This is a genomic window from Glycomyces tenuis DSM 44171, from assembly GCF_000427885.1.
GTDB classification, from domain to species: domain Bacteria; phylum Actinomycetota; class Actinomycetes; order Mycobacteriales; family Micromonosporaceae; genus Glycomyces; species Glycomyces tenuis.
This window is the reverse complement of sequence record NZ_ATYW01000004.1, coordinates 1-55617: the sequence shown is the minus strand read 5'-3', so window position 1 is coordinate 55617 and position 55617 is coordinate 1. Positions and strand designations below refer to the sequence as shown.

At 71.1% G+C, this 55617-nt stretch carries 56 protein-coding genes (1 of these 56 only partly in view); 24 read left to right on the top strand and 32 right to left on the bottom strand.

Annotated elements, in window-relative coordinates:
• Positions 1-64 carry the start of a Trp biosynthesis-associated membrane protein gene (locus tag YWW_RS33855; RefSeq protein WP_051325492.1) on the bottom strand. 473 nt of this gene lie to the left of the window's left edge, so only the first 64 of its 537 coding nucleotides appear in the window; the start codon lies at positions 62-64; its stop codon lies beyond the left edge, outside the window.
• Positions 61-405: a phosphoribosyl-AMP cyclohydrolase gene (hisI, locus tag YWW_RS0107365; RefSeq protein ID WP_051325491.1), complete on the bottom strand. Its 345-nt coding sequence runs from the start codon at positions 403-405 to the stop codon at positions 61-63. Before hisI ends, YWW_RS33855 begins: the two co-directional genes overlap by 4 nt.
• A 79-nt stretch (positions 406-484) precedes the next feature.
• Here hisI and YWW_RS0107360 point away from each other — a divergent pair, with 79 nt between their 5' ends.
• From YWW_RS0107360 to YWW_RS0107350, 3 genes are all read left to right on the top strand, one after another.
• On the top strand, positions 485-1186 hold the full coding sequence (locus YWW_RS0107360) for a RibD family protein (RefSeq protein ID WP_026929622.1): 702 nt from the start codon (positions 485-487) through the stop codon (positions 1184-1186).
• Positions 1187-1292: 106 nt separating this feature from the next.
• Positions 1293-3002, top strand: a complete 1710-nt coding sequence (locus YWW_RS0107355; protein ID WP_026929621.1) for a BCCT family transporter — start codon at positions 1293-1295, stop codon at positions 3000-3002.
• Between the two features lie 72 nt (positions 3003-3074).
• Complete coding sequence (locus YWW_RS0107350; protein WP_026929620.1) at positions 3075-4037, top strand: quinone oxidoreductase family protein; 963 nt, start codon at positions 3075-3077, stop codon at positions 4035-4037.
• On the opposite strand, the gene YWW_RS0107345 is transcribed toward YWW_RS0107350, so the two are convergent.
• The 3 genes from YWW_RS0107345 to hisF form a co-directional block, all read right to left on the bottom strand.
• Entirely contained in the window at positions 4034-5833 is a 1800-nt protein-coding gene (locus YWW_RS0107345; RefSeq protein ID WP_026929837.1) for an ABC transporter ATP-binding protein, read from the bottom strand. The two genes, YWW_RS0107350 and YWW_RS0107345, sit on opposite strands and share 4 nt — an antisense overlap.
• Positions 5830-7656, bottom strand: a complete 1827-nt coding sequence (locus tag YWW_RS28865; protein ID WP_211228471.1) for an ABC transporter ATP-binding protein — start codon at positions 7654-7656, stop codon at positions 5830-5832. The genes YWW_RS0107345 and YWW_RS28865 overlap by 4 nt, the downstream gene beginning before the upstream one ends.
• Positions 7657-7808: 152 nt before the next feature.
• Positions 7809-8573 carry an imidazole glycerol phosphate synthase subunit HisF gene (hisF, locus tag YWW_RS0107335; RefSeq protein WP_026929619.1) on the bottom strand — a complete coding sequence of 255 codons (765 nt, stop codon included), beginning with the start codon at positions 8571-8573 and terminating at the stop codon, positions 7809-7811.
• 82 nt (positions 8574-8655) lie between these two features.
• Here hisF and YWW_RS0107330 point away from each other — a divergent pair, with 82 nt between their 5' ends.
• Genes YWW_RS0107330 through YWW_RS0107320 form a run of 3 tightly spaced genes read left to right on the top strand, consistent with a single transcriptional unit; the run spans position 8656 to position 9908 of the window.
• On the top strand, positions 8656-8892 hold the full coding sequence (locus YWW_RS0107330; protein ID WP_155830001.1) for a hypothetical protein: 237 nt from the start codon (positions 8656-8658) through the stop codon (positions 8890-8892).
• Positions 8892-9173 (top strand): hypothetical protein, encoded by a 282-nt coding sequence (locus YWW_RS0107325; protein ID WP_026929617.1) that lies wholly within the window; start codon positions 8892-8894, stop codon positions 9171-9173. The genes YWW_RS0107330 and YWW_RS0107325 overlap by 1 nt, the downstream gene beginning before the upstream one ends.
• A 21-nt stretch (positions 9174-9194) precedes the next feature.
• Positions 9195-9908, top strand: coding sequence for a TetR/AcrR family transcriptional regulator (locus YWW_RS0107320; protein ID WP_026929616.1), 714 nt, complete (start codon positions 9195-9197; stop codon positions 9906-9908).
• Positions 9909-9997: 89 nt separating this feature from the next.
• Here the strand turns inward: YWW_RS0107320 and YWW_RS0107315 are convergent, their stop codons facing one another.
• The 7 genes from YWW_RS0107315 to YWW_RS0107285 all read right to left on the bottom strand — a co-directional run bounded on the left by YWW_RS0107315 (position 9998) and on the right by YWW_RS0107285 (position 16180).
• Entirely contained in the window at positions 9998-10408 is a 411-nt protein-coding gene (locus YWW_RS0107315; protein ID WP_026929615.1) for an SCO5389 family protein, read from the bottom strand.
• Positions 10409-10575: 167 nt separating this feature from the next.
• Positions 10576-11544: an ATP-binding protein gene (locus YWW_RS0107310; protein WP_026929614.1), complete on the bottom strand. Its 969-nt coding sequence runs from the start codon at positions 11542-11544 to the stop codon at positions 10576-10578.
• Between the two features lie 148 nt (positions 11545-11692).
• Positions 11693-12664: a TAXI family TRAP transporter solute-binding subunit gene (locus tag YWW_RS0107305; RefSeq protein WP_051325490.1), complete on the bottom strand. Its 972-nt coding sequence runs from the start codon at positions 12662-12664 to the stop codon at positions 11693-11695.
• A gap of 118 nt (positions 12665-12782) precedes the next feature.
• Positions 12783-13676: an amino acid ABC transporter permease gene (locus YWW_RS0107300; RefSeq protein ID WP_026929612.1), complete on the bottom strand. Its 894-nt coding sequence runs from the start codon at positions 13674-13676 to the stop codon at positions 12783-12785.
• A 16-nt stretch (positions 13677-13692) separates the two neighbouring features.
• Positions 13693-14349, bottom strand: a complete 657-nt coding sequence (locus tag YWW_RS0107295) for an amino acid ABC transporter permease (protein WP_051325489.1) — start codon at positions 14347-14349, stop codon at positions 13693-13695.
• A 66-nt stretch (positions 14350-14415) separates the two neighbouring features.
• Entirely contained in the window at positions 14416-15357 is a 942-nt protein-coding gene (locus YWW_RS0107290) for a glutamate ABC transporter substrate-binding protein (RefSeq protein ID WP_035696455.1), read from the bottom strand.
• 67 nt (positions 15358-15424) lie between these two features.
• Positions 15425-16180 (bottom strand): ATP-binding cassette domain-containing protein, encoded by a 756-nt coding sequence (locus YWW_RS0107285; RefSeq protein WP_026929609.1) that lies wholly within the window; start codon positions 16178-16180, stop codon positions 15425-15427.
• 344 nt (positions 16181-16524) lie between these two features.
• On the opposite strand from YWW_RS0107285, the gene lipB reads away from it, so the two are divergent.
• Entirely contained in the window at positions 16525-17199 is a 675-nt protein-coding gene (lipB, locus tag YWW_RS0107280; RefSeq protein WP_051325488.1) for a lipoyl(octanoyl) transferase LipB, read from the top strand.
• A 1-nt stretch (position 17200) separates the two neighbouring features.
• Here lipB and YWW_RS0107275 read toward each other — a convergent pair whose 3' ends face one another.
• Together YWW_RS0107275 and YWW_RS0107270 are read right to left on the bottom strand one after the other, a co-directional pair.
• On the bottom strand, positions 17201-18577 hold the full coding sequence (locus YWW_RS0107275; RefSeq protein ID WP_155829999.1) for an alpha/beta hydrolase: 1377 nt from the start codon (positions 18575-18577) through the stop codon (positions 17201-17203).
• Between the two features lie 142 nt (positions 18578-18719).
• Positions 18720-19511, bottom strand: coding sequence for an ABC transporter ATP-binding protein (locus tag YWW_RS0107270; RefSeq protein WP_026929606.1), 792 nt, complete (start codon positions 19509-19511; stop codon positions 18720-18722).
• A 157-nt stretch (positions 19512-19668) separates the two neighbouring features.
• Between YWW_RS0107270 and YWW_RS0107265 the strand changes: the two genes are divergently transcribed.
• Positions 19669-20688, top strand: coding sequence for an ABC transporter ATP-binding protein (locus YWW_RS0107265; protein WP_026929605.1), 1020 nt, complete (start codon positions 19669-19671; stop codon positions 20686-20688).
• Positions 20688-21701, top strand: coding sequence for an ABC transporter permease subunit (locus YWW_RS33850; RefSeq protein WP_026929604.1), 1014 nt, complete (start codon positions 20688-20690; stop codon positions 21699-21701). The genes YWW_RS0107265 and YWW_RS33850 overlap by 1 nt, the downstream gene beginning before the upstream one ends.
• A 30-nt stretch (positions 21702-21731) precedes the next feature.
• Here the strand turns inward: YWW_RS33850 and YWW_RS0107255 are convergent, their stop codons facing one another.
• Both YWW_RS0107255 and YWW_RS0107250 read right to left on the bottom strand, forming a co-directional pair.
• Positions 21732-22901, bottom strand: coding sequence for an ROK family transcriptional regulator (locus YWW_RS0107255; protein WP_026929603.1), 1170 nt, complete (start codon positions 22899-22901; stop codon positions 21732-21734).
• An 80-nt stretch (positions 22902-22981) separates the two neighbouring features.
• Complete coding sequence (locus YWW_RS0107250; protein ID WP_026929602.1) at positions 22982-27850, bottom strand: NAD-glutamate dehydrogenase; 4869 nt, start codon at positions 27848-27850, stop codon at positions 22982-22984.
• 182 nt (positions 27851-28032) lie between these two features.
• Here YWW_RS0107250 and YWW_RS0107245 point away from each other — a divergent pair, with 182 nt between their 5' ends.
• The 8 genes from YWW_RS0107245 to YWW_RS28850 all read left to right on the top strand — a co-directional run bounded on the left by YWW_RS0107245 (position 28033) and on the right by YWW_RS28850 (position 33955).
• The gene (locus tag YWW_RS0107245; RefSeq protein ID WP_026929601.1) at positions 28033-28653 is read left to right on the top strand and encodes a DUF4178 domain-containing protein; all 621 of its coding nucleotides are present in this window, start codon (positions 28033-28035) and stop codon (positions 28651-28653) included.
• A 61-nt stretch (positions 28654-28714) separates the two neighbouring features.
• A complete protein-coding gene (locus tag YWW_RS0107240) occupies positions 28715-29197 on the top strand; it encodes a DUF2617 family protein (RefSeq protein WP_162145922.1) in 483 nt (160 codons plus the stop codon).
• A gap of 27 nt (positions 29198-29224) precedes the next feature.
• Positions 29225-29689 carry a DUF4247 domain-containing protein gene (locus YWW_RS33845; protein ID WP_051325487.1) on the top strand — a complete coding sequence of 155 codons (465 nt, stop codon included), beginning with the start codon at positions 29225-29227 and terminating at the stop codon, positions 29687-29689.
• A 32-nt stretch (positions 29690-29721) separates the two neighbouring features.
• Positions 29722-30147 carry a DUF350 domain-containing protein gene (locus YWW_RS0107230; RefSeq protein WP_026929599.1) on the top strand — a complete coding sequence of 142 codons (426 nt, stop codon included), beginning with the start codon at positions 29722-29724 and terminating at the stop codon, positions 30145-30147.
• Positions 30144-31724: a polyamine aminopropyltransferase gene (locus YWW_RS0107225; RefSeq protein ID WP_026929598.1), complete on the top strand. Its 1581-nt coding sequence runs from the start codon at positions 30144-30146 to the stop codon at positions 31722-31724. Before YWW_RS0107230 ends, YWW_RS0107225 begins: the two co-directional genes overlap by 4 nt.
• Positions 31725-31819: 95 nt before the next feature.
• Entirely contained in the window at positions 31820-32296 is a 477-nt protein-coding gene (locus YWW_RS0107220) for a hypothetical protein (protein ID WP_026929597.1), read from the top strand.
• 159 nt (positions 32297-32455) lie between these two features.
• Positions 32456-33298 carry a class I SAM-dependent methyltransferase gene (locus YWW_RS0107215; RefSeq protein WP_026929596.1) on the top strand — a complete coding sequence of 281 codons (843 nt, stop codon included), beginning with the start codon at positions 32456-32458 and terminating at the stop codon, positions 33296-33298.
• A 57-nt stretch (positions 33299-33355) separates the two neighbouring features.
• Entirely contained in the window at positions 33356-33955 is a 600-nt protein-coding gene (locus YWW_RS28850; protein ID WP_035696462.1) for a hypothetical protein, read from the top strand.
• Positions 33956-34099: 144 nt separating this feature from the next.
• On the opposite strand, the gene YWW_RS28845 is transcribed toward YWW_RS28850, so the two are convergent.
• The 5 genes from YWW_RS28845 to YWW_RS0107190 form a co-directional block, all read right to left on the bottom strand.
• Positions 34100-35008: an arginase family protein gene (locus YWW_RS28845; protein WP_035696463.1), complete on the bottom strand. Its 909-nt coding sequence runs from the start codon at positions 35006-35008 to the stop codon at positions 34100-34102.
• 193 nt (positions 35009-35201) lie between these two features.
• A complete protein-coding gene (locus tag YWW_RS0107205) occupies positions 35202-36113 on the bottom strand; it encodes a co-chaperone YbbN (RefSeq protein ID WP_026929595.1) in 912 nt (303 codons plus the stop codon).
• A gap of 68 nt (positions 36114-36181) precedes the next feature.
• A complete protein-coding gene (gene rnhA, locus YWW_RS0107200; protein ID WP_026929594.1) occupies positions 36182-36646 on the bottom strand; it encodes a ribonuclease HI in 465 nt (154 codons plus the stop codon).
• A 72-nt stretch (positions 36647-36718) separates the two neighbouring features.
• On the bottom strand, positions 36719-37309 hold the full coding sequence (locus tag YWW_RS0107195; protein ID WP_026929593.1) for a TMEM165/GDT1 family protein: 591 nt from the start codon (positions 37307-37309) through the stop codon (positions 36719-36721).
• Positions 37310-37537: 228 nt separating this feature from the next.
• Positions 37538-38758 carry an MFS transporter gene (locus tag YWW_RS0107190; protein WP_026929592.1) on the bottom strand — a complete coding sequence of 407 codons (1221 nt, stop codon included), beginning with the start codon at positions 38756-38758 and terminating at the stop codon, positions 37538-37540.
• A gap of 122 nt (positions 38759-38880) precedes the next feature.
• Here YWW_RS0107190 and YWW_RS28840 point away from each other — a divergent pair, with 122 nt between their 5' ends.
• Positions 38881-40035, top strand: a complete 1155-nt coding sequence (locus YWW_RS28840) for an ROK family protein (RefSeq protein ID WP_035704201.1) — start codon at positions 38881-38883, stop codon at positions 40033-40035.
• Positions 40036-40104: 69 nt separating this feature from the next.
• Here YWW_RS28840 and araA read toward each other — a convergent pair whose 3' ends face one another.
• The 5 genes from araA to YWW_RS0107160 form a co-directional block, all read right to left on the bottom strand.
• Positions 40105-41601: an L-arabinose isomerase gene (gene araA, locus YWW_RS0107180; RefSeq protein WP_026929591.1), complete on the bottom strand. Its 1497-nt coding sequence runs from the start codon at positions 41599-41601 to the stop codon at positions 40105-40107.
• On the bottom strand, positions 41602-42294 hold the full coding sequence (locus YWW_RS0107175) for an L-ribulose-5-phosphate 4-epimerase (protein ID WP_026929590.1): 693 nt from the start codon (positions 42292-42294) through the stop codon (positions 41602-41604).
• 37 nt (positions 42295-42331) lie between these two features.
• Positions 42332-43996 (bottom strand): ribulokinase, encoded by a 1665-nt coding sequence (araB, locus tag YWW_RS0107170; protein WP_026929589.1) that lies wholly within the window; start codon positions 43994-43996, stop codon positions 42332-42334.
• A 187-nt stretch (positions 43997-44183) separates the two neighbouring features.
• Positions 44184-45239, bottom strand: coding sequence for an NAD-dependent epimerase/dehydratase family protein (locus YWW_RS0107165; protein ID WP_026929588.1), 1056 nt, complete (start codon positions 45237-45239; stop codon positions 44184-44186).
• Positions 45240-45297: 58 nt separating this feature from the next.
• A complete protein-coding gene (locus tag YWW_RS0107160; protein ID WP_026929587.1) occupies positions 45298-45717 on the bottom strand; it encodes a DUF2267 domain-containing protein in 420 nt (139 codons plus the stop codon).
• A 158-nt stretch (positions 45718-45875) separates the two neighbouring features.
• Between YWW_RS0107160 and YWW_RS0107155 the strand changes: the two genes are divergently transcribed.
• Entirely contained in the window at positions 45876-46721 is an 846-nt protein-coding gene (locus YWW_RS0107155; RefSeq protein WP_026929586.1) for an SDR family oxidoreductase, read from the top strand.
• 88 nt (positions 46722-46809) lie between these two features.
• Here YWW_RS0107155 and YWW_RS0107150 read toward each other — a convergent pair whose 3' ends face one another.
• Genes YWW_RS0107150 through YWW_RS0107140 form a run of 3 tightly spaced genes read right to left on the bottom strand, consistent with a single transcriptional unit; the run spans position 46810 to position 48208 of the window.
• Positions 46810-47382 (bottom strand): hypothetical protein, encoded by a 573-nt coding sequence (locus YWW_RS0107150; protein ID WP_026929585.1) that lies wholly within the window; start codon positions 47380-47382, stop codon positions 46810-46812.
• Complete coding sequence (locus YWW_RS28835) at positions 47379-47849, bottom strand: phage holin family protein (RefSeq protein WP_211228469.1); 471 nt, start codon at positions 47847-47849, stop codon at positions 47379-47381. The genes YWW_RS0107150 and YWW_RS28835 overlap by 4 nt, the downstream gene beginning before the upstream one ends.
• A 23-nt stretch (positions 47850-47872) precedes the next feature.
• Entirely contained in the window at positions 47873-48208 is a 336-nt protein-coding gene (locus YWW_RS0107140) for a hypothetical protein (RefSeq protein WP_026929584.1), read from the bottom strand.
• A gap of 227 nt (positions 48209-48435) precedes the next feature.
• On the opposite strand from YWW_RS0107140, the gene YWW_RS0107135 reads away from it, so the two are divergent.
• Together YWW_RS0107135 and YWW_RS0107130 are read left to right on the top strand one after the other, a co-directional pair.
• Positions 48436-49800 (top strand): cytochrome P450, encoded by a 1365-nt coding sequence (locus YWW_RS0107135; protein ID WP_211228468.1) that lies wholly within the window; start codon positions 48436-48438, stop codon positions 49798-49800.
• A gap of 107 nt (positions 49801-49907) precedes the next feature.
• On the top strand, positions 49908-50336 hold the full coding sequence (locus YWW_RS0107130) for a CBS domain-containing protein (RefSeq protein WP_026929582.1): 429 nt from the start codon (positions 49908-49910) through the stop codon (positions 50334-50336).
• A gap of 116 nt (positions 50337-50452) precedes the next feature.
• Here the strand turns inward: YWW_RS0107130 and YWW_RS0107125 are convergent, their stop codons facing one another.
• The gene (locus YWW_RS0107125; protein ID WP_026929581.1) at positions 50453-50953 is read right to left on the bottom strand and encodes a DUF4383 domain-containing protein; all 501 of its coding nucleotides are present in this window, start codon (positions 50951-50953) and stop codon (positions 50453-50455) included.
• A 186-nt stretch (positions 50954-51139) separates the two neighbouring features.
• On the opposite strand from YWW_RS0107125, the gene YWW_RS0107120 reads away from it, so the two are divergent.
• Positions 51140-52984: a transketolase gene (locus tag YWW_RS0107120; protein WP_026929580.1), complete on the top strand. Its 1845-nt coding sequence runs from the start codon at positions 51140-51142 to the stop codon at positions 52982-52984.
• A gap of 91 nt (positions 52985-53075) precedes the next feature.
• Positions 53076-53495, top strand: a complete 420-nt coding sequence (locus YWW_RS0107115; protein ID WP_026929579.1) for a CBS domain-containing protein — start codon at positions 53076-53078, stop codon at positions 53493-53495.
• Between the two features lie 90 nt (positions 53496-53585).
• Here YWW_RS0107115 and YWW_RS0107110 read toward each other — a convergent pair whose 3' ends face one another.
• Positions 53586-54251, bottom strand: coding sequence for a UdgX family uracil-DNA binding protein (locus YWW_RS0107110; protein ID WP_155829997.1), 666 nt, complete (start codon positions 54249-54251; stop codon positions 53586-53588).
• Between the two features lie 133 nt (positions 54252-54384).
• Between YWW_RS0107110 and YWW_RS0107105 the strand changes: the two genes are divergently transcribed.
• A complete protein-coding gene (locus tag YWW_RS0107105) occupies positions 54385-54951 on the top strand; it encodes a hemerythrin domain-containing protein (protein ID WP_026929577.1) in 567 nt (188 codons plus the stop codon).
• Between the two features lie 120 nt (positions 54952-55071).
• Here YWW_RS0107105 and YWW_RS0107100 read toward each other — a convergent pair.
• Positions 55072-55617, bottom strand: a 546-nt coding sequence (locus YWW_RS0107100) for a sigma-70 family RNA polymerase sigma factor (RefSeq protein ID WP_026929576.1), incomplete at its 5' end; no start/stop codon positions are given.

Genomic DNA, 55617 nt, shown 5'->3' with positions numbered 1-55617 from the left:
CGGCGATGCCGGTGGAGACGATGCCGGCGGTCAGGACGCGGGGGCGGTCGTTGCCTGGTCTCATGCGATCTGCCTTCCTGTGAAGCAGGTGCGGGTGCCGGTGTGGCAGGCCGCTCCGGTCTGCTCGACCTGGAGCAGGACGGTGTCGCCGTCGCAGTCGATCGAGACCGACTTGACGGCTTGGTGGTGGCCCGAGGTCTCGCCTTTCACCCAGTACTCGCCGCGGCTGCGCGACCAGTAGGTGGCCTTGCGGGTGGCGATGGTGCGCCGCAGCGCCTCGGCGTCCATCCACGCGAGCATGAGGACTTCTCCCGTGTCGTGCTGCTGCGCGATCGCGGGTACGAGTCCTTCGGCGTTGAACGCGAGGTCCGCGATGGCGTCCTCGCTGGTCTGTCGGCCTTCCACGTCTACCGATTCTGACCGCTCCGGTGACGGGACCGCCACCGGGGCCCCGGTGTGGGCGGATCATGGGATTCTTGCGGGCATGCAACGCCCTTATGTGATCGTTTCGGCCGCGATGAGCATCGACGGCTTCCTCGACGACGACTCCGAGAAGCGCCTGACGCTCTCGAACGCGGCCGACCTCGACCGGGTCGACGAGGTGCGGGCCGGGGTGGACGCGATCGCCGTGGGGGCCGGGACCGTCCGGGCCGACGACCCTCGGCTGCTGGTGCGCTCCGAGGAGCGGCGGGCCGCGCGGGCGGCCGCGGGCCGGCCGTCCTCGCCGCTGCGCGTCGTGTTCTCCCCCTCGGGTGAGCTCGACCGCTCGGCGCGGCTGTTCGACGGCCGGGAGCCGGTCCCGATCGTCTACACCAGCGGGGTCGGCGCGCGGGTGTGCCCGCTGGGGGCCCGGCACGCGGAGGTCGTGCCGGTCGGCGAGGACACCGTCGACCTGCGGCGGGCGCTGGACGATCTCGCGGGGCGGGGCGTGAAGCGGCTGCTGGTCGAGGGCGGCGGGATCGTCCACACGGCGTTCCTGTCCGCGGACCTGGTCGACGAGGCCCATCTGGCGGTCGCGCCGTTCCTGCTCGGTGAGCGGGGCGGGGCCAGGTTCGTGGGCGCCGCGGCGTTCCCGCAGTCCCCGCGGCGCCCGCTGCGGCTCGTGGAGGCCCGCGCGATCGGCGAGATCGCACTCATGGTGTACCGGCGCGATGTCGCGTCACCATATGACCGAAATATCCCTTAGGGTGATCGCATCGGCGTAGGCCTTCGCACAGGGATTGGAGTCGACGATGACCGAGCCCGAGCCGCCTCAGGGCGGCGCGACCGAGGAGGCGGAGGAAGGCTCGGCCATGCCGGGCGCGAGCGAGGCCGAGATCGAGTCGCAGCAGGCGACGCGCCCGATCGACAAGGTCGTCTTCGGCGTCAGCGCCGTGGTCATCCTGGCCGTCATCGCCGTCGGCGCGCTGTTCCCCGAGCGCTTCGAGGTCGCCTCCACGGCGGCGCTGAACTGGGTGATCGACAATTTCGGGTGGCTGTTCGTCATCGCCGGGAACGTCTTCTTGGTCCTCGCGGTCTACATCGCCGTCAGCCGCTTCGGCAACATCCGGCTCGGCGAGGCCGACGAGGAGCCGGAGTTCAAGACCCTGCCGTGGATCGCGATGATGTTCGCCGCCGGCATGGGCATCGGGCTCATGTTCTTCGGCGTGGCCGAGCCGCTGACCCACTACCTGACGGTGCCGCCGCCGCTGGAGCTCGACTCCGAGTCGCCCTTCTTCGAGGACGACCGGCAGAGGGGCGCGCTGCTGTACAGCTACTTCCACTGGGTGCTGCATCCGTGGGCGATCTACGCGGTGGCGGGGCTGGCGCTGGCCTACTCGACCTTCCGCAAGCGGCGCGGCAACAACCTCAGTGAGGCCTTCGTGCCGCTGACGGAGGGGAAGCGATGGGGACCGGCCGTGGGCAGGGCGATCGACCTGCTGGGCATATTCGCGACCGTGTTCGGGACCGCGGCGAGCCTCGGGCTCGGGGCCCTGCAGGTGGCGGTCGGGCTCGACATCGTCGCGGGAGTGCCCGGTTCGCGGCAGTTGGAGCTGATCGTCATCGGGGCGCTGACCGCGGCGTTCGTCCTCTCGGCGTTCTCCGGCGTCCACCGGGGCGTCAAATGGCTGTCGACGACGAACGTGCTGCTGGCGGCGGCGATCATGGTGTTCGTGTTCTTCGCCGGGCCGACGCTGTTCCTCCTCGACGCCTGGCCGGCCTCGGTGGGGACGTACCTGTCCGATCTGGTGCGGCTCTCGAGCGTGACCGGGGCCTTCGCCGACGAGGACTGGATGGCGACGTGGACGATCTTCTACTGGGCCTGGTGGCTGTCGTGGGCGCCGTTCGTGGGGACGTTCATCGCCCGCATCTCGCGCGGCCGCTCGGTCCGCCAGTTCCTCGTCGGGGTGCTGCTGGTGCCGTCGACGGCCTCCACGGTGTGGTTCGCCGTCATGGGCGGCACGGCGATCTGGAACCAGGCGAACACCGACGCCGATTACAGCGGAGCCCTGGCCGAGGGCGAGGAGTACGCGATGTTCGCGCTGCTGGAGTCGCTGCCGCTCTACGCCCTGGTCTCGGGGGTGTCGATGCTGCTGGTGGCGAACTACTTCGTCACCAGTGCCGACTCCGCCTCGCTCGTGCTCGGCTCGCTGTCGAGCTCGGGGTCGCTGGCGCCGAAGAAGCCGCTGGTCGTGTTCTGGGGCGCGACGATCGGCGGCGTCGCGGCGGTGCTGCTGCTGAGCGGTGGTCTGGAGGGGCTCAAGAACGCCACGATCATCGTGGCACTGCCGTTCGTGTTCGTGATGCTGCTGCTGTGCGTCTCGCTGATGAAGGAGCTCAACGAGGACCCGGGGGCGAGCCGGCTGCGCCAGCAGCTGCGGCACAAGGGTTTCCGTGAGGCCATCCGGAAGGTCGTCGGCGAGGAGGTCAGCGCGCAGAGCAGCGAGTCGGGCAACCGCTGGTCCCGGGCCAGGCTGCGCTTCGGCCCCGCTTCGAGGCGTCGGCCGAACCAGGAGGAATAGGCCACCGCTCGCCGAGCCGGACAGGGCGGCGCTGCTAGGTTGTGGGGTGACACCGCGGCGGAAGGAGTCCTGATGAAGGCGATCGTGGTCGAGCAGACCGGCGGCCCGGGCGTGATGCGGCTGCTCGAGGGCGAGGACCCGGGGCCGCGCCCCGGGCAGGTCGCCGTCCGGGTGGCGGCCGCGGGTGTGAACTTCATCGACACGTACCACCGCTCGGGCGCCTACCAGGTGCCGCTGCCGTTCACGCCCGGCATGGAGGGCGGCGGGACGGTGGTGGCCGTGGGCGAGGGCGTGACCGAGTTCAAGCCGGGCGACGAGGTCGCCTGGGCGCAGGTGCCGGGCTCCTATGCGGACATCGTCGTGGGCAGGGAGACCGACTTCGTGCCGGTGCCCTCGCGGGTCTCGCCGGCGACGGCCGCGGCCGCGATGCTCCAGGGGCTGACGGCGCAGTACCTGTGCAACACGGTGTATCCGGTGCGGGAGGGCGACACGGTGATCGTCCACGCCGCCGCGGGCGGTGTGGGGCTGCTGCTGACGCAGATCGTGAAGTACAAGGGCGGCAAGGTCATCGGGACGGTCTCCACGGACGCGAAGGCCGAGCTGGCGCGCTCGAACGGCTGCGACCACGTCCTGTTCTACGAGGGCTTCGGGGCCAAGGCCCGCGAGATCACCGGCGGCGAGGGCGTGGCGGCGGTCTTCGACGGCGTCGGGAAGGACACCTTCGAGGAGAGCCTGTCGACGCTGCGGCGCCGGGGCACGATGGCGCTGTTCGGCCAGTCGAGCGGCGCGGTGTCGAAGTTCGACCCGCAGGTGCTCAACGCGAAGGGCTCGCTGATCCTGACCAGGCCGACGCTGGCCGACTTCATGGCGACCAGGGAGGAGTACCTGGAGCGGGCCGCCGACGTCTTCCAGATGATCGAGGACGACAACCTGCTGATCCGCGTGGGCGAGAGCTTCCGCCTGGACGAGGCTCCCGAGGCCCACCAGGCCCTGGAGAGCCGCAAGTCCACGGGGAAGCTGCTGCTGATCCCCTAGCTTGAGCGGGTCTGCTCGATCCAGGAGCCGTGGAGTCCGGCGTAGACCGAGCCCTCCTCGGCCGCCAGTTCGGCGTGAGGACCGTGCTGGACCAGGTTCCCGGCGTCGAAGACCAGCACCTCGTCGGAGGTCTCGGCCGTCGACAGGCGGTGCGCGATGATCACCGTGGTCCGCCCGCGCGTGACCGCGTCGAGCGCCGAGGACAGCCGCAGCTCCGTGGCCGGGTCGACCGCGCTGGTCGCCTCGTCGAGGACCAGCAGGTCCGGATCGGCCACGTAGGCGCGCACGAGCGAGACGAGCTGGCGCTCGCCGACGCTCAGGTTCGCGCCGCCCTCGCCGAGCTCGGTGTCGAGGCCGTTCGGGAGCGCGTCGACCCAGTCGGCCAGGCCGAGCTCGGAGAACGCCACATAGATCTCGGCCTCGCCGATCTCGGGCCTGGCGAAGCGGATGTTGTGGGCGAGCGTCCCGTTGAACAGGAAGCCCTCCTGCGGCACCATCGTCACGCGGGAGCGCAGCGAGGCGAACCTGATCTCGCGCAGCGGCGTGCCGCCGAGCAGCACCCGGCCCGCAGTCGGGTCCATCAGGCGTGTCAGGAGCTTCGCGAAGGTCGTCTTGCCCGAACCGGTCTCGCCGACCACGGCCACCTTGGTGTGCGCGCGGATCTCGACGTCGATGCCGTGCAGCACCTCCTCGCCGCCGGGGTAGGCGAAGCGGACCTCTTCGAAGCGGACGCCGAGCGGGCCCTCGGGCAGGTCCGAGCCGTCGACCGGGTCGGCCACGTCCGGCTCGGTGTCGAGCACGTCGAGCACCCGGCGCCAGCCCGAGACCGCGTTCTGGGCCTCGTTGAGCATCTCGGTGGCGGTCACGACCGGCTGGATGAACAGCGTCACCAGGAACAGGAACGCCGTCAGCTGCCCGACCGTCATATCGCCGCCCGCCACGAGGTAGGCGCCCAGGACCACCACGACCGCGTACACACCGAAGTGGACGATCTCGCCGGCGCCGAAGGAGAACGCCGAGCGCCTGATCGCCTTGGCCTGATTGTGGCGGTGGTCCTCGATGGCGGTGTCGAGCCGCTGCGAGGTCCGCGCCCCGACCCCGTAGGAGCGCACCACGCCCGCGCCGACGACCGACTCCGAGACGGCCGAGAGCATCATCGCGACCGACTTGCGCACGTTCGAGTAGGCGTTCGCCAGGTGCTTCTGGAGCCACTTGATCAGCAGGCTGACCGGCACGAACACGACCCACACCGCGAGCGCCAGCTGCCAGGAGTAGACGATCATGACCGCGGTCGCCACCACGATCTGGGCCAGCGAGGTGATGATCTGCATGCCGCCCTGCTGGAGGAACTGGCTGACCGTGTCGATGTCGGTGGTCACCCGGGCGGTCAGGGAGCCGCGGCGCTCCGACTGCTGGTGCAGCATCGACAGGTCGTGGATGTGGCGGAAGGTGCGCCTGCGCAGGTTCGCCAGCGCCGTCTCGGTGACGATGAACAGCCGCTTGTTCATCAGGTAGTTGGAGGCGGTCGTGACCGCCAGGACCCCGATGCCGATCGCGGTGACGCCGAGGACGTACCGCACGTCCGGGCCGCCGGCCCCGAACAGCCCGTTGTCGAGGACCTTCTGGGCCGAGACGGGCACGACCAGGCGGCCGATCGAGGTGATCGCGGCGAGGACGAGGGTGAACGCCAGGCCGCTCCGCAGCTCCGGCGAGAGCCGCAGGCCGCGGCCGAGGGTCTCGAAGGGGCCGGGCTCGTTCCGCTCCTGCTCGCGTTCGGTGGCGTTGTCGGTGCTCACGCGGCGGTCTCCTCGTCGAATTCGCGTTCGGCCTCGGCCCGCTCGTAGGCGGTGACGAGTTCGGCGTACGGCCGGTGGGTCTCGAGCAGTTCGGCATGGGTGCCGCGCGCGGTGATGCGCCCGCCTTCGAGGAAGACGACCTCGTCGGCCAGCGCGATGGTGGCGCGGCGGTAGGCGACGACGAGGACTCCGGCGGCGTCGGCGGAGTCCTTGAGCCCGGCCAGGATCTCCGATTCGACCTTGGGGTCGACGGCGCTGGTGGCGTCGTCGAGGACGAGCAGGCGGGGCTGCCCGGCCAGGGCGCGGGCGAGGGTGAGGCGCTGGCGCTGCCCGCCGGAGAGGCTGGTGCCGCGCTCGCCGAGCTCGGTGTCGAGTCCGGCTTCGAGGTCGCCGACGAACTTGTCGGCTCCGGCGGCGGCGAGGGCCTGCCAGATGCGGGTGTCGTCGATGCCCTCGCGGTCGAGCGCGAGGTTGGCGCGGACGGTGTCGTCGAAGACGAACGGGATCTGCTGGACGAGGGCGCAGGTGGCCGCGAGGCTGCGGTGGGTGAGTTCACGCAGGTCGACGCCGTCGAAGCGGACCGCGCCTCTGGTGGGGTCGGTGAGCCGGGCGGCCAGGTGGGCGAGGGTGGACTTGCCCGAGCCGGTGGCGCCGACGAGCGCGACGGTGGTGCCCGGCTCGACGGTGAAGGAGACATCGGTCAGCGCCTCGGTGCCGTCGGCGTAGGAGTAGGCCACCGAGTCGAACTCGAGGCGGGCGGGGCCGGTGCCGTCGAGTTCGCGGTCGCCGTAGGCCATGTCGCCGGTGGCGGCCAGGACGCCGTCGACGCGGCGGCGGCCGACCACGGAGGTGGGGAGGTCGCCGAGGACCCAGCCGATGGCCCGGATCGGGAAGGCCAGGATGGAGAACATGAACGAGACGGTGACGAGCTCGCCGAGGCCGATGGCGCCGGCCTCGTAGCGGGTGAGGCCGACCAGGAGCGCCAGGAGCGTGCCGATCTCGGGCAGGCCCTGGATGAGCGGCTCGAAGGCGGCCCTGAGGCGGCCGACGCCGATCATGGCGTCGCGCAGTTCGCCCGCGGTGCCGGCGAAGCGCTCGGTCTCGGCGGCCTCGCGGCCCATGGCCTTGACGACCAGGGCGCCGTCGAAGGACTCGTGGCCGTCGGCGGAGACGGCCGCGCGCAGTTCCTGGGCCCGCTTGGCGCGCGGCGCCATCTTGGAGGCGAAGACCGCGTTGAGGGTGAACAGGGCCGGGAACATGCCGAGGGCGACCAGGGCGATGGCCCAGTCGATGGTGAAGAACACGACCATCGAGAGGACGAGCATGAACAGGGTGCCGCAGGCGAACGGCAGGGGCGCGAGCGGCCGGGTGGCGGCCTCGACGTCGGCGTTGGCGTTCGACAGGAGCGTCCCGGTGGGGTGCTTCTGGTGCCAGGAGACCGGGAGGGCCAGGTAGCGGCGGGTGACCTGGCGGCGCCAGTGGGCCTGGACCTGGAACATCTGCGTGCCCGAGCCGATGCGGCGGGCGCACATGCTGGAGAAGCGCAGGATCGACATCCCGAGCAGGGCGCCGACGCCGATCGCGACCGAGCCGGTGCCGACCTCGCCGTTCTCGAAGGCGGGGACGGCGACCTGCGAGACGACCCAGCCGATGATGAAGGCGACCGACATCTGCATGGCGGTGTTGACCATGGCACCGACGACGGCGATGCTGAATCGCTTCGGCTCGATCCTGATCATGTCGCGGATGTTGCGCAGCCCGGCACGGAGAATGCCGGGCTCGGGCCCGGCATCAGGCAGCGGTGGCGCGGCGGCGTGGGTCATGGGCTCTCCGGTGGTGGGTGTCGGGGCGCACTTGCCGTACGGCAGGCAAGGAACCGCCTGCAATCATGCCTCGCTCGTGTGACGGTTGCCAAACCGCTTTCGCGGCCCGCGGGACGGCAGTGGACCGTTTTCCGGACGCGGCGCCGCCGCGATCAGCGCACTGAGTGGCCGGCGTCGGCGAGTTCGCGCTTGACTTCGCCGATCGCGACGTCGCCGAAGTGGAAGATCGAGGCGGCGAGCACGGCGTCGGCCCCGGCGGCGACGGCGGGCGGGAAGTCGGCGGCCTTGCCGGCGCCGCCGGAGGCGATGACGGGGATGTCGACCGCGGCGCGGACGGCGGCGATGAGCGGCAGGTCGAATCCGGCCTTGGAGCCGTCGGCGTCGATCGAGTTGAGGAGGATCTCGCCGGCGCCGAGCTCGGCGGCGCGGGCGCACCATTCGACGGCGTCGAGGCCGGTGGGGCGCTTCTGGCCGCCGTGGGTGGTGACCTCCCAGCCCGAGTCGGTGTCGCGGCCGGAGGCGACGTCGGCGGAGAGGACGAGGACCTGGTTGCCGAAGCGGTCGGCGATCTCGGAGATGACCTCGGGGCGGGCGATGGCGGCGGTGTTGACGCCGACCTTGTCGGCCCCGGCCCGCAGGAGGCGGTCGACGTCGTCGGGGGTGCGGACGCCGCCGCCGACGGTGAGGGGGATGAAGACCTGCTCGGCGGTGCGGGCGACGACGTCGTACATGGTGGCGCGGCCGTCGGAGGAGGCGGAGACGTCGAGGAAGGTCAGCTCGTCGGCGCCGGCCGCGTCGTAGGCGGCGGCGAGCTCGACGGGGTCGCCCGCGTCGCGCAGGTTCTCGAACTTCACGCCCTTGACGACGCGCCCGGCGTCGACGTCGAGGCAGGGGATCACGCGCACAGCGACAGTCACGCGAAAAAGCCTACATGGTGCGGCGTGTCGGTCCGCATTCGATTCGAGATCGGACCTTACGATTCCTGTTATGGTTGCACTCATGAAAACAATCACGGTGAACATCTCAGACCACGCCTACAAGCAGCTCAAAGATGCCGCCGCACGCGAGAAGACGACGCTCGCGAACTTCGCCCGGCCCGCGATCGAGAAGGCGGCGTACGCCGCGAGCCTCGCCAAGTACGCTCCAGCGGACGGCGGCCCGTATCAGTACGACGAGGAGGCCATCGCCGAGATCGACGCCGAAATCACCCAGGGCATCTACGGAGACAACGCCTGATGCGCCCTGGCGAAATCCGCGTCCGACTCGATACCAAGACCCCCCGGACCGTTGTCGTGCTCTCTTCCGAGACCTTCAACCTGATGACCAAGCGCGTGCTCGTCGCCCCGCTCATGGCTACCGACCAGGTTCTAGCCGGCGTTCCCGCAGAAGGTGGCTTCATCGGCTTCCAAATGATTCACTCGGTCCTCGTCTCGGCGCTGAGCGAGCCGCGCGGACATGTCGGAGACGAAGCCGTCGACGAAGCCCACTCGCTCGTCGCCGGGGCCATGACCCGCTAGAGGCGCAGTAGTATCGCCTCCGTGAGCAGAGCGGCTTCCAGTGGCGGGTCCGCTCGTCCCTCCTCGAAGGGCGAGCGGACCCGCCAGCGAATCATCGACGTCGCGCTCGACATGTTCGCCGAGCGCGGTTACGACGGCACGACCATGCGCGCCATAGCCGCCGAAGCCGGTGTGTCGGTGGGGAACGCCTACTACTACTTCAAGTCCAAAGAGCACCTGATCCAGGGCTTCTACGAGCAGGCCACCATGCGGCACGCCGAGATCACGCCGACGGTGCTGGAGGGCAAGGAGACCCTCGCCGAGCGCATCGAGGCGGCCCTGCTGGCCTGGCTGGAGATCGCCGGGCCGTACCACGACTTCGCCGGGCAGTTCTTCCGCAACGCGGCCGATCCGAGCAGCCCGCTGAGCCCGTTCTCCGAGGAGTCCGCCGAGAGCCGCGAGCGGGACATCGCGCTCTACCGCGAGGTGCTGGAGGGCTCGAAGACGCGCGTCCCGAAGGACATGGCCGACATCCTGCCCGAGATGCTGTGGCTGCACCAGATGGTGGTGGTCCTGTACTGGGTCTACGATTCCTCGCCGGGCCAGGAGAAGTCGCGGGAGCTGGCGCGCCGGACGGCGCCGATGGTGGCCAGAGTGGTGGCGCTCTCGCGGCTGAAGATCCTGCGGCCGTTGGTGAGGCAAGGCGAGGAGCTCGTCAGGGACTTCCTGATCACCAGGCGGCCGGACCGCGCTTGACGCACGCGGCTCGGCCGGGCCAGCGGGAAGGCGGACCGGTGAGGCCGAGGACATTGCCTCCCTCCGCCCCACCGGCGTTCAGGACGTCCTCAGCAGTCGCGCAGTTCCGGCGACTGGTTGAGCAGTTGCCCGCGCGGGGAGATGAACTTGCGGTACGTGTCGGAGTCGACCTCCGAGAGCGGGAAGGCGGCCACGCGGTGGCAGTTCTGGAACGCCAGCTTCACGCCGAAGTGGCGCTCCAGCGCTCCGCGCATCGAGTCCGAGGCGAGCGCGCGCAGCAGCTGGCCGCGCGCCTGCTCGTCCGGCGGCGGCGTGGTGTTGTCAGCGAACCGGGTAGAGCCGGTCGACGCCGCCACGCCGCCTTTCAGGTCCGACACCACCTCGTTGACGAGTTCCCAGGCGTAGGGCAGCGAGTGCTTCACGCAGTCGATGAATTCGGCGTCGCTGACCTCCCCGGCCTCGGCCTTGGCGAGCAGGTCCTCTGAGACGTCAAGGGACATGCGGTTCTCCTCTCGGTTCGAAATCCGGTTCATTGTGCGGGGAATCGTGACTCTCCGCTGTCGGGTAATCGACGTATTCAGGTTTCATGCGCATTCCGTCTAGACAGGACATGTGCGGAAGCGGCGGTGCGGGTGCCGTGTCCGCCCGCCGCTCGGACGGGTCCGGCCTAGACCGGCTGGGTGTCCAGGAGGTGCTCGCCGAGGACGAAGTCGGGGACGATCTGCGCGGCCAGATCGATGCCGGTCCGGTCGTTGCCCCAGGCCTCGGCGGCGCGGCGGTGGAACTCGTGGGCCTGGCGGGTGAACTTCGCCCAGTCCTTGCCGGCCGCCGCGGCCCGTTCGCGGGCGGCGTCGAGCACGGCCAGGTTGGGCGCCTCCAGCTCCGAGATCGGTCCGACGCTGCCGCGCTCGGCGGCCTTGACGTACCGCGAGCGCGAGCACCATCCGATGAGGGCCTCGCCGACGTGCTCGCGCAGGAAGTCGACGTCCTCCTCGTCGTCGATCTTGTTGCCGATCACGGCGATGTCGACGTCGTAGTCGGCCGCGTATCCGGCGTACTGCCGGTAGACGCCGACGCTGCGCAGGGTCGGCTCGCAGACGAGGAACGTGTGGTCGAAGCGCGTGAACATGCCCGAGGCGAAGGCCTCGGCTCCGGCGACCATGTCGACGACGACGAACTCGCCGGCCACGTCGATCATGTGGTTGAGCATGAGCTCGACCGCTCCGACCTTGGAGTGGTAGCAGGCCACGCCGAGGTCGTCGTCGACGAAGCCGCCGGTGGCCGCGAAGCGGATGCCCTCGACGTCGCAGAAGATCTCGTCGTAGATCGGGTTCGACTCCCCCACCGTCAGAAGGCGCGAGCCCGGACCGGGAGGGGTGGTCTTGAGCATCAGCTCGCTCGACGGGATCAGCGGGTTGGTCCCCCGCAGGTACTCCTTGATGCCGCCGAGCCGCTCGCCGAGGACCGGGCCCATCGCGGCCGCCTCGGGGTCGAGGCCGAGGGCGGCGGCGAGGTGCTGGTTGATGTCCGCGTCGATGGCCATCACGGTGTGGCCGAGCGAGGCGGCGCGGCGCGCGAACAGCGACGCCATGGTGGTCTTGCCCGAACCGCCCTTGCCGACGAAGGCGAGTTTCATAGTCGAGATGTCCCCTACTTGATGATAATGATTACTGATTTCAAGTAGAGCTTAGCAGTGGCCCAATGTGATTGCGCCTCATACGGAAGGAACGAGCGGAGCGGGGCGCAGGCCGGCCCGGCCTGCGGGAACGGCGAGCCGTCCCCGCTCAGCCGCCGTGCTCGGCGAAGTACCGCTCGGCACCCGGATGGAGGCCGACGCCCGCGCTCCCTTCGGTGGCCGTCGTGGCGGTGATCGAGGCGGCGGCGGCGTTCTCGATGTCGCCGGTGTGCTCGTAGAGGGCCTTCACCAGTGCGTAGACCTGGTCCTCGTCGAGTTCGGCGGGGGCGTAGAGCGCGGCCCAGCTCCGCACGGTGGCGGTGGGCCCGTCGACCCCGTCGTAGGCGCCCGCGGGGATCACGGCCTCGGCGAGCGTCGGGTCGTCGGCGATGAGGCGGGCGCGCACGTCGTCGGGGACGGGCACCATCGTCAGGCCGCTCGAGGCGGCCGCCTCGCCGAGCGCGACGTCGGGCACGGCCAGGACGCCGATGGCCGCGTCGACCTCGCCGGAGGTGAGCGCGAGGGCGGCGGTGCCGAAGTCGTCCTCGACGGTCTCGCCGGGGACGACCCCGGCGGCCTCCAGGACCGCCTCGGCCGTCGCCTGGGTGGCCGAGCCCGGCGGGCCGACCGCGACGCGCCTGCCCGCGAGGTCGTCGAGCGTCGCGATCCCCGAACCGGGGGCGGCCGCGATCTGGACGACCTCGGGGTACAGGTTCCCCAGCAGCGCGAGCTCGACCGGTTCGCCTTCGAACTCGTCCTCCCCCGCCGCGGCCGCGGCGGCGGTGCCGTTGACGGCCATCGCGAGGTTCGCCTCGCCGTCGGCGAGCATCCGGAGGTTCTCCGCCGAGCCGCCGGTGGCGAGCGTGGTGACGCTCGGCTCGCCGACCTCCTCGTTCCACATCTGGGCCATCGCGCCGCCGAGCGGGTAGTAGGTGCCGCCGACCGGGCCGGTCCCCATGATGAACGCCTCCAGGGGGCCGTAGTCCTCCGCCGGGTCGTCCTCGACGCCCGCGCCGCACCCGGCGGCCAGGAGGGCGAGCGTGCACAGCGGCGCGAGGAGTCGGACGGGCAATCCGGGCATAGCGGTCCTCCGTTCGTGGTGCGTACCACTCTACGACCGCCTCCGGCGCCCCCTTGACGCGACGGCGGCCGCCCGGTGTCCCCCGGGCGGCCGCCGTCGCGTGTCGACTCCGGTGCCGCTACTCGGTGGCGACGTTCTCGACTTGGCGGACGGCCTTCGCCGAGGACGCGGTCTTGCGGCTCATCCGCCGCTCCACGACCTTCACGAGCTTGGACAGGGCGTAGGCGAGCACGAAGTAGATGAACGCGGCGATGACGAGCGCCTGGAGGAAGGAGTTGCCGTAGTCGAGGCCGATGAGGTAGCCCGAGTGCAGCAGCTCCGGGTAGGTGATGACGTAGCCGAGCGAGGTGTCCTTCAGGAGGATGACCAGCTGGGCCAGCACCGCGGGGAGCATGTTCCGCGTGGCCTGCGGGAGCACGATCAGGCGCATGACCTGGCCGTGGCGCAGGCCCACGGCGTAACCGGCCATCGCCTGGCCGGGCGGCAGCGCGTTGAAGCCGCTGCGCAGGATCTCGGCGAGGATCGCGCCGTTGTAGATCGCCAGGCCGAGCACCAGGAAGGTCAGGCGGCGCATGTCGTTGGACCACCCGAGCACGTCGGTGGTGAAGCCGAAGTGGCCGTCGATGGTGAAGGAGATCCAGATGAGCAGCACCAGCGGCATCGCGCGGAAGAACTGGACGTACGTCGCCGCGACGCCGCGGGTGCCCGCGAACCGCGAGACGCGCCCGAAGCCGACGATGACGCCGATGAGCAGCGCGCCGATCGAGCCGAGCACGAAGGCGAGCAGGGTGTCCAGGATCGACGGGATCCATGTGGTCTCGATGATGAGGGTGTCCAGCGGGTTGGCCCAGCGGGACGCCTCGAAGAAGCCTTCGGCCGCGAGCCTGTAGGCCGCGATGCCCAGCAGCCCCAGGATGACCACGCCCGAGATGATCGAGGTGATGTTCGCGCGCTTGCGGCCCTCGGGGCCGAGCGCGTCGAACAGGACGGTGCTCTGTTGTTGCCGTGTCATGTGCCCTTCCCTCTGCTCACCGCGTGAACGCGGCGCGTCGTTCGACGAGCCGGACGAGGTAGCTGATGGCGAACGCGATGATCAGGTAGCTGACGGTGACGCCGATGATGACCATCCACAGATTGAAGCGGTTCTGGTTGTCGTTGATGAGCACCTGCGCCTCGGCGGTGAGCTCGCGGACGCCGATCGCGAGCACCAGGGCGCTGTTCTTGACCAGGGCGATCAGCAGCGAGCCGAGCGGGGCGATGACGGCCCGGAAGGCCTGCGGGAGGACCACGTTGCCGAGGGACTGGCCGAAGCTCAGGCCGATCGAGCGGGCGGCCTCGGCCTGCCCGAGGGGAATCGAGTTGATGCCGCTGCGCAGGGTCTCGCCGACGAACGCCCCGGTGTACAGGCCGAGGCCGAGCAGGGCCCAGACCCAGTTCTCCTGGGAGATGCCGACTTTCGGCAGGCCGAAGAACATGATGAACAGGACGGCCAGCAGCGGCACGTTGCGGAACATCTGCGTGTAGGCGTTCGCGGCCCAGCGGGCCGGGGCGACGGGGCTGACGTGCATGATCGCCAGGGTGGCGCCGACGAGGAGGGCGATCGCGTAACTGGCGAACGTCACCCACACCGTGGTGACGAACCCGCCCCACAGGCCCTCGACCATCAGATCGAAATTGTCGAACAAGCGGACTCCTCCATGAGGCGGGCGGCGGCGCCCGCCGAACGCGGGCGCCGCCGTCCTACCGGATGGTTACATCGGTTCGTAGCGGTTCGGGGTCGGGAGCGGGTCCGGCAGCGGCATGCCCGCGGCGCCGAAGGACAGGTCGAAGGCCTTCTCCCAGTCGCCGTTGGCGAGCGCCTCGTCGATCATGTCGTTGACGAACATGCGCGCGTCGGTCTCGCCGAGCGGCATGGCGATGCCGTAGGGCTCCTCGGTGAAGATGTTCGAGCTGTCCAGGACGCGGAAGGCGTCCGGCTTGTCCACGGTGAAGCCGTAGAGGATGGTCTCGTCGGTGCTGACCGCGTCGGTCTGCCCGTTCTCGAGGGCCTCCGCGCAGGCGGCGTAGTCCTTGAGCGTGTGGACGTTGGCCTCAGGGTTCTCGGCCTGCATGTTCTCGATCGAGCCCGAGCCCTCGGCGATGCACACGTCCTTGCCGGCGAGGTCGGCGACCGAGTTGATGTCGGTGTTGTCCGCGGCGACCATGACGTTCTGGCCGGTGTCGAAATACGGGCCGGCGAAGTCGAAGTTCGGGAGCCGCTCGGGGTACATCGAGTAGGAGGCGATGACGACGTCGACGGTGCCGTCGTTGACGTAGGTCTCGCGGTTCTCGGAGGTCGTCTCGACGAACTTGAGGTTCGCGTCCTCGCCCTCCTCGTCGACGGTGCCGAAGATGCGCATCGCCAACAGGCGCGCCATCTCGGCGTCGAAGCCCTCGATCTTGCCGCTGGCCGTGTCCTTCTGGCCGATGAGCGGCTGGTCGAACTTGGAGCCGACCACGAGCACGCCCTTGTCCTGGATCTCCTGGATCAGGCCGGCCGGGATCTCGGAGGCCTGCTCCATGGAGTACTCGCCTACCGACTCCTGGAGCTCCTCCTGCTCCTCCTGCTCTTGGCTGGCCTCGCCTGAGCAGGCGGCCAGCGACATGGCGACCACCGCGAGTCCCGCGATGGCGCTTCTTCGGAACATACGCATGATTCCGTGCTTCCTTTCCTTGCGGACACCCGCTCGGGTGACCGTGGGCGTCCTGGTTCGGTCCCTGTCAGTGGGTCATGACCTTCGACAGGAAGTCCTGTGCGCGCTCCGTCTGCGGGTCGTCGAAGAAGGCGGCGGGCGTGGCGGTCTCGACGATCGCGCCGTCGGCCATGAACACCACCCTGTTCGCGGCGCGGCGGGCGAAGCCCATCTCGTGGGTGACGACGACCATCGTCATGCCCTCGTGGGCGAGGTCCTGCATGACGTCGAGGACCTCGTTGATCATCTCGGGGTCGAGCGCGGAGGTCGGCTCGTCGAACATCATGAGCTTGGGGTCCATCGCCAGTCCCCGGGCGATGGCGACGCGCTGCTGCTGGCCGCCGGAGAGCTGCGCGGGGTAGGCGTCGGCCTTGTCGGAGAGGCCGACCCGGTCGAGCAGCGCCCGCGCCCGCTCGGCCGCCTCGGCCTTGGACCTGCGGCGGACCTTGATCGGGCCGAGCGTGATGTTCTCCAGGACCGTCAGGTGCGCGAAGAGGTTGAAGTGCTGGAAGACCATGCCGACGTCGGCGCGCAGCTGGGCGAGGGCCCGGCCTTCGGCGGGAAGGGGGCTGCCGTTCACGGTGATCTCACCGGAGTCGATCGTCTCGAGCCGGTTGATGGTGCGGCACAGCGTGGACTTCCCCGAGCCGGATGGTCCGATGAGGACGACGACCTCGCTCTCGTCCACTGTCAGATCGATGTCCCGCAGCGCGTGCAGGTCTCCGAAATGCTTGTTCACCCCGGTGATGGTGACCATCGGGGTCTTCGGCTGCGTCTCTACCATTCGTGTCCCTTGGCGTGAACCCTCGCCGAGCGCGGGGCGGGCGGATACGGCTTGATTACCGTTGGAATATTAGTGTGGCAGCTCACCGCCACTCGACGGGGCTGCGGTGGGACGCGAGAAGTCGGCATTTGCATAACGGCACCATAAAGATGGAGCCTCCTCGTCATATGCCGGAAACACGGCAGGACCATGCGGGACCGGGGGCGCCGCCGCGGACCGGTCGCACCAGGCGGGCCACGCCGCGGATCACATGGCGAACGTTGTTGCACGGCTCCGGATCGGACTAGTGTCGAATCATGACCGTGCCAGTGGAGACCCCGGGCGCCGCCGATGGAATCGGCACGATGAGCACTGCCGACGGAGTCGGCACGACGAGGACCGTCGAGGGCATCTCGGTCGAGCGGCGAGGGCTGGTCGACTACCAGGAGGCCTGGGACTATCAGAAGCTGCTCCAGCAGCGGCGCATCGACGACGAGATCGACGACACCGTCCTGCTGCTCCAGCACCCGAGCGTCTACACCGCCGGGAAGCGCACCGAGACGTGGGCGCTGCCGCAGGACGGCACGCCCGTCGTCACCGTCGACCGGGGCGGCCAGATCACCTGGCACGGGCCGGGCCAGCTCGTCGGCTACCCGATCATGAAACTCCGCCGGAAGGTGGACGTCGTCGCGTACGTGCGGCGCGTGGAGGACATGATCAGCGCGGTCTGCCACGAGTTCGGGGTGACCTCGGCGCGCGGGCGCCTGCGGGACCGCACCGGCGTGTGGCTCCCGGCCGACGACGCCGGGCCCGAGCGCAAGATCTGCGCGATCGGCGTGCGGGTGCGCTGGGCGACGACGATGCACGGCTTCGCGCTGAACTGCAACCCGGACATGGGCGCCTGGAACCGGATCGCGCCGTGCGCGATCACGGACGCGGAGGTCACGAGCCTGTCGGCGGAGCTGGGCCGGGAGGTCACCGTCGACGAGGTGGCCCCGGTCGTCGAGCGGCACCTGCCGCTGCTGCTCGAACGGGACTGAGCTAGCAGCCGGCGATCGGGTCGGGCTGGGAGTCGGCGAGCTCGGGCTCGTCGCCGAGCATGACGGCCAGGATGTTGTTCCAGGCGTCGGACTCGGGGTAGAAGACCTCCGAATGCGAGTGGACGCCTTCCACGTCCTTGCCCGCGATGCCCTGCTCGGCCAGGCTCACGCCGTAGTCGTCGACCGCGTCCGGGCCGTCGGGGAGGCTGCCGGTCGCCAGGTTCAGCGTGCCGGGGAAGTCGTCGGGGTCGGCTCCGTGGCCCAGCAGCGGCACGTACGGCATCCCCTGGACGTAGGAGATGGGGTCGCCGGGCGCGGTGATCGAGTACCTGGGGCGGCAGGGTTCCGTCAGCGCCTCGGGCTGGTAGACGTCGTAGCCCATGCCGGCCGAGGCGATGTGCAGGACCCGGTCGGCCACGAGGTCGTAGGTCTCGGCCAGGCCGATGACGGCCCCGCCGTAGGAGTGCCCGGCGAGCGTGATCGGGACGTCGCCGGTCTGGGCGCGCAGGTCGTGGGTGAACGAGGCGAGGCGCTCGGCGGCGACCTGCGACCAGGAGGCCCACGACTCCTCGATCCAGCCGGAGGGCCACGAGGCGCCGGCCCACACCACGACCGCCAGTTCGCCGTCGGCGGCGTCGGCGAAGCTCTTCGCCCGGTTGTAGTAGAGGTTGAAGTTGTCGCTGGACATCTCGGCCGAGCCGCCGGGCACCATGACCGTGATCTGCGAGGCGGTGCGCAGGTCGCCGAGCACCTCGATCCACGAGCCGCCGCCGGAGTTGTTGTACGGGTCGAGGGAGATGAACTCGCGGTCGGAGTCGAGGAGCTGGCCGAGTTCGGCGCGCATCGGCCGCTCGGTGCCCTCGGTCCAGGGCCGACCGGGCCCGTCGAAGGTGGTCGACTCCTCGACGGCCGCCTCGATGACGACCTTGTTGGCGTCCACGCGCGCCTCGAACGGCGCCCCGGGCAGGTGGGCGATGGTCTCGGGGTACAGCACCGACAGCCAGGCGGTGCGCTCGGCGCCGAGCTCGTCGAAGAAGGCCCCCACTTCGACGGGGTCGAGGTCGCCGGAGGCGGAGGCGAGGGTCGCCAGCGCGGCGGCGAGCGCGCCGTCGTCGGGGTCGGGTTCGGCCTCGATCAGGGCGGTGGCGAGCTCGGGGTCGTCGAGGGCGGCGGCCAGGGCCGCCTCGGGGTCGTCGGCTTGGACGGGGGCGGCGTCTCGCAGGTCGGCGAGCTGCGCGTCGAGGTCGCCGGTGAGCGCGGGGACGGACTGGACGGGTTCGGCCTCGGCCTCGCCGAGCTGCGTGAGGCCGGCGAGGTAGACGAGGATCATCGACGCGACCGCCAGCATGGCCGACGCGCGCCACCACCGAATGCTCACGGGCTTCAGGGTATCCGAGGGGTCAAGGAGCAGCGAATCGCGCGCGCCGCGCCGGGGCGCCCGGCGGGGGCGCCCGCGGGCCGCGGTTCGGACCGGGCGGCGGGAGGAGGAGCGTGCCGTCACTGTGCCGGTCGGGCGTCCGTCAGGCGGCCACGGCGGTGTAGCGGTTTCCGTTCGCCGTCAACGTGAGCGGCAGCCCGAACGCCTTGGACAGCGACTCCGAGGTGAGCGCCTCGGCGAGCGGCCCGGCGGCGATGACGCTGCCGGCCGAGAGGACGAGCGCGTGGGTGAATCCCGGCGGGATCTCCTCGACGTGGTGTGTGACGAGGACCATCGCGGGGGCGTCGGGGTCCTGGGCCAGGCCCGAGAGGGTCGCCACGAGGGCTTCGCGGGCGCCGAGGTCGAGCCCGGCGGCGGGCTCGTCGAGCAGGAGCAGCTCGGGGTCGGTCATGAGGGCGCGGGCGATCTGGACGCGCTTGCGCTCGCCTTCGGAGAGGGTGCCGAAGCGGCGGCCCGCGAGCGGGGCGACGCCGAGCCAGCGCAGGAGCGACATGGCGCGCTCGTCGTCGAGGTCCTCGTAGTCCTCGCGCCAGCGGCCGACCCGGCCCCAGGCGGCGGTGCGGACGACGTCGAGGGCGGTCTCCTCGTTCGGGATGGACTCGGCGACGGCGGTGGTCGTCAGGCCGATGAGGGGCCGCAGCTCGAAGACGTCGACGCGGCCGAGGCGCTCGCCGAGCACTTCGACGGTGCCGGAGGTGGGGTGGTTGCGGGCGGCGGCCAGGTTGAGCAGCGTCGTCTTCCCCGCGCCGTTGGGGCCGAGGATCACCCAGCGCTGGTCGGCGTCGACGCTCCAGTCGACGCCGTCGAGGAGCTGGTTGTCGCCGCGGCGTACGGTGACGCCGGACAGGTCGAGGACGCGTTCTGACTGTGCCACGGGTCAATGAAACCATGTGAGGGAACGGACGGCTCGGCTGCGGCCGGGTCGGCCGGTGACACGACACTATACCCGGTATATTCATCGGGTCCGGTGCCGTTCCCCTCAGGTGCGCCGCGGGCCGCGACCGGCGGCGCCGCTACGAGAAAGTGAGTCCATGCCCCCAGTCATCGAGATCTCGGGGCTGCGCAAGACGTACAGGAAGCTCTTGCGCCAGCCGCACAACGCCTTGGACGGCCTCGACATGGAAGTCGCCGCAGGGCAGGTCCACGGGTTCTTGGGCCCCAACGGTTCCGGCAAGACCACCACGCTGCGCGCGCTGCTCGGGCTCATCGGCACCGACGGCGGCGCCATGCGGGTCTTCGGCGAGGAGGTGCCCAGGCGGCTGCCGCAGGTCATCGGCCGCATCGGCGCGGTCGTGGAGTCGCCGCAGTTCTTCAAGCACTTCTCGGGGCGCCTGACGCTCCAGGTCCTGGCCGAGAGCGCCGGGATCGCCTCCGCCCGCGTCGACGAGGTCCTCGAGCAGGTGGGACTGCGCGACCAGGCGAAGCAGTCGGTCAAGGGCTACTCGCTGGGCATGCGCCAGCGCCTGGCCGTCGCGCAGGCGCTGCTGAAGCGGCCCGAGCTGCTCGTCCTCGACGAGCCGGCCAACGGCCTCGACCCGGCCGGGATCCACCACATGCGCGAACTGCTCCAGTGGCTCGCCCACGAGCAGGGCGTCACCGTCCTGGTCAGCTCCCACCTCCTGTCCGAGGTGCAGCAGCTGTGCGACTCGATGACGATCGTCTCCAGAGGACGGCGCATCGTCGACGGCAAGGTCGCCGACATCATCGCCGGGCACTCGGGGTCCCAGTTGAGCGTCAGGTTCGCCGACGCCGGGGAGATCGGCCGCGCCATGGAGGTCCTCGCGAGCGCCGGGGACGGCGTGTCGGTCGCCGCCGAGCGCGAGCGCCTCGTCGTGACCGGCGCGCCCGAGGCCGCGTGGGTCACCAGGACCCTCGCCGACGCCGGGCTCTACCTGTCCGAGCTGACCACCGAGACCAAGAACCTCGAGTCGGTGTTCCTGGAGCTGACCGGGACCGCGCCGCAGGCCGGACAGCCCGTCCAAGTGGGACAGGCCGTCCCCGCCCCGCCGGTCGGGGCCTCCGCCGAGACCGCCACGGGAGGCGAGCAGTGATGACCCTGTTCCGAGCCGAACTGCACCGCATCGCGCGCCGCCGCCTGAGCCTGCTGTTCGGGATCTTCGCCGTCGGCGGCCTGCTGCTCATCACCGCCATCATGTGGTTCAACTCCAGCACCGGCCCCAGCGAGGCCGACCTCGCCGCGGCCCAGCAGATGGCCGACGACGCGAACGCCCAGTACGAGGACTGCGCGGCCGACGAACGGTACTTCGAGAACGACCCGGACTACTCGTGGGTGGCGGACGACCCGTGGTATGGCGAGATGCCGCACGAGCAGGCGTGCGCCGAGATGTTCCTCGTCGGCGCCGAGGCCGAGGACTACATCTACGTCTACACGTTCCAGTTCGACGAGGAGGGCGTCTTCCTGCTCATCGGCGTCGCGATCGTCACCGGTCTGCTGTCGATGCTGCTGGCGGCCTCGGCGATCGGCGCCGAATGGTCGAGCGGCGGCATGGCGAACCTCCTGGTCTGGCACCCGAACCGCATGAAGGTGTGGGGCGCGAAGCTGGCCGCCGCCCTGGCGCTGTGCGCCGTCGCCGTGGTCGCGATGCTGGTGCTGGCCTTCGCGCTGCTGTACCTGACCGCCGCCGTCCGCGGCGACACCGGGACCCTGAACGCCGCCTGGTGGGAGGACACGCTCGCGCGCCTCGGCCGCACCGCCGTGATGGCGCTGGGGATGACCGTGATCGGCTCGGCCCTGGCCATGCTGGGCCGCCACACCGCGATCGCCGGGGGCGTCATCGTCGGCTACCTCACCGTCGGCGAGCTGCTGGTGTCCTTCGTCAGGTTCGGGGTCAACAGCATCAAGTACCCGGACCTGCTCTCGCTCTACACGTGGATCGGCGCCTGGATCGAGGGCCGGATGGAACTCGAGTACTGGGACCCGGTCACCGGGCTCCCGGACCAGCTGGTGCTGACCGCGACCCACGCGGGACTGGTCCTGGGCGCGATCATGCTCGTGTTCGCGGCTCTGGCGACGTGGTCCTTCGCCAAGCGGGACGCGGCCTAGCGGCGGTCAGCGGGATTCGGCCGGGACGGTTCAGTCGAACAGGCCGGCGCGGACGTCGTCGAGCGCGTGCAGGATCGCTCCTCGCATGATCGGCTCCTCGACGACCGCGCCGGCGACGACGCTCGGGTTGACGGGCGCGAGCTGGGAGGTGTGGGCCGCGACGCGCCCGGCCAGTTCGAGCCCGCCCGCGTAGCCCACGGGCCCGCCCAGGACCACCACGGTCGGGTCGAACAGGACGCAGACCGCGACGATGCCCAGGGCGATGCCGCGGGCGATCTCCTCGACGCAGGCCGCGCCCTCCTCGCCGGCGCCGACGGCGGCGGTGACGACGTCCTCGGGTTCGGCGCCGTTGAAGCCGTGCTTCGCGCCGATCTCGATGACGGCGTCGCCGCCGATGACGCGCTGGTAGGAGCCCTTCGACAGGCGCGTGACGACGCCGCCGGTCGGCAGCTCGCCGCCCGGCACCGGCAGGAAGCCGATCTCGCCGGCCGCGCCGCTGGCGCCCCGGTACAGCCGCCCGCCGAGGATGACGCCGAGGCCGAGGCCCCCGCCGAACCAGGCGTACACGAAGTCCGAGGCGCCGCCCGCGCCGCCGGAGCGCTGCTCGGCGAGCGTGGCGAGGTTGACGTCGTTCTCGATGACGACCTCGGGGGCCAGTTCCTCGTTCAGCGCCGTCCGCAGGCCGCGGTGCCAGGCCGGGAGGTTCCACGAGAAGCCGATCTCGCCGCTGACCGGGTCGATGACGCCGGGGGTGCCGAGCACGACGCGGTGGATCTTGGCCATCTCGACGCCCGCGTCGGCGACGGCGTCGGTGACGACGCGGCGCACCACCGAGACCGGGTCGGTCGAGCCTTCGATGTCGATCTCGGCGCGCCCCACGATCGTCCCGGTGAAGTCGGCGCACGCGCCCTTGGTGGTCACCGGGCCGACCTCGACGCCCACGACGTAGGCGAAGGAGGGCACCGCCGCGTACAGCGAGGCGTTCGGACCGCGCCCGCCGGACTTGGAGCCGACGACCTCGACCAGGCCGCGGCCCTGGAGGCGCTCCATCATCTGCGAGGCGGTCACCTTCGACATCGAGGTCCGCTCGGCCAGCTGCGCCCTGGTCTGCGGCCCGTCGTCGAGCAGCAGTTTGAGCGCCGCCTGGTCGTTGAGGACCCGCAGCAGTTTGGGCACCCCGGGGGTGTGGCTCTTCGGCATTCGATCAGCTCCTCCGAGCAAACATTATCCACAAAGCGCCACACCGCGCCCCGGCACCGCTCGCGCGCGGTGCCGGGCGATCAGTCCAGCTCGGTCTCGACCAGGCCGCGGATCTGGCGCAGCGCCACCGACAGGACCGCGAGCTTCTCGTCGGAGCGTCCGGCCTCGTCGACGGCCGAGCGGATCCGCCCGATCTCGGCGGCGCCCCGCTCGGCCCACAGCTCGACCGCTTCGGCGGGGAGCGCGCCCGGCTTGGCGTGCAGGGCGCTGGTGGTCAGGGCGGCCAGCGCGCCGTACAGGTCGTAGCGCAGCGCCGAGCGCGCCAGGGTCTGCCAGCGGTTGCGCCTGGGCAGCGCCGAGATCTGGTTGAGGATCTCGTCGGCGTGCAGCTGCGCGGCGATCCCGTAGTAGACCTGCGCGGTCTCGACGAGGTTGGTGCCCAGCAGCCTCGAGCACTCGACGACGTCGACGAGGCCGAAGCCGAAGATCGGGCCGGAGACGTCGGCGGCGAGATCGGCGGGCACGCCCTGCTCGGCCAGCTCGGTGCAGAACCGCTCGAAGCCGACGGCCTCGGAGTCGGTCAGCAGCTCGGGGAGCTTCGGCTGGAGGACGGACAGGCCCGGGCGGAGCCGGTCGATCTCGCCCGCGACGTCGAGCGGGCCCCGGCGGTGCTGGAGGAGCCAGCGCACGCCGCGGTCGAGCAGCCGCCTGACCACCAGCATCGCGGAGACCTGGGCGGACTGCGGCAGCCGGTTGTCGAGCGCCTCGATGCGCCGCCACAGCTCGGGCAGGGCGAAGGCGTCGCGGATGACGACGTAGGCGCGGACGACGTCGACGACGTCGGCGCCGGTCTCGTCGGAGATGCGGAACAGGAAGGTGGTGCCGCCGCGGTTCACCGCCTCGCCGACGACGGCGGTGGTGACGATCTCGCGGCGCAGCGGGTGCTCGGCCATGAGGTCGGCGTAGGCCTCCCGCAGCGGCTGCGGGAAGTAGTCGTGCAGGACCGGCATCGTCCACGGCTCGTCGGGCAGCTCCGAGTCCAGGACGGCCCGCTTGGCCCAGATCTTGACGTACGAGAGCAGGACCGACAGCTCGGGTCCGGTCAGGCCCTGCCCGGCGGCGGAGCGCTCCTTGAGCTGCTTGTCGCTGGGCAGGCCCTCGATCTCGCGGTCGAGCCCGGCGCGCTTCTCCAGGTGCTTCATGAGTCTGATGTGCACCGGGAAGAGCCGCACGGCCAGGGTCGAGGCGTTGGTCAGGGCCGAGTTCTGGCCGTAGTTGTCGCCCAGGACCATGTCGGCGACGGTGTCGGCCATGTCCATGAACAGCTCGTCGCGCCGCTCGGGCTCGATCCGGCCGGTGAGCGCGGCCGAGCGCAGCAGGATCTTGATGTTGACCTCGTGGTCGGAGGTGTCCACACCGGCGGAGTTGTCGATGAAGTCGGTGTTGATCCTCCCTCCGCCCTGGGCGAACTCGATGCGGCCCAGCTGCGTGAAGCCGAGGTTGCCGCCCTCGCCGACGACCTTGCAGCGCAGGTCCGCGCCGTTGACGCGGACCGCGTCGTTGGCCTTGTCGCCCGCGGCGGCGTCGGTCTCGGTCGAGGCCTTGACGTAGGTGCCGATGCCGCCGTTCCACAGCAGGTCGACCGGGGCCTTGAGGACGGCGCGGATGAGGTCGGGCGGGGTCATCGCGGTCACGTCGGGGCCGAGTCCGAGCGCGGCGCGGACCTCGGCCGAGACGGGGATGGACTTCGCCGAGCGTTCCCACACGCCGCCTCCGGCGGAGATCAGGGAGCGGTCGTAGTCGGCCCAGGACGAGCGGGGCAGGTCGAACAGGCGGCGCCGCTCCGCGAAGGAGGCCGCCGCGTCCGGGTCCGGGTCGATGAAGATGTGCATGTGGTTGAACGCGGCGACGAGCCGGATGTGCTCGGACAGCAGCATCCCGTTGCCGAACACGTCGCCGGACATGTCGCCGATGCCGACGACGGTGAAGTCCTGGGTCTGCGTGTCGACGCCGATCGCTCTGCTGTGCTCATCGCTTCCTCGGACAAGTCCTCGGAAGTGCCGCTTCACGGACTCCCAGGCGCCGCGGGCGGTGATGCCCATCTTCTTGTGGTCGTAGCCGACCGAGCCGCCGGAGGCGAAGGCGTCGCCGAGCCAGAAGCCGTATGAGGCGGCGACCTCGTTGGCGATGTCGGAGAACGTCGCGGTGCCCTTGTCGGCGGCGACCACCAGGTACGGGTCGTCGCCGTCGTGGCGGACCACCTCGGGCGGCGGGACGACGGCGCCGCCCGAGTCGCGGTTGTCGGTGATGTCCAGCAGGGCCGAGATGAACTCCCGGTAGCGGGCCACGCCCTCGGCCTGGTGGGCGACCCGGTCGGCGAAGGGGCCGCGCTTGAGCACGAAGCCGCCCTTCGCGCCGACGGGCGTGATCACGGTGTTCTTGACCTCCTGGGCCTTGACCAGGCCGAGGATCTCGGTGCGGAAGTCCTCGCGGCGGTCCGACCAGCGCAGGCCGCCGCGCGCGACCTTCCCGTAGCGCATGTGGACGCCCTCGAAGTCCGGGGAGTACACGTACACCTCGTACATCGGCCGCGGCCGGGGCAGGAAGTCGATCTCGCGGGCGTCGAACTTGAACGACACGTACTTCTTCGGCCGCCCGGCGGCGCCCCGCTGGAAGTAGGAGGTGCGCAGCGTCGAGCGGATGAGGGTCAGGAAGGCCCGCAGGATCCTGTCGGCGTCCAGGCTCGGGACCGCGGCGAGCTCCTCGGCGAGCGACTCGTCGATGCGTTCGACGGCGGTGTCCCTGTCGTCGCCGACGCGCGGGTCGAACCTGGCCTCGAACAGCTTCACCAGCCCGGCCGAGATCGCCGGGTTCTCGCACAGGGTGGTGGCGATGAAGCTCTGCGAGAACACGAAGCCGCACTGGCGCAGGTACTTCGCGAGGGCCCGGAGGACGACGACCTGCCGCCAGGTGAGCCCGGCGGCGATCACCAGCTCGTTGAACCGGTCCGATTCGGCCTCGCCGGTCCAGACCGCGCGGAAGGCGTTCTCGAAGCGGATGCGCAGCTGCGGCACCGGCTCGGTGGCCGGCCCCGGCAGCTCGAGCCTGAAGTCGTGCAGGTGGATCCTGTCCTCGGCGCGGCGGATGTGGTACGGGCGCTCCTCGGCGACGGTGACGCCCAGGTTGCGCAGCACCGGCAGCGCGTCGGACAGGCCGACCGGGTCGCCGAAGGAGTAGACCTTGAAGTGCACGTCGGCGTCGTCGCCGCCGCGGCGGAACAGTTGGAGCTCCATGTCGCCGCTCTCGTGGAGCATCTCCAGGCTCGCGATGTCCTTCGCGGCGTCGAGCGGCGAGTGCTCGGCCTTGTAGGCGGGCGGGTAGGCGGGGGCGTACGACTTGTACAGGCTGCGGGCCTGGCCCTCGCCGACGTGGTGGTCGAGCTGGAGCGCCAGGTCGGCGTCCCAGGAGCGGGTGGCGTCGGCCAGTTCGGCCTGGATCGAGTCGACGTCGACCGGTTCGGTCTCGGCGTACGGGTCGATGCGGATCACGAAGTGCAGCCGGGCCAGGACCGACTCGGTGACGCGCGTGTCGTAGTCGACGCCGATGCCGCCCAGGCGCCGGTGGAGGATCTCCTGGATCTTGATCCGGTTGTCGGTGTTGAAGCGGTCGCGCGGCAGGTACACCAGGCAGGAGTAGAAGCGGCCGTAGACGTCGCGGCGCAGGAACAGCCGCAGGCGGCGGCGCCCGGCCAGGCGCAGCACGCCCATCGCGGTGCGGTACAGGTCCTCGGTGCGGGCCTGGAACAGCTCGTCCCTGGGGTAGGTCTCCAGCGCCGTGACCAGGTCCTTGCCGGAGTGGGAGGAGAGGGTCACGCCCGAGCGCGTCAGGACGTCGTGGACCTTGCGGCGCACCACCGGGAGCTGCGTGACCGAGGAGAGGTAGGCGGCCGAGGTGAACAGGCCGAGGAAGCGCAGCTCGCCGTCGGGTTCGCCGTTGGCGTCGAAGGTCTTGACGCCGATGTAGTCCATGAAGGAGGTGCGGTGCACCGTGGAGCGGGCGTTGGACTTGGTGATGACCAGGAGCCGCTTCGTGCCGATCTGGGAGCGGGCGTCGGCGTTGAAGCTGTCCAGGCGCCGCGGCGCGACCGGCGCCTTCGAGAGCAGGCCGAGGCCGGTGCCCTCGACGGGGGTGAGCGCGCGCTCCTCGCCTTCGCCGGTGAGCTTGTACCGCCGGAAGCCCAGGAAGGTGAACTTGTCGTCGGCGAGCCAGCGCAGCAGTTCGATCGTGTCGTCGATGTCCTTGTCGGGCACCGGGAGGAACTTGCCTTCCAGTTCGGAGGCGATCTGGAGGGCCTGGCCGCGCATCGCCTGCCAGTCGGCGACGCAGGCGCCGACGTCGTCGAGGACGGCGAGGATCTCGGATTCGAGGACCGGCAGGAATTCGGGGTCGGCGACCCGCTGCAGCTCGATGTGCATCCAGCTCTCGGTCTCGACGCCGTCCTCGTCGTGCGGGGCGGGGGCGCCGACGAGCGCTCCGTCCGCATCGCGCCGGGCCGGGACGATCGGGTGGACGAACACGTTGATGTCGATGCCGTGCTTGTTGAACAGGCCGGTCAGGGAGTCCACGAGGAACGGCGAGTCCGCGCAGACGATGTCGACGCGGGTGCTCGCGGCCGCGTCGGGCCCGTCGGGGTCGGCCGGGCAGTCGATCTCCAGGCAGACCTCACCGCTGCCGCGGCGCTGGGCGAGCTCCCGGTGGCGGGCGGTCGTGTCGAACAGCTGCTGGGCACTGCGGCCGACCAGGTCGTCGTCGGCGACGAGGCTCCAGTAGAGCTCGACCAGCCTCGCCAGTGATTCGTCGGAGCCGGCCAGGCCGGCCGCTTCGGCGAGGAGCTCCTCCCTATCCGGCAGGGTCTCGCGGAACTCTTCGTCACCGATGAACGCCAACACGTTTCGTCTCCAGCTCGAATCGACTCGCCCACCTCGTCGTGGACGGCTCCAGGCTAGATCTTACGGGCCGGGAGCGTCTCGGGGGTGACGGCGAAGTGCCCGGCGCCTCTGTTGTCAGCGAAGTGCCCGGTCCCTCTGTAGAGTGATCATGGAAGCCGTCCCCCAAACCTTGAGGTGACCCCATGGAACTGCTCTGCGTGCTGATCGTCCTCGCCGCCGCGGCCGGCGCGGGATGGTGGCTGTGGCGCCGCCGCCGGCAAGAACGCGAGCGCACCGAGACCTCCTCTTCCAGCAGGCCGGTGGACCCGTTCGCCGACACCGACACCGACATCCTGCGCGGCGACCCCGAGCGCGTCAAGGCCGGCGACCTCGTCGAGGCCTACGGCAAGACGCTCGCAGTGCGCGGCACGCTGCGCCTGAGCGAGGGCGACTACTCGTGGGCCGAGCACTTCCTGGACACCGGCACCGGCGTCAAGCGCTGGCTGTCGGTCGAGGCCGACCCCGACGTCGAAGTGGTCCTGTGGGAGGAGGTCACCGACTCCGACCTGCGGCCGGGCCCCAGGGAGCTCAGCTTCGAGGGCGTCTCGTACCGCTCCGACGAGCAGGGCACCGCCCGCTACACCAGCGAGGCCACGACCGGGCTCGCCCCGACCGGGACGCTGCGCTACCACGACTACACCGGTCCCGACGGCCAGAAGCTGTCGTTCGAGTCCTTCGGTGAAGGGGCGAAGTGGGAGTTGGCGAAGGGTCTTACTCTGGACCGGAACCAGATCACCATCTACCACCAGAACGACGAATCGTGACCACCCCGCCCGCCGCCCACCACCACCCGAATGGGAGCCGACACTGCTCTCCGAACTCGAAGTGCCCTACGTCGACGTCTCGGCCGGTTCGCTGACGTTCCGCCCGGACGCGCCCTCCATGCCCGTGCTCGACCGGCTCGACCGCGACGCCGGACCCCTCCGGCTGTCACTGCGGCTGCTCGGCGCCAGCCACCAGGCCGTCGTCGCCACCCCCGACGGGTCCGTCGCCGAGACCCTCGCCTACCGCGACGGCCTCCCGCCCGACCTGCCCGAGCACTTCAGCCAGCGCGTCGGCGCGTGGCGGCACCGCTACACGTGCGCCGTCGAACACCTCACCGTGCCGGAGCTGCGTTCCCGAGTGCGGGAGCTGCGCGCCCGCGAAGACGAGGACGACCTCCTCATCGGCGTCTTCGGGGACCGCCCCGACGCGATCACGGCCCTGGAGGTCACCGGCACCGAGCCGCTGACGTGGCGCACCGTGCACACCTACCCGCAGCACGGCCAGATCGTGACCACGACCGGCGGCATCGCACGTCTAGGCTGAACCGATACCCCACCCGAAGGACGATGAATGTACAACAACGGCGACGAACGGGAACCGCGCCGCGCAAGCGGCCTGAAACCGATGCACTGGCTGGCGATCGGCATCGTCGCCGTCCTGTGCTGCGGAGGGCTGATCTTCACCCAGCTCGACTTCAGCAACCCGACCGGATACATCCAGAGCAACTACACCCGCGCCTCGAACCTCGACGAGGGCCGCGGCAGGGCCTACACCTCGTCCCTGTCCCCCGCGACCGTCGCCGACGACATCGACGACGACTCCGACGCCCGTGACGAGCGCCGCGAGGGCGACACCTACTTCCTCCAGTACAAGGACAAGATCGTGTCCGTCCAGCCGTACCAGGGCGGCTCGAAGATCCTGCTGTTCGACTACCGCGACGGCTACAACCACTATTCGTCCACCTTCCTCCTGTGGGGCTGGTCGTCGTCACCACCCTCGACGTTCCGGGGCGGCGGCCCCGGCAGCGGCAAATGAGCCCGAACCAAAAAACCTGAAAGGCAGCCTCCATGTTCGAAGACCTCGGCAACGCCGTCGCCGGATCCCTCGCCTACAGTGCCGTCGGCATAGCGCTGATGGTGCTCGGCTTCTACATCGTCGACTGGCTCACTCCCGGCAAGCTCGGCGAGCTCATCTGGACCCAGCGCAACCGCAACGCGGCCCTCCTGGTGGCGTCCAACACCCTCGGTGTGGGCCTGATCGTGGTCGGCGCGATCTGGGCCTCCGAGGGCGACCTGGTCGAAGGCGTCGTCTCGACGCTGGTGTTCGGCCTGATCGGCCTGGTCGCCATGGCGGTCGCGTTCATCGTGCTCGACGCCCTGACGCCCGGGAAGCTCGGCGACACCGTCTTCTCGGAGGAGATGCAGCCGGCGGTGTGGGTCAACTCGGCCATGCACCTGGCCCTGGGCGGCGTCATCGCGATGGCGCTGTCTTGAGCGAAGCGGCCACCCCTGCCGCGAACGACATCCCCGCGCGGGGCGTCCGATTGGCCCGAGCGGGACTGCTCGCCACGGTGTTCGTCGTCGCGGCGTGCGGACTGGTCTATGAACTGGCGCTGATCACCCTCGGCGCTTATCTAGTGGGGAACACCGCGACGCAGGCGTCGATCGTCTTGAGCGTCATGGTGTTCGCGATGGGCCTGGGCGCCCTGGGGGCGAAACCGCTCCAGCGGCGCCCGGCCCTCTCCTTCGCGGCCATCGAACTCGCGCTCGCCCTGCTGGGCGGGTTCAGCGTCATGCTGCTGTACGCGGCGTTCGCGTGGACCTCGCTGTACAGCCTCCCGCTGGTCGCGGTCGCGTTCCTGATCGGCCTGCTCGTGGGCGCGGAGATCCCGCTGCTGATGGAGCTGCTCCAGCGCATCCGCAAGCAGGCCGCTGGCACCGCGGTGGCGGACCTGAACGCGGCCGACTACCTCGGCGGCCTCATCGGCGGCCTGGCCTTCCCCTTCCTGCTCCTGCCGTTCCTCGGCCAGATCCGCGGCGCGCTCCTGGTGGGCGCGGTGAACGCGGTGGCCGGCGTCGTGCTGGTCTTCGTGATCTTCCGAGGCGACCTGTCGAAGACGAGCAGGCAGCTCCTGGCCGTCGCGGCGGGCGCGATCGCGCTCCTGCTGACGGCGGCGTTCGTCTACACCGACAGGTTCGAGGTGGCCGCGCGCCAGGAGCTGTACGCCGCCCCGATCGTCTACAGCGAGGACACGCAGTACCAGCAGGTGGTGCTCACCGAGGACATCTCGCCGTTCGGGGACACCGACTTCCGGATGTACCTCAACGGCGACCTCCAGTTCTCGTCGGTGGACGAGTACCGGTACCACGAGGCCCTGGTGCACCCGGTGATGGACGGCCCGAGAGGGGACGTCCTGGTCCTGGGCGGCGGCGACGCGCTCGCGGTCAGGGAGATCCTGCGCTACCCCGACGTCGAGTCGGTGACCCTGGTCGACCTGGACGAGACGGTCACGGACCTCGCCCGGGACTTCGACGAGCTCGTGGAGCTCAACGGCGACGCCCTGAGCGACCCGCGGGTGCGGGTGGTGAACCAGGACGCCTTCACGTGGCTGCGGGAGCAGACCGGGGCCTACGACGTGATCGTGGTGGACATGCCCGACCCGGACGCGACGGAGACGGCGAAGCTGTACTCGGTGGAGTTCTACGCGCTGGCGGGCGCGCACCTGAACGACACCGGCCGCATGGTGGTGCAGGGCGGCTCCCCGTACTTCGCCCCCAAGACGTACTGGACGATCGACTCGACCCTCGCCGCGGCCGGCTACGGCGCGACGCCGTACTGGGTCTCGGTGCCCTCGTTCGGCGACTGGGGCTTCCTGGCGGTGCAGGCGTCGGGGACGGCGCCGGAGCTGTCGCTGGACGAGAGCGCGGGGCCGTTCAGATCGCTGACGCCCGAACTGCTCGAAGCGGCCCAGGTCTTCCAGCCCGACCGGGACCGGATGGCGATGGAGCCGTCGACGCTCATGCACCCGGTCATCCTCGACCAGGTCCAGAGCGAGTGGCGGCACTACTGACACGGCCGCCGATGGCGCGCGGTTGATATCGTCCATAGCGGGGACGGCGCCTCAGGCGCCCCTCCAGTCACCGCGAGACGACCCCGGGAGCGACGATGAACCCCACCTACCCCTACCCCCACCAGCCGCCGGCACCGCAGCCTCCGGCGGAGGTCAGGGTCCGCCACAAGCCGTACCTGAGCATCATGATGCTCATCGCCGGCGCGCTCGGCCTGGTGGCCGGAGCGCTGTCGCTGACCGCCGACACGCCCTCTGTCAGCATCATCTGGATCGTCGTCGGACCGCTGTTCCTCGCCAACGGCATCATGAGTTTCACCAAGCCGGTCGCGACCTACGACATGAGGCAGTGGAACCTGTACCTGTACAACCCGCTCGGCATCCGGATCCGCACGTACGGGGCGGCGAAGGGCGAGCGGATCGTCTTCGACGGCACGAACATCATGCGCTTGTGCGCCGACGGCTCCCAGAAGCGGGTCAACCTCTCCTTGTCGGCCCACCGCGAGGACCTGCAGCGCCTCCAGCAGACGCTGTGGTCGCTCCAGCAGCAGCCGCCGGCGGGGCCGCCGCGCTGAGCGGTCAGCGCTCCTCGGGGTTCAGGCCGCCTTCAGGGCGTCCTGCGCGTACGCCGGAGGCGGGCGTGTCGGGCCGGCCTTCGGCGGAGTCGAACACCATGCCGTCCGCCGCGGCGGACTCGTGTTGCGGTCGGCGGGCAGTGCGTTTAGATTGTGGGCATGTCCACTTCCGGGGAACGGTCCGCCGACTGGCTCGACTCCAATCGGGCCCTGTGGGACGAGCGGGTCCCCATCCACGCCTCCAGCGACCCCTACGACGTCGACGGCTTCCTCAAGGGCGCGAACGTCCTGATGGACTTCGAAGCGGGCGAGGTCGGCGACGTGGCCGGGAAGCGGCTGCTCCACCTCCAGTGCCACATGGGGCAGGAGACGCTGACGTGGGCGCGGCTCGGCGCGGCCAGGGTCGTCGGCCTCGACTTCTCCGAGCCGGCGCTGAAGGTCGCCCGCGAACTGGCCGCCGAACTCGGCTACGGGGAGGACCGGGCCGCGTTCGTCCGCTCGGACGTCTACGAGGCGGCCTCGTCCGTGCCCGAGGCCGACTACGACATCGTGTACGTCAGCGTCGGCTCGATCAACTGGCTGCCGGACGTCCGGCGCTGGGCCCGGGTCGTCGCCTCGCTGCTGGCGCCCGGCGGTTTCCTCTACCTCTACGAGTTCCATCCGGTCAGCCACACGCTCGACGAGGCGACCGGTTCGCGGTTCGTCCGCGACTACATCGCCCGCGGCCCGGTGGTCCGCGAGACGCCCGGGAGCTACACCGACCGGCACGGCCCGGCCTCGTCGACGGTCAACAACCTCGCGACGGAGTGGGTCCACGGCCTGGGCGAGGTGGTGTCGGCGCTCGTCGCCGCCGGGCTGCGCATCGAGTTCCTGCACGAGTACGACAGGACGATGTTCCCGCAGTTCAAGAGCTTTGTGCAGGGCGAGGACGGCTGCTTCCGGCCGCCGCCGGAGCAGCCTCGGGTGCCGCTCCTGTACTCCCTCAGGGCCGCACGCGACTGAAGGCTTGGCGTCCTCTTCCTACACTGGAGCCCCGGCGCCCGTGTGAAGGAGACTCCCGTGGACTGGAACGCCATTGAGGCGATCGGCGTGATCGCCACGCTCGGATTCCTCAGCTACCAGATGATGCTCCAGAGCCGGTCCGTCCGGCACGACAGCAGGCTGCGCCAGTTCGAGCTGTACCAGAACCTGCTCAACCAGCACACGGAACTGCTCAAGATGGCCGATCGCGATCCGGTGCTGAACGAGATCTGGGAGCCGATGGACCCCGAGCGGCGCCGGGAGCTCGACCGGGCGCAGGCCGAGAACGACTGGGGCGCCTGGTACGCGATGACGCCGGAGGAGCAGCGCTGCTACCGCTACACCAGGTACGCGGTGGAGCTGTTCGAGCAGGCGTACAAGGTGAACAAGTACAAGCTGATGGACGCCGAGATCTGGGACAAGTGGATCTCCTGGATGGAGGTCTGGCCGAGGTCGCGGTACTTCAAGTACATGTTCGAGGACAACGCCAGGAAGTTCATTCCCAGCTTCGTCGACAACTACTGGGCCCTGGTGGCGCTCAGCGAGGAGCGGGACCGGGAGGCCGTCAAGGCCCGCGGATCGGTGGTCGACGCCCTGCACTCCCCCGCGGCGGCCGAGGAGGACGGGGCGGCCGTTTAGGGCCTGGGAGATCTCGGCGGCGGCCGCGCGGAGCGCCGCCTCTCGCGGGGCGGCTTCGCTTCCAGTGCGGGGAAACCGCTCACGAACCGGAGCCTATGCGAGGCGCGGGCCCGGGCGGAAGCGGTTCCCCCCGGCCCCGGGCGGTCACTGGAGGGCTTCGACGAGCATGTCCGCCAGGGACTTGGCGTATTCGCCGTCGGGATCGTAGTCGGGGTCGAAGACCGTCAGCTCCAGCCCCGCGCACCGCTCGTCCGAGGCGCAGGTCGCGATGATCTGGCCCAGCTCCCCCAGCGAGATGCCGCCCGCCGCCGGGCCGTCCACCGCGGGCATCACCGAGGGGTCGAGGACGTCGGCGTCGATGTGGAGCCAGAACGTGGCCACGTCTCCCACGGCGTCGAGGGCCCACTCGGCGGAGCGGCCGACGCCGCCGGCGCGCAGTTCGGGGACAGTGCGCATCGCGACGCCGGTGGCCTCGAGCTCGACGCGATGCGGGTCGTCGGTGCGCAGGCCGAGCATCACCAGGTGGTCGGTGTCGACGTAGGGGCGCAGGCCGCCGATGTCGGTCAGGTCCGGCTGGCCGCGGCCGGTCGCCAGCGCGAGCTCCTCGGCCGCCGCCGCGCCGACGTACTTGGAGTTGCCGGGGTGTCTGAAGTCGGAGTGGGCGTCGACGAAGACCAGGCCGCGGGCCTTGCCGTCGCGCTCGGAGCGGCGCCTGGCGGCCAGGACCGGGCCGAGCATGACCGAGCAGTCGCCGCCGAGCAGCAGCGGGAACCGGCGTTCGCGCCAGAGCCGTTCGACGCGGTCGGCGAGCCGCCTAGTGTACTCGGCGATGGCCTTGGCCTGGCCGACGCCGTCGCCGGGCCGCCAGCCGGAGGCGTCGAAGCGGGGCGCGGTCAGGCATCCGGCGTCGATGGCGTTGAGCCGCTGGATGATCCGGTGGTCGCGCAACGCCCCCGGCGCTTTGGCGCATCCGGGGACGGTGTGCTGGGTCGGGGGCCGCAGGCCGAGGTTCGACGGCGCGTCGAGCACGGCGACGCGTTTGGATCTGGTCATCGCCGACGCTCACCTCCCCGGCCACGGCTCGTCCGACCTGCGCCTCGCGGGCCGCGGCGCGCCGACCCGCCGCGGACCGGCACGGTCGGCCACGCCAGGGCCTGATCCACAGGGCAGGCCCTAGCTAATCACAGCCGGAGCCGCGTGACCAGGAACGGTGTGCTGAATGTCGTCTCTGTGGGCGAATATCCCGTCAGAACAGGACCATCGAGAGCTTGCGGCGGGCCTTGGTGACGGCCGGGTCGTCCGGCCCGGCGATGCTGAACAGTTCGACCAGGCGCTTGCGGACGCGTTCGCGGTCCTCGCCGGCGAGCTTGGCAACCTGCGCGATGAGGCGCTCATAGGCCTCCTCGGCCTGCCCGGAGAGGATCTGGAGGTCGGCGGCGGCCAGCGCGGCGTCGAGGTTGTCCGGGTCGGCGTCGGCGATGCGGACGGCGTCCTGTGGGAGGGCGCCGGCGCGGCGCAGCATCCGCACCTGGGCGAGGCCGGACTCGGCCTCGAAGGAGCCGGGGTTGTTCTTGAGGTACTTGTCGAAGGCGGTCTCGGCGGCGTCGAGTTCGCCGTTGGCCATGTGGTCCTCGGCGAGGGCCAGCTCGGGGTCGACCTGCTGGGGGACGTCGACGCCGGCGGCCTGGGCGAGCCCCGCGATCCACTGGCGCAGGCCCTGCTCGGTCTGCGGCCCCTGGAGGAGGTCGACGGGGCGGCCTCCGGCGATGGCGACGACGGCGGGGAGCGCCTGGAGTTGGAGGGCGGCGGCGAGCTGCTGGTTGTACTGCACGTCGGCCTTGGCGAGGGTCCACGCGCCGCCGTCGGCGTGGGCGAGGCGCTGGAGGAGATCGCGGGCCTGGACGCTCTCGGGGGCCTGCTCGGCCCAGAACACGACGATGACGAGCGTGTTCAGCGACCGCTCGAGGACCTCGCTCTGGACGGTGGCGTCGGTGACGTCGAGCGCGACGACGCCGGGCGCGCCGCCGCCGGAGGCCGCGGCGGGAGCGCCGCCGGGCGGCGGCTGGGCCGGGGCGTTCTGCTGCCGCTGCTGCTGGGCGGCGAGGGCGCTCAGATCAACGGCACTGCCGGAGAATCGTGACGGTACGTTGTCGCTCATGGTCGTGATTTTCCCATTCCGGTCGGCGGCGTGAGTGCGGGGATGAAGCAGTGTGGGCGGGGCCCGGTTCAGCTTCGCCCGGCGGCCTCGTCGCGTCCTTTGACGGCGAGCCGGTCGGCCCGTTCGTTGCCGGGGTCGCCCGAGTGGCCGCGCACCCAGCGCCATTCGACGTCGTGGGGCGAGGCGGCCTCGTCGAGGCGCCGCCACAGGTCGGCGTTCTTGACCGGCTGCTTCTGCGAGTTGATCCAGCCGTTGCGCTTCCAGCCTGCCATCCACGACGTGATGCCGTTGCGGACGTACGAGGAGTCGGTGTAGAGGACGACCGTCATGGGGCGCTTGAGGGCCTCGAGCGCCCGGATGGCGGCGGTGAGCTCCATCCGGTTGTTCGTGGTGGCCTTCTCGGAGCCGTACAGCTCCTTCTCGTGCTCGCCCCATTTGAAGTAGGCGCCCCAGCCTCCGGGGCCGGGGTTGCCCGAGCAGGCGCCGTCGGTGTAGATGACGGCGGTGTCCTCGTGATCGTCCGTTTTCGGCATGATCGCAAGCCTAACCCGCTGGGGCGGGGCGCCTTCGCCGCCGGGCCGGTCGTGTCCGCCGGACCTCGGGGGTCAGTCGGTGAGGGCGGTGACGGCCTCGATGCCGAGGATGACGCCGAGGACGATGAAGATCGCGGCCGAGCCCCAGCGGATGAACCGCTCGGGGACGTGTTTGGCGACCCAGACGCCGGCGAAGACGGCGAGGAGGTCGGCGGCGAGCATGCCGGCGGTGCCGCCGAGCCACACGCCCCACCCGTTGTACTGGCTGCCGAGGGTCAGGGACATGATCATGGTCTTGTCGCCGAGTTCGGCCAGGAACATCGCGCCGATGACGGTGAGGAGGCCGGAGCGGCGCTCCTTGACGACGTGGCCGTCCTCGTCGTCATCGGCGCTCTCGCCTCGCAGGGCCCACAGGCCGAAGCCGATGAACAGGACGGCGGCGGCGAGTCGGATCCAGTCGGTGGGCAGGAGGTTGCCGAGGGCGGAGCCGAGGGCGACGGAGAGGCCGATGAGGGCGGTGATGGCGATGGACATGCCGAGGATGACGCTGCGGAGCCGGTAGCGGGTGGCGAAGGTGAGGGCCATGAGTTGGCTCTTGTCGCCCATCTCGCCGACGAAGACGACGCCGAAGCTGAGCGCGGCGGCGGTGAAGAGTGCTTCCATAGGGGGTTTGTCCTCCCAGTTCACGGCCGGGGAGAGGGCAGCCTCGACCTCGACCCGGCGGATTGCCTTGGTCGAAGGTCTCGCTCGCCTCCTCGCGGAGGCCGCGCGGCCGGGCGGATGCCAGTGTGTCGACCGCGTCGTTGGGAGCTACTCCCCTTCAGCGTCGTCGACTATACGCCGCCGCGCGCCTGGCGTGCGCCGTGTGCCGCGTGAGGTGGCGCACGGCGGTCATCGCGCCACGGTGGCCGCTTCGGGCTTCGGCTCCGCGTCCGGGGCGGGGCGCAGGAGGCGGCGCATGGTGATCGGTCCCGCCAGGAGGGTGAAGACCGACAGGGCGGCGGGGACGAGGAGGCCGACGGTCAGGTTCGTGCCTTCGGCGAGGTAGCCGATCGCGGCCGGGCCGATGAGGAGCCCGGCGCCGCCGGACATGGAGACCACGGCGATCTGCGAGGGCGAGCCGCCGGCCTCGCCGATGGCGCTGAACAGGACCGGGACGATGATGGCGATGCCGCATCCGGCGAGGATCCAGCCGGCCCAGGCCAGCGGCAGGCCGCCCGCGGCGGCCGAGGCGAGGACGAGGGCGTATCCGGCGGTCGCGGCGGCGCCGGCCCAGAACATGGTGGGGCCGGGGCCGAGCCTGGCGCGGATGGGGTCGCCCGCCAGCCGCAGGACGGTCATGGCGCAGCCGAACACGGTGTAGGACAGGGGCGCGAGGGCCTCGTCGGCGTCGAGGACGCGGGCGGCGTGGAGGTTGGCCCAGTCGATCGCGCCGGATTCGATGAGGTGCCCGGCGATGCCGAGCGCGAACATCGCGGCGAGCAGGCCGACGCCGATGCGCGCGGCCTTGGAGGGGGCGCCGCTGCTGCCGCCCTGTGCTTGACCCGGGGGCGGCAGCAGCGGCCGTGCGAAGCCGGCGAACGCCACGGCGCAGGCGAGGCCGGCGGCGACCAGCATGGTCTGGCTGCCCAGGCCCATGGTGAGCCCGAAGGAGGTGAGCGCTCCGGCGGCTGCGCCGCCGAGGCTCCAGAAGCCGTGGAAGGACGAGATGATGGGCCGCCCGTAATAGCGTTCGAGCTCGACCGAGTGGGCGTTGGTGCCGACCTCGACGAAGCTGACGCCGACGCCGTAGACGGCGGCGCCGATCAGGAGCGTCTCGTAGGTGGGGGCGACCGCGGGGGCGAGGAGCGCCAGTTGCGTGAACGGCCCGATCCAGCGGAGCAGCTGCCTTGTGGTGATCCGGTCGGCGACCTTCCCGGAGAGGAACATGGTGCCCAGGCCGACGACCTGGATGAGCAGGAGGACCGTGCCGAGGCGGGCCTCGCCGAGGTCGAGGCGGGCGTCCACGGCGGGGAGCGCGGCGGCCCAGGCGCCCATGACGAAGCCGGAGGTGGCGAAGCATCCGAAGACGCCGATCCTGGCGCGCCTGAGGGCGGTGGTGTCGGGGTTCATGGCGGTCCTAGTGGTGCGGTTGTTTTGTTCTCGGTAAGAACATAACATGGATGCGGACGGCCCGCAACGGCGCCGCCGACGGCGGCGCCATCCGTTCCGAGAGATGGGACATACTGCCTGCCATGGCGACCATGACGAGCGCTGACATCAGAGTCCACAACCAGGTGCGGCTGCTCCGCGCCGTCCACGACGCGCCCGAGCCCCTGACGCGGGCCGCCGCCGCCCGCCTGCTCGCGATCGGCCGCAATACCGCCGGCGCGCTCGTCGGCGAGCTCGAGCGGGCCCGCCTGCTGCACGAGGTCCCGGCGGCGGCCACCGGCCGGGGCCGCCCGACGACGCTGCTCCTGCCCCACCCCGAAGGGCCGGTCGCGTTCGCCGCCGACATCCGCGAGGACTCCTGGACGCTCGCGCGGATCGCCCTCGGCGGGGAGCTCACCGAGCTCGAGAGCGGCGAGCACGACCGGACGCCGGCCGTGTTCGAGCTCATCGAGGAGGCCGTGGCTCGGCACGCCTCGGACCGGCTCGCGGCCGTGGGGATCGCGATCGCCGGGCCGATCAGGGACGAGCGGTGGCTGCACATCTCGCACCTGGGCTGGGACGAGGTGGACCTCGGCGAGCACCTCGGCGAGGCGTGGCCGCCGACGGTGGTCGGCAACGACGCGCGGCTGGCCGGGCTGGCCGAGGCGCGGCGCGGGGTGCTGCGCGGCACCGGGACGGCGATGCACTTCCACATCGACTTCGACATCGGCGGCACCCTGCTGCTCGCCGGGGACTCCCAGACCGGCGCGCACAACATCGCCGGCGAGTTCGGGCACATGCCGCTGACCGGCTCGCCGTTGCGGTGCATGTGCGGCTCGCTCGGGTGCTGGAGCCTCGACGTGGGCACCAACGCGCTCATGCGCCGCTTCGGGAAGGAGCCCGGCTACGGCGCGGGACGGGCGTTCGGCCGCGAGGTGCTGCGGCGGGCCGCCGAGGGCGACGCGGCGGCGGCGGAGGCGGTCGACGACAACGCCGCGGCCCTGGGGCGCGGGCTCGGGGCGCTGGCGAACGCCCTCGACCCCGAGGCGATCAGCCTCTCGGGCCTGGGGGTGGAGCTGATCCGGCTGCGGCGCGGCCTGATCGAAGCGTCATGCGAGGCGGCGCTGATGGCGTTCAGGCGCGCCGAGGCGCCCCGGATCGTGGCCGGGACGGTCGGCGGGATCGGCCCGCTCAGGGGGGCGGCCGAGGTCGCCTTCGACGAGGTGCTGACGCCCGAATGGCTCGGCGCCAGGCTCTGACGGGGCTGGGGGGATCAGGCCGCTCGCTCGGGCCCGCCGGCCGGCGGGCCCGAGCGAGCGGCGTCGAATCTAGAGCGAGCCCTCCAGGTGGTGGTACACCTGGTTCCAGCGCAGCTGCTGCTTGAAGTCCTGGACGGTGGTGCCCTCGCCGATCGTCACCAGCTCGATCCCGGCGATCTCGGCGAAGTCCTCCATGACCTCGCGGCCGAACGCCTGCGTGAAGCTGGTGTGGTGGGGCCCGCCGGCGGTCAGCCACGACTCGGCGGAGGTCGCCAGGTCCGGCCTGGGCTCCCACACCGCGCGCGCCACCGGCAGCCTCGGCAGCTCCTGCTCGGGCTCGACCGCGTCGACCTCGTTGGCCACCAGGCGCAGCCGGGTGCCGAGGTCCATGAGGCCGACGGCGATCGCCGGGCCGGGCGGGGCGGTGAAGACCAGGCGCACCGGGTCCTCGCGGTCGCCGATGCCCAGCGGGTGGATCTCGCACGTGGGCTTGGCCGCGGCGATCGAGGGGCAGACCTCGAGCATGTGCGCGCCGAGGATCTGCGGCGACTCGGCGCCGAGGTTGTACGTGTAGTCCTCCATGAAGGACGTGCCGCCCTCGAGCCCGGTGGCCATGACCTTCATCAGGCGCACCAGCACCGCGGTCTTCCAGTCGCCCTCGCCGCCGAAGCCGTAGCCCTCGCCCATGAGCCGCTGCACGGCGATGCCCGGCAGCTGGCGCAGCGCGCCGAGGTCCTCGAAGGTGTCGGTGAAGGCCTTCGCGCCCAGCTCTTCGAGGAAGGAGCGCAGGCCCAGCTCGATGCGGGCGGCCTCGCGCAGCGAGTCGTGGCGTCCGCCGCCGGGCCGCAGTTCGGCGACGACGTCGTACAGTTCGTCGTACTCGGCGACCAGGCCGTCGACGGCCTTGTCCTCGATCTGGCCGACCCGCTCCGCGAGCTCGTTGACGCCGTAGGTGTTGACCTCGACGCCGAGCTTGATCTGGGCCTCGACCTTGTCGCCCTCGGTGACGGCCACCTGGCGCATGTTGTCGCCGAAGCGGACCAGCTTGAGGTGCTGGGCCTCGTTCCAGCCCAGGGCCGCGCGGGCCCAGCTGCCGACCCGGCCCTGCACGGACTCGTCGGCCCAGTGGCCGACGACGGTCTTGCGGCGGTGGCGGAGCCTGGTGAGGATGTACCCGAACTCGCGGTCGCCGTGGGCGGCCTGGTTCAGGTTCATGAAGTCCATGTCGATGTCGGCCCACGGCAGGTCGACGTTGTGCTGGGTGTGCAGGTGCAGCAGCGGCTTCTGGAGGACGCCGAGCCCGGCGATCCACATCTTCGCCGGCGAGAAGGTGTGCATCCAGGCGATGACGCCGATGCACGACTCGTCGGAGTTCGCCTCCAGCATGACCCGCCGGATCTCCTCGGGGGTGGTGAGGACGGGCTTGGCGACGATCTCGACGGGGATCGCCCCCGCCCCGTCGAGCCCGGCGACGATGTCCGACGAGTTCCGGGCGACCTGGGCGATCGCCTCCTCGCCGTAGAGGTGCTGGCTGCCGGTGACGAACCACAGTTGCTTGGCTTGCATTTACTTCTTCTCCTCGGGGGCCGGCTGCTGGCCGTAGACGTTCTGGTAGCGGTCGTAGAGCGCGTCGATGTGGTGGGGCGCGATCGGGACGGGCTCGCCGAGCTGGCGCGAGATGTGGACGGTGCGGGCGACGTCCTCGCACATCACCGCGGCCTTCACGGCGGCCTTGGGGCCCTTGCCGATGCTGAACACGCCGTGGTTCTGCATGATGACCGCCGGGGAGCGGTGTCCTTCGAGGGTCTGGACGATCCCCTGCCCGATGTCGTCGGAGCCGATGAGCGCGAACGGGCCGAGCGGGATCTCCCCGCCGAACTCGTCGGCCATCGCCGTCAGCACGCACGGGATGGGCTCGGCGCGCGCCGCCCAAGCCGTGGCGTAGGGGCTGTGGGTGTGGACCACGCCGCCGACCTCGGGCATGTGGCGGTACACGTAGGAGTGGCTCTCGGCGTCGCTCGAGGGCGAGAGCTCGCCGTCGAGGACCTTGCCGTCGAGGTCGGTCACCACCATCAGCTCGGGACGCAGCTCGTCATAGGACACGCCGCTGGGCTTGATGACGACGATGTCGGTGTCCGGGACTCTCCCGGAGACGTTGCCGCTGGTCCAGGTCACCAGCCCCCAGCGGAGGAGCTCGGCGTGCAGCGCGCACACCTCGGCCTTCATCGCCTCGACGGCCGCGGTCGTCTTGAAGCTCATCTCGTCGCCTCCCCGGCGCTCTCGTGGTGCTCTCCGCTCATCGCCCCGCCTCGTTCGCGATCTTGTGCAGCCGGTGCAGGGCCTCGGAGCCGCCGCGGCCGAAGTGGTCGTGCAGTTCGGCGTAGATCGCGTACAGCTCGTCGTAGGCGTCGGCGCGGGCCTCGTCAGGCGTGTAGGCGGCCCGTTCGACCTTGCCCATCGCCTCGGAGGCGGCCTGGATGTCGGGGTAGGCCCCGGCGGCGACGGCCGCGTGGATCGCCGAGCCGAGGGCGGGCCCCTGCTCGGAGGTCAGGACCGTGATCGGTCGGCGCAGCACGTCGGCGTAGGTCTGCATGAGCCACTTGTTCTTGAGCAGGCCGCCGGCGGCCACGAACTCCTCGATCGGGACGCCGGACTCGACGAGGGTCTCGACGATCATGCGGGTGCCGAACGCGGTCGACTCGACCAGCGCCCGGTAGATCTCCTCGGGCCGGGTGGCGAGGGTCAGGCCGATGATCACGCCGGAGAGGTCGTGGTCGACCAGGACCGAGCGGTTGCCCGAGTGCCAGTCGAGGGCCACCAGGCCGTGCTCGCCGACCTCCTGCTCGGCGGCGAGCTCGGTGAGGTGCTCGTGGATCGAGACGCCGCGCTCGGAGGCGGCCGCCTCGTATTCGCCGGGCACGGCCGCCCGGGTGAACCACGCGAAGATGTCGCCGACGCCGGACTGGCCGGCCTCGTAGCCCCACAGGCCGGGGGTGATGCCGTCGCGGACCACGCCGCACATGCCCGGCGCCTCGGTGAGGTGCTCGCCGTTGACGACGTGGCAGGTGCTCGTGCCCATGATGGCGACGAGCTTCCCCACGCCGACGGCCTTGGCGCTGGCGGCGGTGACGTGCGCGTCGACGTTGCCGATCGCGACGGTGGTGCCCTCGTTCAGGCCGGTCCAGGCCGCCGCTTCGGCGCTGAGGCCGCCGGCCTTGTCGCCCAGGGCCGAGAGCGGGAAGTCGAGCTTGTCGCAGAAGTCGGCGAAGCCGGGGTTGAGCGCGGCCAGGTATTCGCGGCTCGGCCGCTTGCCGTCCTGGTAGATGCCCTTGTAGCCGGCGGTGCAGATGTTGCGGGTCTCGGCGCCGCACAGCTGCCACACGATCCAGTCGGCGGCCTCGATCCAGCGCTCGGCGCGCTCGTAGACCTCGGGGTCCTCCTCGAGGACCTGGAGGCCCTTGGCGAACTCCCATTCGCTGGAGATCTTGCCGCCGTAGCGGGCGAGCCACTCCTCGCCGCGCTCGGCGGCGAGGGCGTTGATGCGGTCGGCCTGGCCTTGGGCGGCGTGGTGCTTCCACAGCTTCGGCCAGGAGTGCGGGCGGGCGGCGAACTCGTCGAGCTCGCACAGCGGCGTGCCCTCGGCGGTGGTCGGGAGAACGGTGCAGGCGGTGAAGTCGGTGGCGATGCCGATGACGCGGTCGGCGCTCACGCCGGCCGCGGAGACGGCCTCGGGGACGGCGTGGCGCAGCACGTCGCGCCAGTCGTCGGGCGATTGCAGCGCCCAGCTGCGGGGGAGTCGCTCATCGGTGCCGGGAAGACGCTCTTCGATGGCGCCGTGGCGGTAGACGTGCTCGGCGCTGGCGAGCTCGCGTCCGTCTGCGACGGATGCCACCACGACCCGCCCTGAAAGCGTGCCGAAGTCGATCCCGATAACAACGGCATCGGTGTCGCTGCCGGTCATTCAAGCCTCCTCAGGGTGAACCACATATTAGGTTGACCGTTCACACTGCCTGGTGCGGCGGCATGTCGATCGTTGCGCACTGGTGAATCCCACACAACTTAACGCATGTGAACGCATGGGACCACAGCCGGTGCGGCGACCGTCCGCTCAACGGTCGCACACCGGCCCGGAGTGTGGCGCGGCTAACTCAGGGGCGCTCGCCGACGCCGGTGGCGAACTCGCCGAGCCGGCCGCCCTCGACCTCGGGCCGCAGCGGCGGCGTCGGGCCGCCCGCGCCGGTGCGCAGGCCCTCGATGAACTCGGCGAACGCCTCGTCGGCGGTGTGGTGGGAGACCCAGCCGAGCTCGCGCCGGACCCGCGCGGTGTCCATGACCGGCAGGCGGGTGACGACGTCGAGCAGCTCGGGCGGGGCCGGGACCATGCGGGTCCGCCAGGCGGCGGCCAGCGCGGCCCGGGCGGCGGCGAAGGGCATCGGGACGGCGCGGGCCCCGAGCATCGCCGCGATCGAGCGCATGTCGGTCATCGACTCGCCGGCGACGTTGAAGGCGCCCGAGGCGGTGCCGAACAGGACCGAGCGGAACGCCTCGGCGAGGTCGTCGGCGTGGACGGCCTGGAAGCGGACGCCGTCGACGACGGGCATCGCCGGGACCATGCGCGGGCGGACGAGGCGGCCGGGCAGGAGCGGGCCGGCGAACAGGCGCCGCTGCTCGGCGGCGGCCTTGCGCTTGAAGACGAACGCCGGGCGCATCCGCGCGGACCTGACGTGCGGGTTGCGCTCCTCGAACAGGTCGAGGAGGCGTTCGACGTAGGCCTTCTCGCGGGTGTAGGCGGCGCCGGGCCAGCCGTCGGTCGGCCACGCCTCGTCGACCGCGCGGTGGTCGACGCGCGGCGAGTAGGCGCCGACCGAGGAGCCGTGGACGAGGGTCTTCGCCTCGCTGCGGGCGACGGCCTCGAACAGCCGCTTCGAGCCGACGACGTTGGCGCGCCAGGTGGCGAGGGGGTCGCGGGTGGGCTGCATCAGCCAGGCGAGGTGGACCACCGCGCCGCGGCCTTCGAGGAGCGGGTCGAGCTCGTCCTCGGCGAGGTCGGCGGCGGCGAACTCCGTCTTGGGGACGCGCCACTGCGGCGGGCGCCCCGCGACGCCGAGGATCGACGCGACGCGGTCGTCCCCGCTGAGCAGCCTGATGAGGCTGGTGCCGATATTGCCTGTGGCGCCGGTGACGACGACGTGCAGTCCATCCATGCGGGCCGTGTACCCGCACGCGCGTCCGCCTAACCGGTGCCGCTGCGCGCCCGGCGCGTCACTCGCCGTGTTTCATGTGGCCGGTGCTGCCCGAGTCCACCAGGGGCCGCAGGTCCTCGGGGAGCGCGTCGCGGACGTGGTCCATGACGGCCCCGGTGGTGGCCTGGTCGACGAGCTCGAACACGACGCGGCTGTGGTAGATCGCGTCGGGCTCGTCGGTGTGCTCGCGTTCGGCGACGCGGTGCGCGAACTCGTCGAAGCCGAAGTGCTCGCCGGTCCCCTGGCCGTCGGCGCGCGTGGTGCGGCGCAGGTGCTCGCCGATCTCGGTGGGCAGCTGCGCGGCCACGTGCAGGGCCAGATGGTCGGGGATGCGTTCACCGAGGGTCTCGAGCGTGGCCCGGGTGGCGCCCTCGGCCTCTCCGCGGCTGGACAGGTGGGCCCGGTCCTGCACGAGCCCGATGAACTGATCGTGTTGCATGACTCCCCCATTCGTCGACTCGGGCGGGTACCCGGGCCCGCGGCGGACTACACGCCTCGAATCGGCGCGGGGATTAGGGCCCTGCGCCAGGGGTATCCGTGCGCACGACGCCGGGCCGGCAGGAGGCCCGGCCTCGCGACGGAGGAAGGGACGTTTCGATGAGCAAGCCCGCACAGCAGCAGGAGCCCCCCGGACGCACATCCGAGATGCGGCCCGAGCCGCGCGACTCCATGGAGGACTACGAGGGCCGCGGCCTGCTCAAGGACCGCCGGGCCCTGATCACCGGCGGCGACTCGGGCATAGGCCGGGCCGTGGCGGTCGCGTTCGCGAAGGAGGGCGCCGACGTCGCCATCGCCTACCTCGAGGAGGCCGCGGACGCGGAGCGCACCGCCGAGCTGGTCGAGGCCGAGCGGCGCCAATGCGCGCTGTTGCCCGGCGACCTGGCCTCGGCCGAGCACTGCGCGAGCGTCGTGGACCAGACCGTGCAGGCCCTGGGCGGGCTCGACCTGCTGGTCAACAACATCGCCACGCAGCGGCCGGTGGAGCGCCCCGAGGAGATCACCGACGAGCAGTGGACGCACACCTTCGACGTCAACATGCACAGCTACTTCCGGGTCACCAATGCGGCGCTGGCCCACCTGGGCGAGGGCGACGCGATCGTGAACACCAGCTCGGTCAACGGCCTGCGCGGCAACAAGAGCCTCATCGACTACTCGGCGACCAAGGGCGCGATCATCGCCTGGACCTACTCGATGGCGCAGGTGCTGGCCCCCAGGGGCATCCGCGTCAACTGCGTCGCCCCCGGTCCGGTGTGGACGCCGCTGATCCCCTCGACGCTGCCCGAGAGCCATGTGGAGAATTTCGGCGAGCGGGTGCCGCTGGGCCGGGCGGCCGAGCCCGACGAGCTCGCCCCCTCGTACGTGTTCCTGGCGGCCAACCAGCTCTCCTCGTACTACACCGGCGAGGTGATCGCCGCGCTCGGCGGCGAGACCATGCCCGGTTGACCGGAGGACATGGGGAAGCCCGGATATCGACGCCGATATCCGGGCCCCGTCGTCTCCGGGCGGCCTTCGCGGCCGTGCCGGCCGGTGCTCACCGGTGCGCCATGCGGCGCCATCCCTTCCGGCCGCGCTCGGGCAGTCGGGAGGTCGCCACGACGATCGTGTCCCTCGCGTCGAGGACACGGCGCTGAGCGGCCTTGCCGCCGTTCTTGGCGGCGGTCCTCATGCGGTCCCCGCGGCCGCCGGTCCTGCGGTGGTCCCGCATCAGCTTCAGGCCGATCAGGGCCGCCGTCGTCGCCCCTGCGGCCGCGACGACGACCGTGACGGGGTGGCGACGCACCGGCGCGAACGGCCCGGAGGCCGTCCGGTGCCCGTCGCCGTCCTCGTGGCCGAGGCCGAACTTGTGGCGCAGGTCGACCACGTCGCGGTTCAGCCGGTCGCGGGTGCGCTCGGCGTCGCGGCGCAGGTCCGCGGTCGACATGTGCCGGTCGGCCTCGGCGTCCTGCTCGGCCCGTTCACGGTGGGTCGGCGAACGCTCGGACCGCATCTCCTTGGGCGCCTCGGCGTCCTCGTCCTCGACCTGGTGCATGCCGACGGCCGGCGGCGGCGACACACCCGGGCTGGGTGGCACGGCGTCGCTCGGCGGGGTCGTCCAACCGCTCATTGCTCCATCCTTCCGCTCATGGCCCGCACGTCCTCGCGGGCGTTCTCCATCGTCTCGTCGGGAACCGGCGGCATGGCGCTCCGCAGCTTCGAGCGGCCGACCATGGCGAGGACGCCCGCGATCACGAGCAGCACCACCCCGATGGCGAGCGCCGACAGCCAGCCCGGCCACACCAGCCACAGGGCGAACACCGCGGCGGCCACGAGGGCGCCGCCCCCGTAGAGCGCGACGATCCCGGCGGCGGCGAACAGGCCGCCGCCCATGGCGCCGCGCTTGGCCTTGTCGGTGACCTCCCGGGCGGCCAGCTGGGCCTCGACCCGGGCGAGATGGGCCACCTGCGTGGTCAGGTCCCCCACCAGGTCGGTGACGGAACGGTCGCGCTCCTCCCAGTCCCGCCGCCTGGCGGCGGTGTCGTCTTCACCGGTGGTTCGAAAGGTCATCCCCTCGGGGTCGCGTCGAACCTCCATCATCACTCCTTCTCCGCCGGCCCTCAGCGGCGCTTCAGCGCCTTCTCGAGCTCGGCCTTGGTCATCTTGGAGCGGCCCTTGATGTGCTTGCGGCGCGCGTCCTCGTACAACTGCGCCTTCGTGCGGCCCTGCGGGCCGGTGCGGTTGCCCGAGCGCTTGCCGCCGCGTTTGTAGGCCGACATGTCCTCAGTCGAGGTGCGGCTGGACTTCCTGGTCTCGCCCGCTCGGGCGCGTTGCTTGTTGACGGTGCGCGCGGCGATCTCCTCGGCCCGGTCCTGGCCGGTGCCGCGCTTCTGGGCACCTCGTTTGATGTGCTTGTACTGTCGTTCTTCCTTGTCAGTCCAATGCTGTTGCGGCATGGCCTGTCACCTCCGCGCCGAGGGTTCCCCGCGTCAGGTGCGGAAAACCTCACCGCGTCCGGTATCGGTCCGGGGCGGGCCCTCCGACCAGGGGCGGGGCGTTCGCCGAGCGCCGCGGAGAACGCGGTGGGGCAAGCGGATGCCGATGCGGCGGGGCGCCGTTTCGCCGCCGGGGCCGCGGGTACCCGGACCGGGCATCGCACGGGGAAGGCACCGGGAGGACCGCCATGACCGAGACCATGCCGCGCTCGGCCGCATCGGAACGGACGGTGCGGCCCTCGCAGGCGAGCGTCGTCGAGACGCTCGACGTGGCGGCGCGGATCGTCGCCCCGACCGTCGCCGTCGGCGTGGTCAAGCGCCGCCCGCTGATGATGGCCCTCGCCGAGCGCTGCCAGATCGACCGCGCGGCGATCCGGCTGCTGCAGCGCCTGCGCGAGCGGCACGGCTCCCGGCCGCTGCGCCTGGCCGTCCCCGGCAGGACGATCGTGCTGCTCCTGTCGCCGGACGACGTCGGGCGGGTCCTGGCCGAGTCGCCGGAGCCGTTCACCCCCGACACGGTCGAGAAGCACGCCGCGCTCGGGAAGTTCCAGCCGCACGGCTCGCTGATCTCCCGCGGGCGGCCGCGACGGGAGCGGCGCCGGTTCAACGAGGCGGTCCTGGAGACGCACCGGCCGCTGCACCACCTCTCGGGGCCGATGCTCGTCAGGATCGGCGAGGAGTGCGACCGGCTCGCGGCCGAGACCGAGGACGCGGGAGGGCTCGACTGGCGCCGCTTCGAGCGCGCCTGGTGGCGGATCGTCCGCCGCGTCGTCTTCGGTGACGGCGCCGCCGACGACCGCACCGTGATCGACCTGCTCGACGCCCTGCGCCGCAGCGCCAACTGGGCGTACCTGACGCCGACGCGGGCCCGTGCCCGCGAGGCGCTCGCCGAGCGATTGCGCGAGCACCTCGACCGCGCCGAGGACGGCACCCTGGCCGCCGCGGTCGCCCGCGAGGCCCCCGATCCGCTGGTCGACCCGGCCGACCAGGTCGCGCACTGGCTGTTCGCCTTCGACGCCGCCGGGATGGCGCTCATGCGCACCCTCGCGCTGCTGGCCGTCAACCGGGGGCACCGCCACGTCGCCCGCTGCGAGCTGGGCGCCTCCGACCCCGACTCCCCCGAGGAGCTGCCGTACCTGCGCGCCTGCGTGCTGGAGTCGTTGCGGCTGTGGCCGACCACGCCACTGCTGCTGCGCGACGGCGTCACCGAGACGCGGTGGGGCCCGGAGACGCTGCCCGAGGGCACCTCGTTCCTCGTGTACACGCCGCTGTTCAACCGCGACGGCGAACGCCTGCCGTTCGCCGACCGCTTCACGCCGGGCATCTGGACCGACGGCACCGCCGAGGCCGATCCTTCGATCACCCCCTTCAGCGGCGGACCCGCCTGCTGCCCGGGGCGCAACCTCGTGCTGTTCACCGTCACCAGCGCCCTGGCGCGGCTGCTGCGACGCGAGGAGTACCGGCTCGCCTCGGGCCAGCCGCTCTACACCGGCAGGCCGGAGCCGGCCACGCTCGACCCGTTCTCCTTGTCGTTCAACACCACCGCGATCTGATCCAGGCTCGTTCCGCTTGCCTCGCGGCGGCGCGCATACATCCGGTCTCGGCGGGTAGCCCCGTGCCGAGACCGAGGATCGCGACCACCGAACGGGAGGAGCCGGACATGGCTACCGCACGCGACATCATGCACCCGAACGCCCGGTGCATCCAGAGCCACGACACGGCCGCGAACGCCGCGAGGGCGATGGCAGAGCACGGCATCGGGGCGCTGCCGATCTGCGACGCCGAGGGCCGCATCAAGGGCATGGTCACCGACCGGGACCTGGCGATCCAGGTCATGGCCGCCGGATACGACCCGGAGAGCTACGAGCTCGGCGACCTGCCGCAGACGCAGAGCCTGGTCGTGGCCGACGCCGACGAGGACGCCGACATGACGCTCGCGAAGATGTCCGAGCGGCAGATCAGGCGCGTGCCGGTCGTCGACGACGGCCGCGTCATCGGCATCATCGCGCAGGCCGACGTCGCCCGCTCGCTTCCCGAACCGGTCGTCGGCGGGATCGTCAGCGCCGTCTCCGAGCCCGGCGGGCACTAGCGGGCGGAATCGGGGGCGTTCCCGGCATCGAGCCAACGGGGGATGGGACCGCCGGCCCGGCGATCGGCCGACAGGGGGAAGGCCGAGCCGGGCCGGCGGTTCGTCTCCGCCCGGTGTCAGCCGGCCGGGCCGCGGGCCGTGTCCGCGTCGCCGGAGGTCCGCTCGGCGGCCTTGGCGCGCAGCGCCAGGCCGAGCCCGATCATGACGACGCCCAGCCCCAGGTGGAGCCAATCGTCCGCCGTGTTCACGGGCAGGAAGTTGGCCGCGTCCCCCTCGCCGACGAAGAAGCCGTAGATGCCGAGCACGAGGTAGATCAGGCCGCCGCCCAGCAGGAACAGCCTGGCGCCCATCGCGAACCACGACATGAACATGCCGATCAGGCCGAAGCCGAGGTGGACGATGTTGTGCACGACCGAGACCTCGAACAGGCCCAGCAGCTTCGCGTCCGATTGGTGGCCCGCGACCTCCATGTCGCTGTAGCCGGTGGTGACGCCCGGGAGGAACCCGAGCACTCCCACCAGCACGAACACCAGCGCCACGAGGATCGCCGCGTTCTGGATCGGCGTGGTCTCCCGCTTCTCCACGCGGGCGTGCGGGCGGTGCTGCGCCTTCGCCATCGTCTTCGCCTCCTCGAGGCGGCGTCGACGGCCCGGTCGGCCGCTCGCCGCCGCTTCCCGAGTACCCCGCGAGACGGCCGACGACACATGCGTCGCACCAGGATGAAGCGGTTTCACCCCTGAAGCGTCGGGTAGCCCCCCGGCAAGGGCCGCGAGGCCGCAGACCGTATGAGAAGGATCCCCGACGTGACCACCACCGAAAGCCGCACCATCGACCTGGCCGAACTCGCCCAGCAACTGCGCGCCGACGCGGTGCGCTGCTCGAACCGGGCGGGATCGGGGCACCCGACCTCTTCCATGTCGGCCGCCGACCTGATGGCGGTGCTGCTGGCCAAGCACTACCGTTACGACTTCGACAACCCGGACCTGCCGGGCAACGACCGGCTCGTCTTCTCCAAGGGACACGCCTCGCCGCTGCTGTACGCGATGTACCGCGCCGCGGGCGCCATCGACGAGGACGAGCTCATGACGTACCGGCGCCTGGGCAGCCCGCTGGAGGGGCACCCGACGCCGCGCCTGCCGTGGGTCGACGTCGCCACCGGCTCGCTCGGCCAGGGGCTCCCGTTCGGCGTCGGCATGGCCCTGGCCGGGCGGCGCCTCGCCGACGTGTCCTACCGGGTGTGGGTGCTGTGCGGCGACAGCGAGATGGCCGAGGGGTCGATGTGGGAGGCGTTCGCCGCGGCGTCCTTCGAGGGGCTCAGCAACCTGACGGCGATCATCGACGTCAACCGGCTCGGCCAGAACGGGCCGACCCGCTACGGCTGGGACACGGGGGCCTACGCGGCGCAGCTGCGCGCGTTCGGGTGGAACACCGTCGAGATCGACGGCCACGACCCCTCCCAGATCGACCGGGCCTACACCGAGGCCGAGGAGACGCCCGACCGTCCGACGGCGGTCCTGGCCCGCACCAAGAAGGGCAAGGGCGTCGCGGCCGTCGAGGACCTCGAGGGCAAGCACGGGAAGCCGCTGAAGGACCCGGAGGAGGCGCTCGAAGAGCTCGGCGGGACCAGGAACATCCGCGTGCGGGTCGCCGAGCCCAGCACTCGCGAACCGCGGCCCGAGCGGCCCGGCCGACCGGTCCACCTGCCGGAGTTCGAGGTCGGCTCCAAGGTCGCCACCCGCGACGCCTTCGGCAAGGCGCTCGCGGCGGTCGGCGAGGCCAGCCCGGACGTGGTGGTCCTCGACGGCGAGGTCGCCGACTCCACGCGCGCGCAGTACTTCGCCGAGGCCCACCCGGAGCGGTTCTTCGAGTGCTACATCGCCGAGCAGCAGATGATCGCGAACGCCGTCGGGATGCAGGCGCTCGGGTGGGTGCCGTACGCCTCGACGTTCGCCGCGTTCCTGACCCGCGCCCACGACTTCCTGCGGATGGCCGCGATCGGCAACGCCGACATGCGGGTCGTCGGCTCGCACGCCGGTGTCTCCATCGGACGGGACGGGCCCAGCCAGATGGCCTTGGAGGACCTCGCGATGATGCGTCCGCTGTGGCGCAGCGTGGTGCTGTACCCGTGCGACGCGAACCAGTGCGCGCATCTGACCTCCACCATGGCCGACCTGCCGGGCATCAGCTACCTGCGCACCACGCGGGCGGACACGCCGGTGATCTACCGGCCCGGGGAGCTGTTCCCGGTCGGCGGCAGCCGGACCCTGGTGTCCTCCAAGCACGACCGGGTCGCGATCGTCGCCGCGGGCATCACCGTCTCCGAGGCGCTGTCGGCCTCCGAGCGGCTCGCCGAGCTCGGCATTCCCGCCAGGGTCATCGACGCCTACTCGATCAAGCCGATCGACACCTCGACGCTGCGGCAGGCCGCCGCCGACACCGGGCGGATCCTCACGGTCGAGGACCATTGGCCCGTCGGCGGCCTGGGCGACGCCGTCCTGGACGTCATCGCCGGTCAGATGCCGTCGACCAGGTTCACCAAGCTCGGCGTGCGCGGCATGCCGGCCTCGGCCAGCCCGGCCGAGCAGCTCGCCGCAGCCGGCATCGACGCGGACGCGATCATCCACGCCGCGCAGCAGCTCGTGGCGTGAGCCAGGGCTTAGAAAGCCGGGCGGGGGGGTATCCACCCGGCGACCCGCGGCGCCCGCACCGGGCGCGCGGGACGAGAGAGGAGCTGAGGAGATGGCGACGGCGAGAGACATCATGCATCCGGGCGTCACGTGCGTCCGCAGCGACGACACCGCCGCGAACGCGGCGCGGATGATGGCCGAGCTGAACGTCGGCTGCCTGCCGATATGCGGCGCCGAGGACGACAAGATCAAGGGCATGGTCACCGACCGTGACCTCGTGATCAGTGTGATGGCCAACGGGAAGGACCCCGAGCACTACACGGTCGACCGGCTGCCGCAGGGGCATCTGATCCTGGCCGACGCCAATGAGGACGCCGAGGTCACGATCGCCAAGATGCGCCAGGCCCAGGTGCACCGCGTCCCGGTGATCGACGAGGACCGGCTGGTGGGCATCATCGCGCTGGCGGACGTGGCCCGGCAGATGCCGGAGCCGGCCACCGGCGAGCTGGTGGAGTCGATTTCGCAGCCGTAGCGGACGGCTCGCTGAACGATCCGACACGACGACGGGCACCGCGCGGAGGGGACGCGGCGCCCGTCGTCTCGTCGTGTCGGGGAACGGCGCTCAGTGCCGGCCCCGTTCGCTCTCGAGGAACTCGGCGGCCTTGCGCAGGTCCACGATCATCTGGGCGAAGGCGTCCTTGCGCTCGGATTCGCGCAGGCGCAGCACCGCCGCGGGGTGCACGGTGGCGAGGAGCGCGGTGGGCTCGTCGAGTCCGTCGAATTTCAGGTCGTGCACGACGCCGCGCTGCGTGGCCACGCGGAACTCGGGGCCCATCAGCGACTGCGCGGCCGTCGCGCCCAGCGCCACGACCATCTGGGGGCGCACGGCGTTGAGCTCGGCGATGAGCCACGGCCGGCAGGCCGTCGCCTCGCCGCGCGTGGGCTTCTTGTGGATGCGCCGGCCGCCCTCCTGGAGCCGCGCGAACTTGAAGTGCTTGACCGCGTTGGTGACATAGGCGTCGTCGCGGTCGATGCCGGCCTGGTCGAGCGCCCGGTCGAGCAGGCCGCCGGAGGGTCCGGTGAACGGCTCGCCCGACTTGTCCTCGTCGTCGCCGGGCTGCTCGCCCACCAGGACGAGGCGGGCCCGTTCGGGGCCGGTGCCGAACACCGTCTGGGTCGCGTCGCGGAACAGGTCGCATCCTTCGCAGGTCTCCGAGGCCTCCCGCAGCCGTCCGAGGTCGTCGGACGGCGGGACGAACCGTTCGGCGCCGAGTGCGCGTGGCGTCATCTCGTGCTCCTTCATCGGCTGTTACCGCAGTTCACCGGCGGGTACCCGAAGGCGCGGCGATGACACCTCCGGTTTCGGGCGATCGCGCACGGGTACGTCGAGACCATTCGAATCGATCGCATCTGGAGGAACGATGCCGCAGACCGAGCAGGACACGAACCTGATCGACGTCATCATCCGAGACCACCGCGAATTCGAGGCGGCGTTCGTCGAGCTGGAGCAGCACACCGGGCGGTCCGACGGCCGCAAGGACCTGGCCGACCACCTCATCGCCGAGCTCGTGCGCCATTCGGTGGCCGAGGAGCAGTTCATGTACCCGGCGGCCCGGGAGCACCTGGCCGACGGCGACAGCGTCGCCGACCACGAGATCGAGGAGCACGCCGAGGCCGAGGAGGTCATGAAGCGGCTCGAGGGGCTCGCCCCGGAGGACGCGGACTTCGAGCCGCTGCTGCGCGAGCTCATCGCGGACATCCGCCACCACATCGAGGACGAGGAGACGGACCTGCTGCCGAAGCTGCGGGCCGCGTGCAGCGAGGAGGAGTTGCAGGATCTCGGCTTCAAGGTGCTCAAGGCCAAGGAGTTCGCGCCCACCCGGCCCCACCCCCACGCCCCCGACACGCCTCCGGCGAACCTCGTCCTCGGCCCCGGCGCCGGTTTCATCGACAAGATCCGCGACACCTTGAGCGGGCGCGAGGTCTGACGACAGCACGGGCGCGGCGCCCGAGCAGAGCTCGGGCGCCGCGCCCGTGTGCTGGGGCCGCACCGCCGGGACCGGCGCGGCCGACTGGGGCGGCCGATGCCGGCCGCTATGGGGGAAAGGTCATACCTGGGTGTTGGTGAGGCCCTCGCGCAACTCCTCCAACATCCGGTTCAACAACCGCGACACATGCATCTGCGAGATCCCCACCTCCTGGGCGATCTGCGTCTGCGTCATATCCCCGAAATACCGCAACGCCAAAATCCGCCGCTCACGAGAGGGCAACTCCTGAATCAGAGGAACGAGGGACTCATGATTCTCCACCAACGCCAACCCCGCATCCTCGACCCCCACCGACTCCGCCAACGACGCCCGCTCCGCACCCTCGAACGGCGCCTCATCCAACGACACCGCCCGATACGCCGCCCGCGCCTCCAGACCCTCCGCCACCTCAGCCACACTCACCCCCAAATGCTCNGCCAACTCCCCATCCGAAGGCGGACGACCCAACACCTGCGCCAACTCCGCACTCCCCTGATTGATCGCCAACCGCAACTCCTGCAACCGCCGCGGCACCCGCATCGGCCACGCCGTATCCCGGAAATGCCGACGCACCTCCCCCATCACCGTCGGCACCGCATACGACAGAAAATCCGCCCCCTGACCCGG

Coding starts and splice junctions, on each gene's coding strand:
- YWW_RS28865 (WP_211228471.1), bottom strand. CDS start 7,656: ATGACCCACGCCGCCGCGCCACCGCTGCCTGATGCCGGGCCCGAGCCC.
- YWW_RS28835 (WP_211228469.1), bottom strand. CDS start 47,849: ATGGAGGTTCGACGCGACCCCGAGGGGATGACCTTTCGAACCACCGGT.
- YWW_RS0107305 (WP_051325490.1), bottom strand. CDS start 12,664: ATGCCCGGATTGCCCGTCCGACTCCTCGCGCCGCTGTGCACGCTCGCC.
- YWW_RS0107290 (WP_035696455.1), bottom strand. CDS start 15,357: ATGCGTATGTTCCGAAGAAGCGCCATCGCGGGACTCGCGGTGGTCGCC.
- YWW_RS0107115 (WP_026929579.1), top strand. CDS start 53,076: ATGGCGACGGCGAGAGACATCATGCATCCGGGCGTCACGTGCGTCCGC.
- YWW_RS0107110 (WP_155829997.1), bottom strand. CDS start 54,251: ATGACGCCACGCGCACTCGGCGCCGAACGGTTCGTCCCGCCGTCCGAC.
- YWW_RS0107355 (WP_026929621.1), top strand. CDS start 1,293: ATGCCGGGCGCGAGCGAGGCCGAGATCGAGTCGCAGCAGGCGACGCGC.
- YWW_RS0107135 (WP_211228468.1), top strand. CDS start 48,436: ATGACCGAGACCATGCCGCGCTCGGCCGCATCGGAACGGACGGTGCGG.
- rnhA (WP_026929594.1), bottom strand. CDS start 36,646: ATGCCGAAAACGGACGATCACGAGGACACCGCCGTCATCTACACCGAC.
- YWW_RS0107230 (WP_026929599.1), top strand. CDS start 29,722: ATGTTCGAAGACCTCGGCAACGCCGTCGCCGGATCCCTCGCCTACAGT.
- YWW_RS0107215 (WP_026929596.1), top strand. CDS start 32,456: ATGTCCACTTCCGGGGAACGGTCCGCCGACTGGCTCGACTCCAATCGG.
- YWW_RS0107310 (WP_026929614.1), bottom strand. CDS start 11,544: ATGAAACTCGCCTTCGTCGGCAAGGGCGGTTCGGGCAAGACCACCATG.
- YWW_RS33845 (WP_051325487.1), top strand. CDS start 29,225: ATGTACAACAACGGCGACGAACGGGAACCGCGCCGCGCAAGCGGCCTG.
- YWW_RS0107105 (WP_026929577.1), top strand. CDS start 54,385: ATGCCGCAGACCGAGCAGGACACGAACCTGATCGACGTCATCATCCGA.
- YWW_RS0107220 (WP_026929597.1), top strand. CDS start 31,820: ATGAACCCCACCTACCCCTACCCCCACCAGCCGCCGGCACCGCAGCCT.
- YWW_RS0107350 (WP_026929620.1), top strand. CDS start 3,075: ATGAAGGCGATCGTGGTCGAGCAGACCGGCGGCCCGGGCGTGATGCGG.
- YWW_RS0107140 (WP_026929584.1), bottom strand. CDS start 48,208: ATGCCGCAACAGCATTGGACTGACAAGGAAGAACGACAGTACAAGCAC.
- YWW_RS0107330 (WP_155830001.1), top strand. CDS start 8,656: ATGAAAACAATCACGGTGAACATCTCAGACCACGCCTACAAGCAGCTC.
- YWW_RS0107205 (WP_026929595.1), bottom strand. CDS start 36,113: ATGAGCGACAACGTACCGTCACGATTCTCCGGCAGTGCCGTTGATCTG.
- araA (WP_026929591.1), bottom strand. CDS start 41,601: ATGCAAGCCAAGCAACTGTGGTTCGTCACCGGCAGCCAGCACCTCTAC.
- YWW_RS0107160 (WP_026929587.1), bottom strand. CDS start 45,717: ATGCAACACGATCAGTTCATCGGGCTCGTGCAGGACCGGGCCCACCTG.
- YWW_RS0107245 (WP_026929601.1), top strand. CDS start 28,033: ATGGAACTGCTCTGCGTGCTGATCGTCCTCGCCGCCGCGGCCGGCGCG.
- YWW_RS0107155 (WP_026929586.1), top strand. CDS start 45,876: ATGAGCAAGCCCGCACAGCAGCAGGAGCCCCCCGGACGCACATCCGAG.
- araB (WP_026929589.1), bottom strand. CDS start 43,996: ATGACCGGCAGCGACACCGATGCCGTTGTTATCGGGATCGACTTCGGC.
- YWW_RS33850 (WP_026929604.1), top strand. CDS start 20,688: ATGACCCTGTTCCGAGCCGAACTGCACCGCATCGCGCGCCGCCGCCTG.
- YWW_RS0107175 (WP_026929590.1), bottom strand. CDS start 42,294: ATGAGCTTCAAGACGACCGCGGCCGTCGAGGCGATGAAGGCCGAGGTG.
- YWW_RS28840 (WP_035704201.1), top strand. CDS start 38,881: ATGGCGACCATGACGAGCGCTGACATCAGAGTCCACAACCAGGTGCGG.
- YWW_RS0107125 (WP_026929581.1), bottom strand. CDS start 50,953: ATGGCGAAGGCGCAGCACCGCCCGCACGCCCGCGTGGAGAAGCGGGAG.
- YWW_RS0107360 (WP_026929622.1), top strand. CDS start 485: ATGCAACGCCCTTATGTGATCGTTTCGGCCGCGATGAGCATCGACGGC.
- YWW_RS0107195 (WP_026929593.1), bottom strand. CDS start 37,309: ATGGAAGCACTCTTCACCGCCGCCGCGCTCAGCTTCGGCGTCGTCTTC.
- YWW_RS0107255 (WP_026929603.1), bottom strand. CDS start 22,901: ATGCCGAAGAGCCACACCCCCGGGGTGCCCAAACTGCTGCGGGTCCTC.
- lipB (WP_051325488.1), top strand. CDS start 16,525: ATGAGCACTGCCGACGGAGTCGGCACGACGAGGACCGTCGAGGGCATC.
- YWW_RS0107165 (WP_026929588.1), bottom strand. CDS start 45,239: ATGGATGGACTGCACGTCGTCGTCACCGGCGCCACAGGCAATATCGGC.
- YWW_RS0107130 (WP_026929582.1), top strand. CDS start 49,908: ATGGCTACCGCACGCGACATCATGCACCCGAACGCCCGGTGCATCCAG.
- YWW_RS0107315 (WP_026929615.1), bottom strand. CDS start 10,408: ATGTCCCTTGACGTCTCAGAGGACCTGCTCGCCAAGGCCGAGGCCGGG.
- YWW_RS0107300 (WP_026929612.1), bottom strand. CDS start 13,676: ATGACACGGCAACAACAGAGCACCGTCCTGTTCGACGCGCTCGGCCCC.
- YWW_RS28845 (WP_035696463.1), bottom strand. CDS start 35,008: ATGACCAGATCCAAACGCGTCGCCGTGCTCGACGCGCCGTCGAACCTC.
- YWW_RS0107285 (WP_026929609.1), bottom strand. CDS start 16,180: ATGGTAGAGACGCAGCCGAAGACCCCGATGGTCACCATCACCGGGGTG.
- YWW_RS0107265 (WP_026929605.1), top strand. CDS start 19,669: ATGCCCCCAGTCATCGAGATCTCGGGGCTGCGCAAGACGTACAGGAAG.
- YWW_RS0107325 (WP_026929617.1), top strand. CDS start 8,892: ATGCGCCCTGGCGAAATCCGCGTCCGACTCGATACCAAGACCCCCCGG.
- YWW_RS0107150 (WP_026929585.1), bottom strand. CDS start 47,382: ATGAGCGGTTGGACGACCCCGCCGAGCGACGCCGTGCCACCCAGCCCG.
- YWW_RS0107190 (WP_026929592.1), bottom strand. CDS start 38,758: ATGAACCCCGACACCACCGCCCTCAGGCGCGCCAGGATCGGCGTCTTC.